The organism is Xanthomonas sp. NCPPB 3959 (assembly GCF_056675575.1).
Genome location: NZ_JBWWVR010000003.1, coordinates 115,343 through 171,047, shown reverse-complemented (window position 1 = coordinate 171,047; position 55,705 = coordinate 115,343). Strand labels below are relative to the sequence as shown.

The 55,705-nt window shown below is 64.0% G+C and carries 53 protein-coding genes, 6 tRNA genes and 1 other RNA gene (2 of these 60 cut by a window edge); 46 read left to right on the top strand and 14 right to left on the bottom strand.

The genetic code is table 11. The features are described from left to right. The 6 genes from lon to AC1KVG_RS05275 all read left to right on the top strand — a co-directional run. On the top strand, nt 1-1,559 hold the 3' portion of the coding sequence (gene lon / locus AC1KVG_RS05300) for an endopeptidase La (RefSeq protein ID WP_481093722.1). It extends 913 nt beyond the left edge of the window; 1,559 of the gene's 2,472 nt are visible here — the last part of the coding sequence; the start codon falls outside the window, past its left edge; its stop codon occupies nt 1,557-1,559. Between the two features lie 214 nt (nt 1,560-1,773). Next, nucleotides 1,774-2,046: an HU family DNA-binding protein gene (locus AC1KVG_RS05295; protein ID WP_006451749.1), complete on the top strand. Its 273-nt coding sequence runs from the start codon at nt 1,774-1,776 to the stop codon at nt 2,044-2,046. A gap of 11 nt (nt 2,047-2,057) precedes the next feature. Further along, nucleotides 2,058-2,132 (top strand) — tRNA-Val (locus AC1KVG_RS05290). A gap of 28 nt (nt 2,133-2,160) precedes the next feature. Further along, nucleotides 2,161-2,237: transfer RNA gene (locus tag AC1KVG_RS05285), tRNA-Asp, on the top strand. 94 nt (nt 2,238-2,331) lie between these two features. After that, nucleotides 2,332-2,408, top strand: a tRNA-Asp gene (locus AC1KVG_RS05280). A gap of 166 nt (nt 2,409-2,574) precedes the next feature. Further along, on the top strand, nt 2,575-4,545 hold the full coding sequence (locus AC1KVG_RS05275) for a peptidyl-prolyl cis-trans isomerase (protein WP_481093721.1): 1,971 nt from the start codon (nt 2,575-2,577) through the stop codon (nt 4,543-4,545). A 449-nt stretch (nt 4,546-4,994) separates the two neighbouring features. On the opposite strand, the gene AC1KVG_RS05270 is transcribed toward AC1KVG_RS05275, so the two are convergent. Continuing rightward, nucleotides 4,995-6,167 carry a lytic transglycosylase domain-containing protein gene (locus tag AC1KVG_RS05270; protein WP_481093720.1) on the bottom strand — a complete coding sequence of 391 codons (1,173 nt, stop codon included), beginning with the start codon at nt 6,165-6,167 and terminating at the stop codon, nt 4,995-4,997. Beyond that, entirely contained in the window at nt 6,164-6,931 is a 768-nt protein-coding gene (gene gloB / locus AC1KVG_RS05265; RefSeq protein ID WP_481093719.1) for a hydroxyacylglutathione hydrolase, read from the bottom strand. Before gloB ends, AC1KVG_RS05270 begins: the two co-directional genes overlap by 4 nt. Nucleotides 6,932-6,943: 12 nt before the next feature. Between gloB and AC1KVG_RS05260 the strand changes: the two genes are divergently transcribed. From AC1KVG_RS05260 to dnaQ, 3 genes are read left to right on the top strand one after another with little or no spacing between them, the layout of a single operon-like run. Then, nucleotides 6,944-7,600 carry a hypothetical protein gene (locus tag AC1KVG_RS05260; protein WP_481093718.1) on the top strand — a complete coding sequence of 219 codons (657 nt, stop codon included), beginning with the start codon at nt 6,944-6,946 and terminating at the stop codon, nt 7,598-7,600. A gap of 30 nt (nt 7,601-7,630) precedes the next feature. Beyond that, a complete protein-coding gene (gene rnhA, locus AC1KVG_RS05255) occupies nt 7,631-8,083 on the top strand; it encodes a ribonuclease HI (RefSeq protein ID WP_104550701.1) in 453 nt (150 codons plus the stop codon). A gap of 12 nt (nt 8,084-8,095) precedes the next feature. After that, complete coding sequence (dnaQ, locus tag AC1KVG_RS05250; protein WP_006450177.1) at nt 8,096-8,830, top strand: DNA polymerase III subunit epsilon; 735 nt, start codon at nt 8,096-8,098, stop codon at nt 8,828-8,830. On the opposite strand, the gene AC1KVG_RS05245 is transcribed toward dnaQ, so the two are convergent. Beyond that, nucleotides 8,827-9,531 carry a PP2C family protein-serine/threonine phosphatase gene (locus AC1KVG_RS05245; protein ID WP_006450178.1) on the bottom strand — a complete coding sequence of 235 codons (705 nt, stop codon included), beginning with the start codon at nt 9,529-9,531 and terminating at the stop codon, nt 8,827-8,829. The two genes, dnaQ and AC1KVG_RS05245, sit on opposite strands and share 4 nt — an antisense overlap. 197 nt (nt 9,532-9,728) lie before the next feature. Here AC1KVG_RS05245 and AC1KVG_RS05240 point away from each other — a divergent pair. Next, a tRNA-Ser gene (locus AC1KVG_RS05240) sits at nt 9,729-9,819 on the top strand. Between the two features lie 99 nt (nt 9,820-9,918). Further along, nucleotides 9,919-10,323 carry a DUF6165 family protein gene (locus AC1KVG_RS05235; protein WP_481093717.1) on the top strand — a complete coding sequence of 135 codons (405 nt, stop codon included), beginning with the start codon at nt 9,919-9,921 and terminating at the stop codon, nt 10,321-10,323. A gap of 105 nt (nt 10,324-10,428) precedes the next feature. On the opposite strand, the gene AC1KVG_RS05230 is transcribed toward AC1KVG_RS05235, so the two are convergent. Further along, on the bottom strand, nt 10,429-11,478 hold the full coding sequence (locus AC1KVG_RS05230) for a glycosyltransferase family 9 protein (protein WP_481093716.1): 1,050 nt from the start codon (nt 11,476-11,478) through the stop codon (nt 10,429-10,431). Nucleotides 11,479-11,498: 20 nt separating this feature from the next. On the opposite strand from AC1KVG_RS05230, the gene AC1KVG_RS05225 reads away from it, so the two are divergent. From AC1KVG_RS05225 to AC1KVG_RS05200, 6 genes are all read left to right on the top strand, one after another. Then, a complete protein-coding gene (locus tag AC1KVG_RS05225) occupies nt 11,499-12,248 on the top strand; it encodes a 3-deoxy-D-manno-octulosonic acid kinase (protein ID WP_481093715.1) in 750 nt (249 codons plus the stop codon). Continuing rightward, nucleotides 12,248-12,997, top strand: coding sequence for an MBL fold metallo-hydrolase (locus AC1KVG_RS05220; RefSeq protein WP_023902887.1), 750 nt, complete (start codon nt 12,248-12,250; stop codon nt 12,995-12,997). Before AC1KVG_RS05225 ends, AC1KVG_RS05220 begins: the two co-directional genes overlap by 1 nt. Next, complete coding sequence (moaA, locus tag AC1KVG_RS05215; RefSeq protein WP_229010915.1) at nt 12,997-14,031, top strand: GTP 3',8-cyclase MoaA; 1,035 nt, start codon at nt 12,997-12,999, stop codon at nt 14,029-14,031. The genes AC1KVG_RS05220 and moaA overlap by 1 nt, the downstream gene beginning before the upstream one ends. A gap of 76 nt (nt 14,032-14,107) precedes the next feature. Beyond that, complete coding sequence (moaC, locus tag AC1KVG_RS05210; RefSeq protein WP_481093714.1) at nt 14,108-14,605, top strand: cyclic pyranopterin monophosphate synthase MoaC; 498 nt, start codon at nt 14,108-14,110, stop codon at nt 14,603-14,605. Next, a complete protein-coding gene (locus tag AC1KVG_RS05205; RefSeq protein WP_006448430.1) occupies nt 14,602-14,847 on the top strand; it encodes a MoaD/ThiS family protein in 246 nt (81 codons plus the stop codon). Before moaC ends, AC1KVG_RS05205 begins: the two co-directional genes overlap by 4 nt. Then, complete coding sequence (locus AC1KVG_RS05200) at nt 14,844-15,293, top strand: molybdenum cofactor biosynthesis protein MoaE (RefSeq protein WP_316694111.1); 450 nt, start codon at nt 14,844-14,846, stop codon at nt 15,291-15,293. The genes AC1KVG_RS05205 and AC1KVG_RS05200 overlap by 4 nt, the downstream gene beginning before the upstream one ends. Nucleotides 15,294-15,368: 75 nt before the next feature. Here AC1KVG_RS05200 and ffs read toward each other — a convergent pair. Next, nucleotides 15,369-15,465: signal recognition particle sRNA small type (ffs, locus tag AC1KVG_RS05195), an RNA gene on the bottom strand. A gap of 69 nt (nt 15,466-15,534) precedes the next feature. Beyond that, nucleotides 15,535-15,627: transfer RNA gene (locus tag AC1KVG_RS05190), tRNA-Ser, on the bottom strand. A 233-nt stretch (nt 15,628-15,860) separates the two neighbouring features. Here AC1KVG_RS05190 and dnaX point away from each other — a divergent pair. From dnaX to AC1KVG_RS05170, 4 genes are all read left to right on the top strand, one after another. After that, nucleotides 15,861-17,930 (top strand): DNA polymerase III subunit gamma/tau, encoded by a 2,070-nt coding sequence (dnaX, locus tag AC1KVG_RS05185; protein ID WP_481093713.1) that lies wholly within the window; start codon nt 15,861-15,863, stop codon nt 17,928-17,930. A 6-nt stretch (nt 17,931-17,936) separates the two neighbouring features. Further along, nucleotides 17,937-18,257 carry a YbaB/EbfC family nucleoid-associated protein gene (locus AC1KVG_RS05180; protein WP_005913896.1) on the top strand — a complete coding sequence of 107 codons (321 nt, stop codon included), beginning with the start codon at nt 17,937-17,939 and terminating at the stop codon, nt 18,255-18,257. Nucleotides 18,258-18,356: 99 nt separating this feature from the next. Further along, nucleotides 18,357-18,953 (top strand): recombination mediator RecR, encoded by a 597-nt coding sequence (gene recR / locus AC1KVG_RS05175; RefSeq protein ID WP_481093712.1) that lies wholly within the window; start codon nt 18,357-18,359, stop codon nt 18,951-18,953. A gap of 105 nt (nt 18,954-19,058) precedes the next feature. Further along, nucleotides 19,059-19,409 carry a histidine triad nucleotide-binding protein gene (locus tag AC1KVG_RS05170; RefSeq protein WP_481093711.1) on the top strand — a complete coding sequence of 117 codons (351 nt, stop codon included), beginning with the start codon at nt 19,059-19,061 and terminating at the stop codon, nt 19,407-19,409. A 125-nt stretch (nt 19,410-19,534) separates the two neighbouring features. Here the strand turns inward: AC1KVG_RS05170 and AC1KVG_RS05165 are convergent, their stop codons facing one another. The 4 genes from AC1KVG_RS05165 to AC1KVG_RS05150 are packed head-to-tail and all read right to left on the bottom strand — an operon-like array spanning nt 19,535 to nt 23,928. Beyond that, nucleotides 19,535-20,071 (bottom strand): Slp family lipoprotein, encoded by a 537-nt coding sequence (locus AC1KVG_RS05165; RefSeq protein ID WP_006448424.1) that lies wholly within the window; start codon nt 20,069-20,071, stop codon nt 19,535-19,537. Continuing rightward, nucleotides 20,068-22,020: a transglutaminase TgpA family protein gene (locus AC1KVG_RS05160; protein WP_481093710.1), complete on the bottom strand. Its 1,953-nt coding sequence runs from the start codon at nt 22,018-22,020 to the stop codon at nt 20,068-20,070. Before AC1KVG_RS05160 ends, AC1KVG_RS05165 begins: the two co-directional genes overlap by 4 nt. Beyond that, nucleotides 22,013-22,969 (bottom strand): DUF58 domain-containing protein, encoded by a 957-nt coding sequence (locus tag AC1KVG_RS05155; protein WP_168959462.1) that lies wholly within the window; start codon nt 22,967-22,969, stop codon nt 22,013-22,015. Before AC1KVG_RS05155 ends, AC1KVG_RS05160 begins: the two co-directional genes overlap by 8 nt. 5 nt (nt 22,970-22,974) lie before the next feature. Further along, nucleotides 22,975-23,928: an AAA family ATPase gene (locus AC1KVG_RS05150; protein ID WP_481093709.1), complete on the bottom strand. Its 954-nt coding sequence runs from the start codon at nt 23,926-23,928 to the stop codon at nt 22,975-22,977. Between the two features lie 37 nt (nt 23,929-23,965). Between AC1KVG_RS05150 and AC1KVG_RS05145 the strand changes: the two genes are divergently transcribed. Then, the gene (locus AC1KVG_RS05145; protein ID WP_481093708.1) at nt 23,966-25,816 is read left to right on the top strand and encodes a glycosyltransferase family 39 protein; all 1,851 of its coding nucleotides are present in this window, start codon (nt 23,966-23,968) and stop codon (nt 25,814-25,816) included. Nucleotides 25,817-25,923: 107 nt separating this feature from the next. Beyond that, on the top strand, nt 25,924-27,639 hold the full coding sequence (locus AC1KVG_RS05140) for a hypothetical protein (protein WP_481093707.1): 1,716 nt from the start codon (nt 25,924-25,926) through the stop codon (nt 27,637-27,639). Nucleotides 27,640-27,742: 103 nt separating this feature from the next. Here AC1KVG_RS05140 and AC1KVG_RS05135 read toward each other — a convergent pair whose 3' ends face one another. Next, entirely contained in the window at nt 27,743-28,318 is a 576-nt protein-coding gene (locus tag AC1KVG_RS05135) for a Maf family protein (protein ID WP_481093706.1), read from the bottom strand. 111 nt (nt 28,319-28,429) lie between these two features. Here AC1KVG_RS05135 and AC1KVG_RS05130 point away from each other — a divergent pair, with 111 nt between their 5' ends. The 15 genes from AC1KVG_RS05130 (at nt 28,430) to AC1KVG_RS05060 (ending at nt 40,664) form a co-directional block, all read left to right on the top strand. Beyond that, entirely contained in the window at nt 28,430-28,939 is a 510-nt protein-coding gene (locus tag AC1KVG_RS05130; RefSeq protein ID WP_043907086.1) for a YceD family protein, read from the top strand. 97 nt (nt 28,940-29,036) lie between these two features. Beyond that, nucleotides 29,037-29,231: a 50S ribosomal protein L32 gene (gene rpmF, locus AC1KVG_RS05125; protein WP_003483870.1), complete on the top strand. Its 195-nt coding sequence runs from the start codon at nt 29,037-29,039 to the stop codon at nt 29,229-29,231. 88 nt (nt 29,232-29,319) lie between these two features. Beyond that, nucleotides 29,320-30,297 carry a beta-ketoacyl-ACP synthase III gene (locus AC1KVG_RS05120; protein ID WP_229009616.1) on the top strand — a complete coding sequence of 326 codons (978 nt, stop codon included), beginning with the start codon at nt 29,320-29,322 and terminating at the stop codon, nt 30,295-30,297. Between the two features lie 60 nt (nt 30,298-30,357). After that, nucleotides 30,358-31,140, top strand: coding sequence for a BUD32 family EKC/KEOPS complex subunit (locus AC1KVG_RS05115; RefSeq protein WP_481093705.1), 783 nt, complete (start codon nt 30,358-30,360; stop codon nt 31,138-31,140). Nucleotides 31,141-31,244: 104 nt separating this feature from the next. Beyond that, nucleotides 31,245-32,189: an ACP S-malonyltransferase gene (gene fabD, locus AC1KVG_RS05110; protein ID WP_481093704.1), complete on the top strand. Its 945-nt coding sequence runs from the start codon at nt 31,245-31,247 to the stop codon at nt 32,187-32,189. Nucleotides 32,190-32,274: 85 nt separating this feature from the next. Continuing rightward, nucleotides 32,275-33,018, top strand: coding sequence for a 3-oxoacyl-ACP reductase FabG (gene fabG / locus AC1KVG_RS05105; protein ID WP_481093703.1), 744 nt, complete (start codon nt 32,275-32,277; stop codon nt 33,016-33,018). A gap of 156 nt (nt 33,019-33,174) precedes the next feature. Continuing rightward, complete coding sequence (gene acpP, locus AC1KVG_RS05100) at nt 33,175-33,414, top strand: acyl carrier protein (protein ID WP_002814322.1); 240 nt, start codon at nt 33,175-33,177, stop codon at nt 33,412-33,414. Between the two features lie 140 nt (nt 33,415-33,554). Next, nucleotides 33,555-34,790, top strand: a complete 1,236-nt coding sequence (gene fabF, locus AC1KVG_RS05095; RefSeq protein WP_023902905.1) for a beta-ketoacyl-ACP synthase II — start codon at nt 33,555-33,557, stop codon at nt 34,788-34,790. Between the two features lie 170 nt (nt 34,791-34,960). After that, nucleotides 34,961-36,316: an aminodeoxychorismate synthase component I gene (locus AC1KVG_RS05090; protein ID WP_481093702.1), complete on the top strand. Its 1,356-nt coding sequence runs from the start codon at nt 34,961-34,963 to the stop codon at nt 36,314-36,316. Nucleotides 36,317-36,382: 66 nt separating this feature from the next. Beyond that, nucleotides 36,383-37,441, top strand: a complete 1,059-nt coding sequence (gene mltG, locus AC1KVG_RS05085) for an endolytic transglycosylase MltG (RefSeq protein WP_481093701.1) — start codon at nt 36,383-36,385, stop codon at nt 37,439-37,441. Continuing rightward, nucleotides 37,438-38,397, top strand: coding sequence for a DNA polymerase III subunit delta' (locus tag AC1KVG_RS05080; RefSeq protein ID WP_481093700.1), 960 nt, complete (start codon nt 37,438-37,440; stop codon nt 38,395-38,397). The genes mltG and AC1KVG_RS05080 overlap by 4 nt, the downstream gene beginning before the upstream one ends. Then, a complete protein-coding gene (locus tag AC1KVG_RS05075; RefSeq protein ID WP_003483889.1) occupies nt 38,394-38,747 on the top strand; it encodes a PilZ domain-containing protein in 354 nt (117 codons plus the stop codon). The genes AC1KVG_RS05080 and AC1KVG_RS05075 overlap by 4 nt, the downstream gene beginning before the upstream one ends. A gap of 234 nt (nt 38,748-38,981) precedes the next feature. Beyond that, nucleotides 38,982-39,056 (top strand) — tRNA-Val (locus tag AC1KVG_RS05070). 163 nt (nt 39,057-39,219) lie between these two features. Next, nucleotides 39,220-39,699: a hypothetical protein gene (locus AC1KVG_RS05065; protein WP_481093699.1), complete on the top strand. Its 480-nt coding sequence runs from the start codon at nt 39,220-39,222 to the stop codon at nt 39,697-39,699. A gap of 314 nt (nt 39,700-40,013) precedes the next feature. Beyond that, nucleotides 40,014-40,664, top strand: a complete 651-nt coding sequence (locus AC1KVG_RS05060) for a hypothetical protein (RefSeq protein ID WP_481093698.1) — start codon at nt 40,014-40,016, stop codon at nt 40,662-40,664. Nucleotides 40,665-40,710: 46 nt separating this feature from the next. Here AC1KVG_RS05060 and AC1KVG_RS05055 read toward each other — a convergent pair whose 3' ends face one another. Further along, nucleotides 40,711-40,968, bottom strand: a complete 258-nt coding sequence (locus tag AC1KVG_RS05055) for a Txe/YoeB family addiction module toxin (RefSeq protein WP_481093697.1) — start codon at nt 40,966-40,968, stop codon at nt 40,711-40,713. Beyond that, nucleotides 40,965-41,216, bottom strand: coding sequence for a type II toxin-antitoxin system Phd/YefM family antitoxin (locus tag AC1KVG_RS05050; RefSeq protein ID WP_043888988.1), 252 nt, complete (start codon nt 41,214-41,216; stop codon nt 40,965-40,967). The genes AC1KVG_RS05055 and AC1KVG_RS05050 overlap by 4 nt, the downstream gene beginning before the upstream one ends. Nucleotides 41,217-41,401: 185 nt before the next feature. On the opposite strand from AC1KVG_RS05050, the gene AC1KVG_RS05045 reads away from it, so the two are divergent. After that, nucleotides 41,402-41,728, top strand: a complete 327-nt coding sequence (locus tag AC1KVG_RS05045) for a hypothetical protein (RefSeq protein ID WP_481093696.1) — start codon at nt 41,402-41,404, stop codon at nt 41,726-41,728. Nucleotides 41,729-41,956: 228 nt separating this feature from the next. On the opposite strand, the gene prpR is transcribed toward AC1KVG_RS05045, so the two are convergent. Continuing rightward, complete coding sequence (prpR, locus tag AC1KVG_RS05040; RefSeq protein ID WP_481093695.1) at nt 41,957-43,558, bottom strand: propionate catabolism operon regulatory protein PrpR; 1,602 nt, start codon at nt 43,556-43,558, stop codon at nt 41,957-41,959. A 146-nt stretch (nt 43,559-43,704) separates the two neighbouring features. On the opposite strand from prpR, the gene prpB reads away from it, so the two are divergent. From prpB to AC1KVG_RS05005, 7 genes are all read left to right on the top strand, one after another. Next, nucleotides 43,705-44,601 carry a methylisocitrate lyase gene (gene prpB / locus AC1KVG_RS05035; RefSeq protein ID WP_074056861.1) on the top strand — a complete coding sequence of 299 codons (897 nt, stop codon included), beginning with the start codon at nt 43,705-43,707 and terminating at the stop codon, nt 44,599-44,601. 75 nt (nt 44,602-44,676) lie between these two features. Further along, complete coding sequence (prpC, locus tag AC1KVG_RS05030) at nt 44,677-45,831, top strand: bifunctional 2-methylcitrate synthase/citrate synthase (protein ID WP_481093694.1); 1,155 nt, start codon at nt 44,677-44,679, stop codon at nt 45,829-45,831. A gap of 207 nt (nt 45,832-46,038) precedes the next feature. Further along, on the top strand, nt 46,039-48,681 hold the full coding sequence (acnD, locus tag AC1KVG_RS05025; RefSeq protein WP_481093693.1) for a Fe/S-dependent 2-methylisocitrate dehydratase AcnD: 2,643 nt from the start codon (nt 46,039-46,041) through the stop codon (nt 48,679-48,681). Nucleotides 48,682-48,745: 64 nt separating this feature from the next. After that, complete coding sequence (gene prpF / locus AC1KVG_RS05020) at nt 48,746-49,945, top strand: 2-methylaconitate cis-trans isomerase PrpF (protein ID WP_481093692.1); 1,200 nt, start codon at nt 48,746-48,748, stop codon at nt 49,943-49,945. A 300-nt stretch (nt 49,946-50,245) separates the two neighbouring features. Continuing rightward, on the top strand, nt 50,246-52,462 hold the full coding sequence (locus tag AC1KVG_RS05015) for a TonB-dependent receptor (protein WP_481093691.1): 2,217 nt from the start codon (nt 50,246-50,248) through the stop codon (nt 52,460-52,462). Nucleotides 52,463-52,568: 106 nt separating this feature from the next. Then, nucleotides 52,569-53,540, top strand: a complete 972-nt coding sequence (locus AC1KVG_RS05010; RefSeq protein ID WP_481093773.1) for a nucleoside hydrolase — start codon at nt 52,569-52,571, stop codon at nt 53,538-53,540. Nucleotides 53,541-54,439: 899 nt separating this feature from the next. After that, a protein-coding gene (locus AC1KVG_RS05005; RefSeq protein WP_481093690.1) for an alpha-2-macroglobulin family protein crosses the window boundary here: on the top strand, nt 54,440-55,705 show its 5' end (the start). The gene runs 3,636 nt beyond the window's last position; the window shows 1,266 of its 4,902 coding nt (coding positions 1-1,266); its start codon is at nt 54,440-54,442; its stop codon lies off the right edge, out of view.

Genomic DNA, 55,705 nt, shown 5'->3' with positions numbered 1-55,705 from the left:
AGAAGCGTTCCAAGGTGCGCAAGGATCTCAAGGCTGCGCAGGACACGCTGGACGCCGATCACTACGGTCTGGACAAGGTCAAGGAACGCATCCTGGAGTACCTGGCCGTGCAGTCGCGCGTGAAGCAGATGAAGGGGCCGATCCTGTGTCTGGTCGGGCCGCCCGGCGTGGGCAAGACCTCGCTCGGGCAGTCGATCGCCAAGGCGACCAACCGCAAGTTCGTGCGCATGAGCCTGGGCGGTATCCGCGACGAAGCCGAGATCCGTGGCCATCGCCGGACCTATGTGGGTTCGATGCCGGGCCGGCTGGTGCAGAACCTCAACAAGGTGGGCAGCAAGAATCCGCTGTTCCTGCTCGATGAGATCGACAAGATGTCGATGGATTTCCGCGGCGACCCGTCGGCGGCGTTGCTGGAAGTGCTTGATCCCGAGCAGAACAATTCCTTCAACGACCACTATCTGGAAGTCGATCTGGACCTGTCGGAGGTGATGTTCGTCGCCACCTCCAACTCGCTCAACATCCCCGGTCCGTTGCTGGACCGCATGGAAGTGATCCGCATCCCCGGCTACACCGAGGATGAGAAGCTCAACATCGCCATGCGCTATCTGGTGCCCAAGCAGATCAAGGCCAACGGCTTGAAGCCGGAAGAGATCGAGATCGGCAGCGATGCCATCCAGGACATCGTGCGCTACTACACGCGCGAATCGGGTGTGCGTAACCTCGAACGCGAAGTCGCCAAGATCTGCCGCAAGGTGGTCAAGGAAATCGCGCTCGCCGGTCCGCAACCGGTGGTGAAAAAGCTCGTCGCCAAGAAGGGCAAGCCCAAGGCCCTGGTCGTGGTGAACTCGAAGAATCTCGACAAGTACCTGGGTGTGCGCCGCTTCGATTTCGGGCGTGCCGAAGAAGAGAACGAGATCGGCCTGGTCACCGGTCTGGCATGGACAGAAGTCGGCGGCGAGTTGCTGCAGGTCGAATCCACGCTGGTGCCGGGCAAGGGCAACCTGATCCTCACCGGTCAGCTCGGCAACGTCATGAAGGAATCGGCATCGGCTGCGTTGTCGGTGGTGCGTTCGCGCGCCGAGCGACTCGGCATCGATGTGGACTTCCTGCAGAAGCAGGACGTGCATGTGCACGTGCCTGATGGCGCCACACCGAAAGACGGTCCCAGCGCAGGTATCGCGATGGTGACCTCGCTGGTGTCGGTGCTGACCAAGGTGCCGATCCGCGCCGATGTGGCGATGACCGGCGAGATCACCTTGCGTGGTCGCGTCTCGGCGATCGGCGGGTTGAAGGAGAAACTGCTGGCTGCATTGCGCGGCGGCATCCGCACCGTGTTGATCCCCGACGAGAATCGCAAGGATCTTGCCGACATTCCTGCCAACGTGACGCGCGATCTGAAGATCGTGCCGGTCAAGTGGATCGACGAAGTGCTGGATCTTGCGCTGGAGCGTCCGCTGGCACCGAAGAAGGCGGGCAAGGAGAAGGCCCGCAAGACTGCCTCGCGCGTCGCCGTGCGTGGCAAGTCCCGCACTACTCCGGGTACCCGCGTCAAGCACTAAAAGCGCTTGTCTAAACCCAGGCAAAACAAGCCAAAACCCGCGTCGTTATTGGGTTTTGGCTTGCGTGCGGTTGGGGGCGCTGGTATAAATGCACGACTCGTGGGCGCGGCAAATTGTGATGCGTCACGCGATACCACTTGTGTCGGGTTCTTCGCTAACGGCAAGAGCGCCGATTGTCGATTCCGCGGCATCTGCCGCAAAGGGAGTTTCAAGAATGAATAAAACCGAATTGATCGATGGCGTTGCCGCTGCCGCTGACATCTCCAAGGCTGAAGCCGGCCGTGCTGTCGACGCGGTTGTGAGCGAAATCACCAAGGCACTGAAGAAGGGCGAAGCCGTCACTCTCGTCGGCTTTGGCACCTTCCAGGTCCGCGAGCGCGCTGAGCGCACCGGCCGCAATCCGAAGACCGGCGACAGCATCAAGATCGCGGCTTCGAAGAATCCTGCGTTCAAGGCTGGCAAAGCCCTGAAGGATGCAGTAAACTAATCGACTCGCTAGGGTGCTTAGCTCAGCGGTAGAGCGTCTCCCTTACACGGAGAGGGTCGGGGGTTCGAAACCCTCAGCACCCACCATTAAGCACCAGGCAAACGTTTCAAGTGCGGAGCGGTAGTTCAGCTGGTTAGAATGCTGGCCTGTCACGCCGGAGGTCGCGGGTTCGAGTCCCGTCCGCTCCGCCAGTTACACCCGAAGCCCCTGAGCAATTGGGGGCTTCGTTTTCTCCACAGCATTCGCATTGCGAATGCTGCGGAGAGAGAAGTCCAAGTTTAAAGCGGAGCGGTAGTTCAGCTGGTTAGAATGCTGGCCTGTCACGCCGGAGGTCGCGGGTTCGAGTCCCGTCCGCTCCGCCAGTTATACGAAAGCCCTCGGCCTTGTGCCGGGGGCTTTTTTTTGCAGCATTGCCCGAGGTTACGCGTTTTAATAGCGCATCGCGGCCGATGGCGTGGAGCATTGGGCTGGGTGCTCGGCGCCAAGCGCGTTACACTGCGCGGCTCGCCCACAGGCCGTGATTTGCCAATGCTGCAGAAACTTCGCGACAAGACGTCAGGCTGGATCGCTACCGCCATCCTGGGGTTGCTGATGATTCCGTTCCTGTTCGTCATCGACAACAGCTACCTCGGCGGCATTGGCGCCAACAACGTGGCCAAGGTGCAGGCGCCGCCCACATGGTGGAAATCGGCACCTTCCTGGTGGCCGGTGTCGCTGCTGTGGCAGCACCATGAAATCAGTACGCAGGATTTCCGCGCACGCTTCGAGCAGGCGCGTATGCAGGGGCGGCAGCGCCAGGGCGAGAATTTCGACCCGCGCACGTTCGAAGCGCGCGAAAACAAGCTGCAGGTGCTCGATCAGTTGGTTGACGAGCAAGTCGTGCGTCTGGGTGCCGAAGATGCCGGCATCGTGATCGGCGATGCGACGGTGCGCGATTACATCACCGGCATTCAGGCGTTCCAGGTCGATGGCAAATTCAGCCCCGACCAGTACCGCGCCGCACTCGCACAAGGCACGCCACCGCGCACGCCGGCGCAGTTCGATGCGTTGGTGCGCGACAGCTTGCAGCAGTCGGTGATTCCGCAGGCGATTGCCGAGTCGGGCTTTGCGACCAAGGCCGAGTTCGAGCGCCTGCTCAAGCTGATGGGCGAAACGCGCGACGTGGAGTTGGCGATGCTGCCCCCACCGGCCGCCGATACCGCGCCGGTCAGCGATGCGCAGATCAAGCAGTGGTACGACGGGCATACGCAGGATTTCCGTCAGCCGGAGACCGTGACGATCGAGTACGTCGAGATCAATGCGGCCAAGTTGCCGCCGGCAACCGCCGCCGCCGAGGCGACCTTGCGCAAGCGCTATGAAGAAGAGAAGGGCCGCTTTGTCGAGCCGGACCAGCGTCTGACTTCGCACATCCTGATTAGCGCTGGCAGCGACCCCGCCGCGCAGAAGGCTGCCGAAGCGAAGGCAGCCAAGCTCGCCGCAGAAGCTAAGCAGCCGGGCGCCGATTTTGCTGCATTGGCGAAGGCCAACTCGCAGGATCCGGGCTCCAAGGGGGCCGGTGGCGATCTGGGTTGGGTCGAGAAGGGCACGATGGTCAAGCCGTTCGAAGACGCGTTGTTCGCAATGAAGGCTGGCGATGTGGTCGGCCCGATCAAGAGCGAGTTCGGTTACCACGTGATCCAGCTGCGCGAGGTCAAGGGCGGCCAGGGCAAGTCGTTCGAGCAGGTGCGCGATCAGCTCGCTGCCGAGCAGCTCAAGGCCGATGCCGACAAGGCGTTTGCCGATGTGAGCGGCAAGTTGGTGGATCAGGTCTACAAGAACCCCACCGCGTTGGAGCCAGCGGCCAAGCAGGTCGGTCTGCCGGTGCAGACGCTGGGCCCGTTCTCGCGTGCCGATGCCAGTGGTATCGCCGCCAATCCTGCAGTGCTGCGTTCGGCATTCTCCGAGACGCTGGTGCAGGACGGCACGGTGAGCGACCCGATCACCATTGCGCCCAATCACAGTGTGGTGTTGCGCGTGACCAATCACAGCGCCGAGCAGGCGTTGCCGTTGGACAAGGTGCGCGACAAGGTGACTGCGGCGATCCATACCGACCGCACCGAGAAGGCGGCGGCTGCTGCTGCCGACGCATTGTTGGCGCGTGTGCAGAAGGGCGAAACGTTGCAGGCGCTGGCGGCCAGCGAGAAGCTGCAGGTGCAGCCGATCCCGGGCCTGCCGCGCACCGCGCCGATCCCGACACCGGCGGCAAACCGTGCCATCTTCAGCGCGCCGCGCCCGACCGAAGGCAAGCCGTCGGTGGGCAAGGTGGAGCTGGACGGCGGGCGCTTTGCGGTCTTCGTCATCGCCAAGGCCACGCCAGGCGACCTGAAGCAGATGCCGGCCGAGCAGCAGACCATGCTGCGCGAACAGCTGAGCCAGATCGATGGCAACAACGCGGCGCAGGCGTACGTCAAGGAAATGCGCAAGCGCTACAAGATTCAGATCGAAGAGGCGCAGCTGTAAGGCTGTCTTCTTAAGCTGGTGAAGACGAGAAAGCCCGGGTGACCGGGCTTTTTCTTTGAGATATCCGTGCCGTGCCGTAGGGGCTGAGGCCTTGTAGGTGCGTTTGACGTGCTCGGCCGATGTCTTCGGGTTCGGAGTCGATGGTGTGTCTGCTGCTTCAAGAGCGCTAGAAAGACCGCTCTCCAAGGCTGCCCACATCCTGACGAGCACGCGTGGCCACGCAGTTCGTAGTCGATTGAGTGGGTTGGCCCACTGCCGTTCGATTATTTCAACACGCCTGCTGCGTCGCCGGCAGTTTCGCCCGGGCGTTCAAGCGCGCAGCAGCTGCTGCACCACGCAATCCTGATCACGGTGATGCTGGCCGTCTAGAACGTCATGCGAGCGACGGTGGCAGGCCGCGATGTCACTGCGGACCAAGCGGGCCCCTACGTAGGCTGCGTTGTGTCGGCTTAAGGCCTGTCGTCGAAAGACAACACCATGCCCGGCTTCAGCACCGCACGCTTGTCCAGCCCATTGCTGGCGAGCAGCGTCGCCACAGTCACGCCGTAGCGGCGCGCAATGGCCCAGGCGGACTCGCCGTTACGCACCGTATGCGTACGCGCTTGCGCGTTCGACGTCCTGGCAGTCGTGGCGACCACCGTAGGCGCGGCATCGTTGGTCTCGGCAATCCTGCCCACATCAGCGGATGCGACGACGGCACCGACCGAGCCTGGCTGTGCTGCTGCGACTGGGGCAAGTACATGCACACCACTTGGCGCGGCACGTGCGCTGGCCAATGCCGGATTCAGGCGGGCGAGCAGCTGCGGTTCGATGGCGCGCTGTCCGGCCCAGGCGTTGAGGCTGGTGCCAACCGGCAACGCGTGTTCGGTCAGTACGGGAACCGGGCGGTCGAGCGAGGTCAGCAGGTTGCCTTGCTGTTGCGCGTGGTCGAGTACACAGGCGAGCGCGTGCAGCTTTTCCACATACTCATAAGTGACCTTGGACATGCCGGGCAGTTCGGACGGACGCGCGTTCTGCGCGTTCATGCCGGCCGTGCGCATCGCCTGCAGCACACGGTACTCGCCAGCGTTGTAAGCCATCAGCGCCAGGCGCCAATCGCCGCCGAACATGCCGTAAAGCGTCTTGAGATAACGCACCGCAGCGGTGGTGGAATCCACTGCCGAGAGGCGGCCGTCATATTGCGCGCCAACCGGCACATGGTGGTTGCGCGCCGTGGTGGCGATGAACTGCCACAAGCCGGCCGGTCCGCTGCCATTGCGGGCGCCCGGGCGGTATCCGCTTTCCACAAAAGGAATCAGCGCAAACTCGGTCGGCATGTCGGCCTTGCGCAGCTCGTCGACCACGTAGCCGAACAGCGGCAGGACATCCTGCGCATCGTCGGCCAGGCGGGCTGGTGCACGCGAGAAGTGCTGTTCCCAACGCGTGTCGCTGTGCTCGCTATCGCAGCCTGGATCTGCACGCCCGTCCAGAAACGACGAAAAGATGTCCTGACCATTGCGCAGGCTGGGTGCAGCTGGCGGCGCCGTCGCGCTGGCTGCGGGGCGGCTTGCGTCGGCGGGCGATGCGGCTGCTGGTGCAATGGCCGCACAGGCGGCCAACGCTGCCAAAAGCAAGCGCCTCATGCGCGAAATTCGTCTTTCCAGCGCCGAAGCTCGGCGAAAACATCTACATCGGAGGAAAGTGCGCCAGATGCGCGCGCTGCGGCTGCGGCGCGAATCTCGGGACTGCTGGTGCGTAGAAAAGGGTTGGTGGCCAGTTCACTCTTGAGCGAAATCGGCAGGGTAGGACGGGCTGCTTGACGCATGGCCTGGGCTTCCTGTTGACGGCGCTGCAAGGCAGCGTTGGTGGGATCGACGTGCAGCGCGAAGGACGCGTTGGCCAACGTATATTCGTGGCCGCAACACACAAGCGTTTCGCCGGGCAGAGAGGCCAGGCGTTGCAACGAGTCGAACATCTGAGGAGCGGTACCTTCGAACATCCGCCCACAGCCTAGGCTGAACAGCGTATCACCGCTGAACAGATGCTCGTCGGTGACAAAGGCGATGTGGCTGCGGGTGTGGCCCGGCACCTCAAGCACTTCAAAGCCCATGCCAAGCAGGGTCAAGCGCTCGCCTTGGCCAACCTGGCGGGTATCGGCGGGACTGCGTTCGTCGGCAGGGCCGAACAGTTCCAGGTCCGGCCAGCGCTGCTGCAATGCCGCCACGCCGCCGATGTGGTCGGCATGGTGGTGGGTGAGCAACACGGCGCTGGGAGTGAATCCTTCGCGCTCTGCCGCAGCGAACACCGGCTCTGCCTGACCGGGGTCGACGATGACAGCGCGGCCATCCGCAGCGACCAGCGCCCAGATGTAGTTGTCTTCGAATGCGGGCAGGGCGGTCAGTCGCATAGAATTGGGACCATGCCTGCCACGCCCTTCTCCCGTCAAGCTGGCGTCTCATCCTGGTTTGAAACAGGCGCGGGGCGCAGTCTGCTCCAGCTGGAGCGCCAAGTGGCGCTGGCGGCGCTGCAAACGCGTCCGTCGCAGCCCTGGTTGTGGCTGACGCCAACGACTGACCTGCCGCCGCGCGAGGCATTGCAGGGGCGAGGTTTGCGCTTGTATCGCAGCGCGGGGCGCTTCGCTGGCGATGCGCGTTGCGCGATGCCGTTCCCATTGCCGGCCGAGAGCCTGCAGGCGATCGTGGTGCAGCATGCGGTGGTCGGCGGCGCGGCGGAATTTTTGGCCGAATGCGAGCGGCTACTGATGCCCGGCGGCCGGCTGTGGCTGTTCACGCTCAATCCGATGAGCCCCTACCGCTTTCGCTGGGCGCGACGTGGTCCGGTCGCCCTGCGGCCGGATCGCTGGCGGTTACTGGCGCAACGTGCGGGGCTGCAGTGCGTGGACCAGGAACGTTACCTGGGGCCGATCTGGCGCACCGGAAGTGGCCCCTCCGGCCCTGGCCGCGCACCCTGGCGCGCGGTGTATTTACTCGAAGTGGAAAAGCGTGCTGCCGCTTCGATCGGCCCGACCCCGATCTCGATGCCCTCGCGCTGGCCACAGCCCGTGGCCACGATCTGACGACTGATTACTTTCCAAACACAGAAGCTGATGAAATCAATTGAAGTGCATACCGACGGCTCCTGCCTCGGCAATCCCGGGCCGGGCGGTTGGGCGGCCCTGTTGCGTTACAACGGCCGCGAGAAGGAATTGGCGGGCGGCGAAGCCACCTCCACCAACAACCGCATGGAGTTGATGGCGGCGATCATGGCGTTGGAAACGCTCACCGAGCCATGCCAGATCGTGCTGCATACCGACTCGCAATACGTGCGCCAGGGCATCACCGAATGGATGTCCGGCTGGGTGCGGCGCGGCTGGAAAACTGCTGGCGGCGACCCGGTCAAGAATCGTGAACTGTGGGAGCGGCTGCACGCGGCCACGCAGCGTCATAGCATCGATTGGCGTTGGGTGAAAGGCCACAATGGCGACCCGGATAACGAGCGCGTCGATGTGCTTGCCCGCAATCAGGCCATCGCCCAGCGCGGCGGCCTGGCAACACAATAAGCAAGAGGATTCATGCGTCAGATCATTCTCGATACCGAAACCACCGGCCTGGAATGGCGCAAGGGCAACCGCGTCGTCGAAATCGGTGCGGTGGAGCTGCTGGAGCGGCGCCCTAGCGGCAACAACTTCCATCGCTATCTGAAGCCCGATTGCGACTTCGAACCCGGCGCGCAGGAAGTGACCGGGTTGACGCTGGAATTCCTGGCCGACAAGCCTTTGTTCGCCGATGTGGTGGAGGAGTTCCTGGCCTACATCGACGGCGCGGAACTGATCATCCACAACGCTGCGTTCGATCTGGGATTTCTGGACAACGAACTGTCGCTGCTGGGCGACAACTACGGCCGCATCGTCGAGCGCGCCACCGTGGTGGATACCTTGATGATGGCGCGCGAGCGTTATCCGGGGCAGCGCAATTCATTGGACGCCTTGTGCAAACGTCTGGGCGTGGATAATTCGCATCGCCAGTTGCACGGCGCCTTGCTCGATGCGCAGATCCTGGCCGATGTGTATATCGCGCTGACGTCGGGCCAGGAGGAAATCGGGTTTGCCAGCGCCGATGCCGGTCAGAGCACCCAGGACGCTGACGGCATGATCAGCTTCGATCCGGCACTGCTGTTGCCGCGCCCGCGCGTGGCGGTGACTGCCTCGGAGTCGCAGGCGCACGAGGCGCGTCTGGCGCAGTTGCGCAAGAAGGCCGGGCGTGCGCTGTGGGATGCGCCGGTCGAAGAAACTGCCGCTGCTGGCTAGTAGCTACGCACCAGAATCGCGGTGATGTTGTCCGAGCCGCCGCCATCCAGTGCGGCGGCGACCAGGCATTCGACACATTCCTGCGCGCTGCAATCGGCCTGCGACAAGGTCGCGGCGATGGTGGCGTCGTCGATTTCTTCGGTCAGGCCGTCGCTGCATAGCAGCAGCTGCATGCCGGATTTGAGTTCGCCCTGCATGGTGGCGACATTGAGGTGGGCCGGGTCGGTCACACCCAACGCCTGGGTCACCACGTTGCGATGCGGATGCGCGCGTGCCTGCTCGCTGGTGAGCGTGCCCTGCGCGATGAGTTCCTGCACATAACTATGGTCCTGGCTCAGCTGTGCCAGCCGGCCGTCGCGCCACAGATAGGCACGGCTGTCGCCGACCCAGGCCACTTCGAAGCGCTGGCCGAGCACACGGGCAGCGACCACGGTGGTGCCCATCGGCAAGGTATCGTTGCAGCGGCGCGAGGTCTTGATGATCTCTTCGTCGGCGATACGCACCGCCTGCGCCAGCGGGGTGCCGGCGCGCACTTCGCGCACGATGGTTTCGCGCGCCAACGCGCTGGCCACTTCGCCGCAGGCATGCCCGCCCATGCCATCGGCGACCAGCCACAACCCCAGCTCGCTGTCGCCGTAGTACGTGTCCTCGTTGAGGTCGCGACGCAGGCCGACGTGGGTGAGATGTCCGAATTCGAGCATGGGGCCGGGTCGCCAGAGGAAAGATGCGCCACCATCATCGCGGCCCGACCGGCCAGCGGCAACAGACTGCTTGCCGGTACTGCAGTGCGGGTTCACTCCGGACCCAGATGGCGCCGTGTGTCGAGCTTGCCCAGCCCGCTTGTGGCTTGGCGCCTGTGCCCGTATGATTCACGGCCCCGGGACACCGGGGACCATCTGGAGAGGTGGCAGAGCGGTTGAATGTACCTGACTCGAAATCAGGCAGGCGTTTATAGCGCCTCGGGGGTTCGAATCCCCCCCTCTCCGCCAGATTCGCATCAGCCCCCGCAAGGGGGCTTTTGTTTATGGGTCGCAGCCAGCCGGTGCGATGCCTACACTTCCACCTTTGCTATCCGTTGGAGGCATGACATGTCCGAGATTCTGGTGCCGGTGTCCTTTGGTGAGCTGCTCGACAAGATCGCGATCCTGCAGATCAAGTCCGAGCGCATCAGCGACCCTGCCAAGCTGACCAATGTGCGCAACGAGCTGTCTGCGCTGGAAATCAGCTGGATGGCGCATCCGGCCGCCGGTCACGACATCGTGCGTTTGCGTGCCGCGCTCAAGGCCGTCAACGAGCGGCTGTGGGTGATCGAAGACGACATCCGTCTCAAGGAGCAGGCGCATACCTTCGACAATGCATTCGTGCAGCTGGCGCGCAGCGTCTATATCGAAAACGACGAGCGCGCGCGCATCAAGAAAGAGATCAACCTGGCGCTAGGGTCGTCGTATGTGGAAGAGAAGTCGTATCAGGACTATCGCGCCAAGGGTGTCTGAGCGCTAATGTTTTGCGCTGCTCCTAGGCAGCCGAGCAACGGCGCAGTGCGCGCCGCTTGCTCAAGCGATTGAACGCCTGTTTGAGCGACCATCCGTCGTCGCCCCTCAGCGCGGATGATCGGTGCGATAACGCTCGAAAGCGGCGATCGCATCGTCCACGGTGATCAGCGACATCACCTCGTCGAATTCGATCTTGGTGCCCCACTTCAGCTGATCGGCCGGCTTGCCCAGGTGTTTGCGGGCGGCCGCGTCGTAACGGTCCACACAATAGCGCACGTCCGAATACGGGCCGCTGCGCAGCGGATTGCTCGCTGCATGCAGGCCGAGCACCTTGGTGCCCATCGCGTTGGCGATGTGCATTGGGCCCGAGTCGGGTGTGACCACCAGATCGGCGCGGGCGAGCAGGGCCGGGAGCTGCTTGAGCGTGTCCTTGCCGACCAGGTCCAGCACCGGCGTGCGCGTGGCTGCAACGATGGCATCGGCGGTGCTGCGTTCAAGCTCGCTGCGGCCACCGCACAGCACGATTCGCCAGCCTTGCGCAGCGGCGTGATCGGCCAGCGCCGCGTGGCGGTCGGCGTACCAGTTGCGGCGCGCATGGCTGGAGCAGGGCGAAATCATCAGCACCGGGCGGCCGTCGCTATCCCACTGCGCACGCGCCCAGGCATGCGCCTCGTCCGGCACTGGTAGATCCCAGCGCACCTTGCTCTGGCTCAGGCCGAGCGGCTGCGCGAAGCTGCCGATAGCGTCGAGCACGTGGATGCCGGGGCGGTCGGCGATGCGCTCGTTGACGAACAGGCCGTGCAGGTCTTTGGAGCGGCTGCGGTCGTAGCCGATACGCCGCCGCGCCGGCACGAATGCCGACAGCACATTCGCGCGAAAGGCCACCTGCATCTGCAGCAAGGCATCGAAGCGGTCCAGCGGCGCCAGCGACTGGCGCAGCGCGCGCATGCCGGCCACGCCGGTGCGCTTGTCGTAGGCATGAAACTGCACACCGGGCAGGCCGTCGAGCAACTTCAGCCCGGCCTTGTCGATGATCCAATGCAGCTGGCTTGCCGGAAATCCCGCCTGCAAGGTGCGCACCAGCGGCACCACGTGGGTGACGTCACCCAGGGCGGACAGGCGCAGCAGGCATAACGAAGCGGGCGTAGAAGCCATGGTGTTGTTAGACTCGATAGATGGTTTCTTTCGACGCCACTGAAGCGCTGACGCCGTACCGCGAAGGCCGCGGTTATGGCGCCATTCTGTTCGACCGCGAACGGCTGCGGCAAGCCGATGCCACGCTGTTTTCGCCGCAACACTGGGGCGACAGGGCGCGGCCGGTGGATGAGGGCGGGCGTGGCGGGGCGTGGTTTGTGGATGCGCCGTTCGGCCGCAGCGTATTGCGACAGTATCTGCGTGGCGGCATGGCTGCCCGGGTGAGTCGCGATCACTACCTGTGGAAAGGGGCGGGGCGTACGCGCAGCTTCGCCGAGTTCCGGCTGATGCGCGAGTTGCTCAGCCGCAAGTTGCCGGTGCCGCGCCCGTTGGCGGCCTGCTACCTGCGCGAAGGCCTGGGCTATCGCGCTGCGCTGTTGATGGAACGCCTGGAAAACGTGCGCTCGCTGGCCGATCACGCGCAGGTTGCCGGGCGTGGCGCGCCGTGGGAAGAGACCGGGCGGTTGATTGCGCGCTTTCATCGCGCCGGCCTGGATCACGCCGATCTCAACGCGCACAACATTCTGTTCGATGCCGGTGAGCACGGCTGGTTGATCGATTTCGACCGTGGCGTGTTGCGCATTCCGGCCACGCGCTGGCGCGAGCGCAATCTGGCGCGGCTGCATCGCTCGCTGTTGAAATTGCGCGGCACGCGCAGCCGCGAAGATGTCGACAAGGATTACGAGCGCCTGCATCGCGCTTACGAACTGGCCTGGGGCCGGGGCTACTGATGAACTGGGCGTTGCGTGTGCAGGGGGTCGGCAATGCGTCGGCGGTGGCGCTTGGTTCGCCGATGGCCACACTCGAGCGTGCCGGCGCGCCGTGGCTGACCATCGACTGCGGCAGCGAGGGGCTGACTGCGTACCAGGCCCATTACGGCCGGTTGCCGCAGGCGTTCTTCATCACCCATGTGCATCTGGACCATGTTGGCGGGCTGGAGCGGGTGTTCGTGGACAGCTATTTCTCCGAGCGGCGCGGGCGCACCCGCCTGTACGTGCCGGCGCCGGTGGTGCCGCTGCTGCAGCGGCGGATCGCCGACTACCCGAACGTGCTGGCCGAGGGCGGCGCCAACTTCTGGGACGCGTTTCAGCTGGTGCCGGTCGGCGATGCGTTCTGGCATGACGGCGTGCGGCTGGAGGTGTTCCCGGTGCGCCACCATTGGCCGGAGACCGCCTACGGGCTGCGCCTGAAGGGCGCGCTGGTGTGGAGCGGCGACACCCGGCCGATCCCGGAAATGCTGGCCCGCTATGCCGATGACGGCGAGCTCATCGCGCATGACTGCGGCGTTCACGGCAACCCGTCGCATACTGGCGTGGATGATCTGGAGCGGGAATACCCGCAGGACCTGTTGAGCCGCATGCTGCTGTACCACTACGCCAGCGACGCCGACGGCGACGTGCTTCGCGCACGCGGCCATCGTGTTGCGGTGCCTGGACACTACCTGGAGCTGGCGGAGCCGACCGCCGCCATGGTGCCCTGATGAGCGCCTTGCTGCTTCCGAATCAGACTGCCGCGCCGATGCAGGACCGCTATGGCCGGCCGCTGCGCGATTTGCGGCTGTCGGTCATCGAGGCCTGCAACTTCCGCTGCGGTTACTGCATGCCGGCCGATCGGGTGCCGGACGATTACGGTTTCGATGCCCAGCAACGCCTGAGTTTCGATCAGCTGGAAACGCTGGTGCGCGCGTTCGTGTCGGTAGGCGTCACCAAGGTGCGTCTGACCGGCGGCGAGCCGCTGCTGCGACGCGACCTGCCGAGCTTGGTTGCGCGACTGACCGCCATCGACGGCATCGAGGATCTGGCGCTGACCACCAACGGCACCTTGCTGGCGCGTCAGGCGGTTGCCCTGCGTCAGGCCGGGCTGCGCCGCATCACCGTGAGCATGGATGCCTTGGATCCGGAGCTGTTCAGACGCATGAGCGGCAACCGCGGCGAGATCGCGCAGGTGCTGGCCGGCATTGCCGCCGCCGAGCAGGCCGGCTTCCAGCGCTTGAAGATCAATTGCGTGGTGCAGCGCGGCGTCAACGAAGATCAGGTGTTGCCGCTTGTGGAGCACTTCCGTGGCACCGGCCACGTGCTGCGCTTTATCGAATTCATGGATGTGGGCAGCTGCAATGGCTGGACGCCGGATGCGGTGGTGACCTCCGCACAACTGCACGAACGCATCCACGCGCGCTGGCCGCTGGCACCGCTGGATGCCAATTACACCGGCGAAGTGGCGCAACGGCATGCCTTTGCCGACGGCGCGGGCGAGGTGGGTTTCGTCAGTTCGGTCAGCGTGCCGTTTTGCGGCGATTGCCAGCGTGCACGCGTGTCGGCCGATGGGCAGTTGTATACCTGCCTGTTTGCTAGCCAGGGCCATGACCTCAAGCCGGCGTTGGGCCAGGGCGAGCATGGATTGTCCGAACATCTGCGCGCGCGCTGGAGCATCCGTGGCGACCGCTACAGCGAGGTGCGTGCGTCGTCGACGCCGCGCCGCGGCAAGCCGGTCGAGATGTTTTTGATTGGTGGGTGAGTGGTGGTTGTTTCATCAGGGCACCGCTTTCACGGAGAATGCCGCATCCTGAGCGCCTGTCATTGTGTCGTTTCCCATGCCCGCAAAAACCCGTTCCGCACGCCTGACCCACCTGGATGACGCCGGGCTGCCCACCATGGTGGATGTCTCGGACAAGGCGGTCACCGCACGCAGTGCCACTGCCGAAAGTCGCGTGCGATTTCCCGCAGCCGTGGCCGCGCAGCTGCGTGCCAACGGCTTGCGCAGCGCCAAGGGCGGCATCGTGGAGACCGCAGTGATCGCCGGCACCATGGCGGTCAAGCGCACGCACGAATTGATTCCGTTCTGCCATCCGCTGCCGATCGATGCATGTCGCTTCGAGATCGACTGGGCGGGCGAACAGGTGCTGCACATCAGCTGCACGGTGTGCTGCGTACATCGCACCGGGGTGGAGATGGAAGCGCTTACCGGTGCCAGCGTTGCGGCATTGACGGTCTACGACATGTGCAAGGCGTTGTCGCATGCAATGAGCATCGGCCCAACCAGGCTGGTGTCCAAACGCGGCGGCAAGCGCGATATCGGAGCAACGCGATGAGCGCGACAGTGACGGTGCTGTATTTCGCCAGCTTGCGTGAAGCGGCGGGCGTTGCAAGCGAGCAGGTGCACTCGGATGCGCAGGATTTGCGCGCGTTCTATGCCGAACTCGATACGCGCCATGGCCTGCGCTGGACGCCGACGCAGCTGCGCGTCGCGGTGGATGGCGCGTTCGCACGCTGGGAGGACGAGGTGCGCGACGGCAGTGAAATCGTGTTTATTCCGCCGGTATCGGGAGGTTGAGTGTGAGCGAGCAGACAACCGCCATCTTTGCGCTTTCTGACGTGCCGTTACCGATCGACAGCTTGCGTGCCGCGCTGGAGCATCCGCATGCCGGCGCGTTTGCCAGTTTCGAGGGTTGGGTGCGCAACCATAACGAAGGCCGCGGGGTGGCCGGGCTGCGCTACGAAGCCTATGCCGCACTCGCGCAGGCCGAAGGCCAACGGGTGCTCGACGAAGCGATGAGCCGGTTTGCCATCGTCAACGCGCACTGCGTGCACCGCGTGGGCGAGCTGCGCATCGGCGACATGGCGGTGTGGGTGGGCGTCAGTGCGGCGCATCGCGGTGCCGCATTCGATGCCTGCCGTTTCATCATCGACGAGGTCAAGGCGCGCGTGCCGATCTGGAAGCACGAGCATTACCTGGAAGGCGATGCGGGCTGGCTGCATCCGGAAGCGCAGACGCAATGACAGCGTTGCTGCCGCTTTGCGAATACGCACACAACCATCGCCACATGGGCAGCCTGTTTTTTGATTAGGGTGGTGTCCCCGCCGGTTGACCTCGGCGCCCGCGTCAATCGATACCGTTGCTGCCTTCCGGCCCTGGCGGGATTTTCGATCTAGCGTCGCGAGGGACCGACGGGGCCACCATAAGACGTGGGCCACTGGCGTGACCCTGGATCCATGCAATCGCGTTGCAGGACCATAAAACTGGCGGAGAGAGGGGGATTCGAACCCCCGAAGCGCGGTTTAGACGCTTACACACTTTCCAGGCGTGCTCCTTCAACCACTCGGACACCTCTCCGTACCTGCCGCGCGACTGGGTCTGCGGCAGGAGCGGGATTCTAGCCGCCGCGGGCGCGGTTAACAAGGCGAACGATCTCTGCGGTCGGGAGCATGCCGCCTTTGCAGGTCTTCAGGTTAAGCAAACACGCTTGCCGGGCGACCTCGGTCAGCGGGGACGGCCGGGTACCACGGCTGAACGATCAATCTGGCGCGCCATGGCACAATATCGGTTCAGAGGAAGCTGGTTGCCCGATGTCTTATCTTGTTCTCGCCCGCAAGTGGCGCCCGAAGCGTTTTGCCGAACTCGTTGGCCAGGAACATGTGGTCCGCGCGCTCAGTAACGCGCTCGACAGTGGGCGCGTGCACCACGCGTTTCTGTTCACTGGCACCCGCGGCGTGGGCAAGACCACCATCGCGCGCATCTTCGCCAAGTCGCTCAATTGCGAGACCGGCACCAGTGCCGATCCGTGTGGCACGTGCCCGGCCTGCCTGGATATCGATGCCGGCCGCTATATCGACCTGCTGGAAATCGACGCCGCCTCCAACACCGGTGTGGACGATGTGCGCGAGGTGATCGAGAACGCGCAGTACATGCCCTCGCGCGGCAAGTTCAAGGTCTATCTGATCGACGAAGTGCACATGCTCTCCAAGGCGGCGTTCAACGCGCTGCTGAAGACGCTGGAAGAGCCGCCGGAGCACGTGAAGTTTCTGCTGGCCACCACCGACCCGCAGAAGTTGCCGGTGACCGTGCTGTCGCGCTGCCTGCAGTTCAATCTCAAGCGGCTGGACGAAGATCAGATCCAGGGCCAGATGACCCGGATCCTGGCCGCCGAGCAGATCGAATCGGATCCGTCGGCGATCGTGCAACTGTCCAAGGCCGCCGATGGCTCGTTGCGCGATGGCTTGTCGCTGCTTGATCAGGCCATCGCCTATGCCGGCGGCGCGCTGCGCGAGGACGTGGTGCGCACCATGCTCGGCACGGTCGACCGCACCCAGGTTGGCGCGATGTTGCAGTCGCTGGCCGATGGCGATGGCGCGCGCCTGCTGCAGGTGGTCGCGGCGTTGGCAGAGTTTTCGCCCGACTGGAGCGGCGTGCTGGAGGCCTTGGCCGAGGCTTTGCACCGTATCCAGGTGCAGCAGTTGGTGCCGTCGGTGGCGTTTGTCGGCGATGGCATCGACCCGACCGCGTATGCCGCGCAGCTGCGGCCGGAAGTGGTGCAGCTGTGGTATCAGATGGCGCTCAACGGGCGTCGCGATCTGTATCTGGCGCCGAGCCCGCGCGCCGGTTTCGAGATGGCGGTGCTGCGCATGCTCGCCTTCCGTCCTGCGGCGGCGGTGCCGGCTGGTGGCGCTGACGACGGACGCGGTGCTGGCGCCGGTAGCGGTGCGCGTTCGGCAGCAGCTGACGGTCAGATTGCTGCACCGGTCGCGGCGGTGCCTGCTGCAGTCGCGAAGCAGGCAGTGGCTAAGCATGCCGAGGTGATTGAAGCGACGCCGGCTGCCGTTGCGGCGGATGTGGCGCGTCCGGCGCCCGCAGCTCCCGCAGTTGCAGTGGTCGCTACAGCGCCTGCACCGGTTGTCGTCCTGACTGCTCCGGCGGCCTCTTCCGATGCTTCGCCGTCAGCCACCCCCGCGCGCAACGACGACACGCCCCCCTGGGCGATGGACGATGCGCCTGTGCGTGCGAAATCTGCGCCCGTCTCCGCGTCGCCCGCTGTGTCCGCGCCGGAAGCCGCAAGGGCAGCCCCGGCAGCAGTTGTCGCGCCACAACCTGTCGCGGTTGCGCCTGAAGCTGCTGTTGCGCCTCCGGTGGCTGCGGTGGCACCGGCGCTCGCCGCGGATGCAGCGCCGGCTGTGGCGACACCCTCCGCGACTGCCGTATCCGCAGCATCGCCAACACCCGATCCGTCGGTCCTGCTCGACGACGGCCAGATTGCCGACGCCGAGCAATGGCTGGAGCTGGTCACCCGCAGCGGCTTGAACGGCCCCTCGCGCCAGCTCGCGGCCAATGCTGCCTTCGTCAGTCATCGCGATGGCGTGCTGCGTCTGGCGCTGGCGCCGGGCTTTGAATATCTGAACTCCGAACGCTCTATCGCCAACCTTGCGCAAGCGCTCGCGCCCGAGTTGGGAAACACCCCGCGCATCGTCATCGAAACCGGCAGTGCCGATGTCGAGACCCTGCACGAGCGGGCCAATCGCCAAAAAGGCGAGCGCCAGAGCGCGGCCGAAACCGCCTTCATGAACGACCCGAATGTGCAGCAGCTGATTCAGCAGCAGGGCGCGCGGGTGGTTCCCGATTCCATCCGCCCTTACGACGAGTAACGACACATGCGTGGGAACATTGCCCAATTGATGCAGCAGGCGCAGAAGATGCAGGAAAACCTGCAGCGCGCCCAGGAAGAACTGGCCAAGCTGGAAGTCACCGGCACCGCTGGCGGCGGCATGGTCAGCGTGACGCTGACCGGCGCTAAGGAGTGCCGCAAGGTCCGTATCGACCCCAGCATCCTCTCCGACCAGGAGATGGCCGAGGATCTGATCGCCGCCGCCTTCAACGATGCCTCCAACAAGATCGACGCCGAATCCAAGGACCGGATGGGCTCGGCAACCGCCGGCATGCAGTTGCCGCCGGGCATGAAGTTGCCGTTCTAAGGATCAGGGATTGGGCATTCGGGATTGGAGATTGGCAAAAGCGAGATTGCTTTTGCCTTTGCGCATCCCGACTCTCCACTCCCGAATCCCGGCCATCCAATGTCCTCATCCCTTCTCGAACAACTGATCGAGGCCTTCCGGGTGTTGCCGGGTGTGGGCCAGAAATCGGCGCAGCGCATGGCCTACCACGTGCTCGAACGCGAGCGCGAGGGTGGGCGTCGCCTGGCCACGACGTTGGCCAATGCGGTGGAGAAGGTCGGTCATTGCCTGCAGTGCCGCGACTTCACCGAGTCGGAGATCTGCGCGATCTGTGCCAGCGCCAGTCGCGACCGACAACAGCTATGTGTAGTCGAATCGCCGGCCGACCGCCTGGCGATCGAGCACGCCACCGGGTATCGCGGGCTGTACTTCATTCTGCAGGGGCGCTTGTCGCCGCTGGATGGCATCGGCCCGCGCGAGCTGGGGCTGGACCGGCTCGGCGAGCGTCTGGCCGCCGGTGAAGTCACCGAAATGATCATCGCCACCAATGCAACGGTCGAAGGCGAGGCGACCGCACATTACCTGGCGCAACTGGCGCGGCAGCATGCGGTGCGCCCGAGCCGACTCGCGCAAGGCATGCCGCTGGGCGGCGAGTTGGAATACGTGGATCGCGGCACCTTGTCGCACGCGTTCGGCACCCGCAGCGAGGTGCTTTGAGAGCGGGGATTGGGGAGTCGGGATTGGGGGTTCGTAAAAGCAGAACATCACAAGTGCGCGGTAAGCTCTTGCCAATCTCAAATGACCAATCCCTAATCTCCTCCCATGACCGACACCATCTTCGGCAAGATCATTCGTCGCGAAATCCCGGCCAACATCGTCTACGAAGACGACGAGGTGCTGGGCTTTCAGGACATCGCACCGCAAGCGCCGGTGCATGTGCTTTTCATTCCCAAGCAGCACGCCATTCCCACGTTGGACGATGTGCCGCCAGAGCAGGCGCTGCTGGTCGGCAAGCTCGCACTTGCTGCGGCGTCGTACGCGCGCGAACAGGGACTGGCGCAGGATGGGTATCGCATCGTGATGAACTGCCGCGAGCATGCAGGTCAGACGGTGTTCCATATCCATCTGCATCTGCTGGCCGGCGCGCCGTTGGGGCATTTCGGTACGCCCTGACGCATTTGTCGATCAAGCGTCGCCTGAGCGCATAACGCGTCTGATGCGAGTTCCCCAAATCGCAGAAACAAAAACGCCGCTCCCTGCGAGCGGCGTTCTTGTGTGACAACTATTCTAGCTGTCGATTACCACCAACCGCGGCCACCCCAGCCCCAGCCGCCGCCCCAGCGCGGGCCCCACGGATCGCCCCAAGGGCCATACGGGTAGGCCGGCACCACGTCGACTTCGCGCAGCACTGGCCACAGGTAGACCACGTCGGCATTCACCTTGGGCAGCTTGTAGTCGTACTCGCCGATCTTGGTGGTTTCATAGCCTTCGATCTTGCCGATGAAAGTCACTTCGCGGCCCGGCTCGAACACGGCCGGATCGTAGAAGCCCGAACGGCAGGCCAGGAAGCGGCCATCGCTGGCATCCACCGCGTTGCGGTCCGGGCGCCCGCTGGCATTGAGCGGGCGCGAGATCAGCTCGAAGCAGGTCTGGCCCTGGCTTGGTGTGGTCTGGATGATCTTGCCGCCCCAACGCACGGACGTACCGACCTGGGCGCTCGCAGTGGAATCGCTCGGGCTGACCGTAGGAAACTGGCCCTGCAGCGGCTTGGGCGCAGTCGCGCAGGCTGCGAGCCCGAGCACAGCGACAATGGGAAGAAGAAAGCGGGTACTCATGAGGAAGCTCCGGTTCGCGGGCGATGCTGCAGCAGATCTTTAAGGAGTGAGGCGCTGTCCGAATCAGCGCCAGCGTATCGCGCGGCAGCGAAACGTTGGCTGAGTGGCAACAATGCCGTATTCGGGTGTGAACGGGCGACACGTTGCGCCCAGGCGATGGCCGGTTCGTAGGGTTCGCGTGCCAGGCCAAGCTTGGTATAGCGGCGGCCGAGCCGATGCCAGGCACGCAGCAGCGGATCGCGCTCACGCTCGCCGCGCGCCAGCAACCAGCCCATCCAGGCCAGTGCGCTGACGGCGAAGATGCCGAAGATGGCGGCCAGCTGCGTGGTGTCGAGGCGATCGATGCCGAACGGCTGCAACAGGCGTTGCTGGCGGTCGGCATCGAAGGACAGCACCAGGTCGTTCCAGCCGCGTCGCAGCAGATCGCTGACCTGGGCAAGGCTTTCCCAGGCGCCGAGCTGGGCGAAGTTGTTGCCTGCACCGGTCTGTACGCGGTCTTCGAGCGTGTCGTAGATGCGTTCCGGCGCCACTGCGGCGGTGGGGTCCACGCGCACCCAGCCGCGCCCGGCCAGCCAGACTTCGGTCCAGGCATGCGCATCCATGCGCCGCACCACCCAGTAATTGCCGAAGCCGTTGTAGGTGCCGCCGGCATACCCGGTGACCACCCGCGCCGGAATGCCGGCCGCGCGCATCAGCACCACGAACGAAGAGCTGAAGTGCTCGCAGAAACCGGCTTTCTGCTGGAACAGGAATTCGTCGACGCTGTTGCGCCCGAGTAGCGGCGTATCCAGCGTGTAGGCGAACTCGCGGGTGATCCACTGCAGTGCGCGCTGCACCACCGCATCGTCGTTGTTGCCGGCTTCGGCGCGCCATTGCCTTGCAAGCGTGAGCGTGCGTGGATTGAAACCGGGCGGCAGGGCGAGCGCACGCTTGCGCAGTTGGTCGGGCAGATCGGCGTCGAAACGTGCCGGTGGTGCCGATTGCAGTTCCCAGCGGGTCAGCGCACTCAGGGGCCGCTGCGCGAACAGTTCGTAGTCGGGCGACAGCTCGGCATTGGCCACCGCTTGCGTGGGCAGGTCCAACGACACCAGTTGGCGACGGTCGGTGGGCTCATAGTCCAGGCGGTAGCGGTAGGTCTGCGGCCCGGCAGTGACCGAGGCGGGTTGGCCGCGACCGGTCCAGCGCGCGCGCTGCCAGGTGCGGCCGTCGAAGTCCCACATCACCGGCCCACGCCAGTAGCGTTGCTCTGGCGGCGGTGCCTTGCCGGTGAACTGCACGCGCAAGGCCGGGCTGTCGTCGGCCATCAGGTCGATCCATTCGCCCGGCGACATGTTGTCCGACAGGCCGGGACGCGACAGCGCGCGCTCGGGCACGCCCCACAGCGGCGAACTCAGCCTTGGCAGCAACCAGAACGTGGCCAGCGCCAACGGCACGCCGATGGCGACCAGCTTGCCGATGCTGCGCAGTTGCAGGCGCAGGGCTGGCGTGCCGGTGCGGTGCTCCTCGTCGGCCAGCCGCTGCATGCTGAGTAGCGCGCTGACCACCGCGAGCAGCGCCAGGCCCATCGTCGCCGGCCCCTGGTCGAGCAGAAAGGCCGCGAATGGGGCGAACAACGCAAAGCCGAGCAGGCTGCGCGCATCGCGCAAGGTGCGCAGTTCGGAAGCCTTGATCGCCAGCATCGCGGCCAACACCGCGCAGCCGGTGTCGCGCCCGAAGCGCATGCCGATCTGCCAATACACCGCTGCCAGCATCGCGACCACCAGCAATAGCCGCACCGGTGCCATCAAGGTGCCGCGCCAGCTCAGTACGACGACCAGCACGGCAGCGATGGCGATGGTGCCGGCGAGTAACCCCGGCAGCTGCAACAGCAACGGCGCCAGCGCCAGCCAACTGGTGGCCAGCACCCAGCCGCGGCTGGCCTGGGTGATCGGGAGGGACGGCTCAGTCATGAGGAAGCAGGGCCAGGGCGCGCAGGCACAGATGATGATGCGAGGGCCCTTGTGCAGGACCCAGCGGCGGCTGGCCCGGCAGCAGCAACCGGTAGCGTCGCCCGTCGCGCTCGGCCAGGTTGATCCAGCGGGCAAGCCGCGCAATGCGGCGTTCGTACGGCAGTGCGTTGAGCGTGCGCCAGTCCAGCGTGACTTCGATGCCGAGGGGCTGCTCGTATTCGCGCACCAGCAGGCTGTCGCGGCGCGCGGAGTGCTTCCAGGAGATCGTGCGTGGCGCATCGCCGGCGCGATATGGGCGCAGCTGGTGCAACTCCTCGCCTTGCGCGTGGAGGCGGGTCTGGTTGGGCGAACCGGCGCCTTCGGGCAATGACGGCCCCTGTTCTTCGGGCTTGGGATAGGCCAGTAACGGCGTTTCCGGCCAGGCCCACGACCAGGCGCGCACCAGCCCCAGCGGCTGGGTGCTGGACAGGCGGATGCGTTCGATGTCCTGCCAGCCGCGGCGCTCGGTGGGCACCAGCAGGTCGACGTCGGCCATGTCGTGCTCGATCAACGAGCAGAAACCGCTGCTTTCCAGATGGTCCAGACGCAATCCGCGACGCACGCGGGTGTCGCGACGCGCCAGTGATACGCGCATGCGCAATGGCTCGCCTGCGATCACCGGCTCGGCCGACACCGCCTCGATGCGCAGCGCCGATAACTGCAGGTGCGCCATGATGCTGCTGGCAATCCCGGCGGTCGCCAGCAACAGGGCCAGCAGCAGGGCGGGATTGTTGTTGTAGTTCAACGCACCCAGCAGCATTGCCAGCAGCAAGGCGGTGACGAACAGCCCGAAACGTGTGGGCAGCACGTAGATGCGCCGCCGATCCAGCACGATCGGCAAGGCCTCCGCGCCCCGCGGACGCGCCAGCAGGCTGAGGCGGCGGCCGATGCCGCGCAAGTGCGCACGCACGTTGGTCAGTCCACCGGCACGCTGTGCAGCAGCGCCTTGGCCAGTGCCGGCCCGTACGACGATTCAGCCTCCGGCACCAGCCGATGCCCGGCCACGGCCACGAACAGCGCCTGCACATCTTCCGGCAGCACGTGCTCGCGCCCTAGCAGCAGCGCGTAGGCCTTGGCCGCGCGCAGCAGCGCGATCCCGGCACGCGGCGACAGGCCAACGCGCACCCCGGCGTGCTGGCGGCTGCGTAGCAGCAACGCCTGCACATAGCCGATCAGCGCATCGCTGGTATGGATCTGGCTGACCACCGCGCGCAGCGCGACCACGTCGCTATCGCTGAGTTGCGGCACCGCCTGGGCGATCAATTCACGCCGGTCCACGCCCGACAGCAGCGCGCGCTCGGCATCGGCGCTGGGATAGCCCAGGCTGAGCCGCAGCAGGAAACGGTCCAGTTGCGAATCCGGCAGCGGGAAGGTGCCGGACAGATCGACCGGGTTCTGCGTGGCGATCACGAAGAAGGGTTCGGGCAACGCATGCGTGACGCCATCGAGGGTGACCTGCTGTTCGGCCATGGCCTCCAGCAGCGAGCTTTGCGTGCGTGGCGGCGCGCGATTGATTTCGTCGGCCAGCAGCACGTTGGTGAACACCGGGCCGGGATGGAACTGGAACTGGCGCGAGGCGGCGTCGTACACCGACACGCCCAGCACGTCTGCCGGCAGCAGGTCGGAGGTGAACTGCACGCGCTGGAAGCCCAGCCCCAGGCTGGAGGCCATCGCGTGGGCGAGGGTGGTCTTGCCCAGGCCGGGCAGATCCTCGATCAGCAAATGCCCGCCGGACAGCAGCGCCACGAATGCCAAACGCACTTCCTGCGCCTTGCCCAGCAATAGCGAATTGACCTGGTCTTGTGCGCGCCGCAGCGATTGGCGCAGCGCATCGGTTAGCATTTCCGTGGAACGCAGCGGTGTCGACATCACAATTCCGTAGGTGAAAAGAAGAGTGCACAGGGCAATGCAAGGGGACCAACGCGCACATCGCACTTTCGTGATCCTGTGGACACTGGCGACAGCCGTCAAGCTGTTGATTGCCGCGCGGCTGCCGCTGTTCGTGGACGAGGCGTTCTATTGGCAGGAAGGCCAGCATCTGGCCGCCGCGTATTCGGATCTGCCAGGCATGACGGCCTGGCTGGCGCGGCTGGGTGTGGAAGTCGGCGGACATCATCTGCTGGCCTTGCGTCTGCCGTTTCTGGCCATCGCCGCGCTGCTGCCGTGGCTGATCGCGCATATCGCCACGCGCTGGTTCGGCTCCACGCTGGGCTGGCAGGCCGGCAGCCTGACCCTACTGATGCCGCTGTCGGCCACGCTCGGCATCCTGGCGGTGCCGGATGTGCCGATGGCGCTGGCGGCGGTGCTGTGCATGGATGCCGGCGCGCGGCTGCTGCGCGAGGTCGATGCCACCAGTGCGCTCGAGCTCGCCATCGGTTTGGTGATCGGTGCGCTCAGCCATTACCGCTTTATCGGCGTGATCGGGGTGGGCTGCATCGCGTTGCTGTGCATTCCGCAGGGGCGCGCGGTCATGCGCGACCCACGCATCTGGATGGCGCTGACCGTGGGCGCGATGAGCTGGCTGCCGCTGTTGTTCTGGAATACCGACCATGACGAGGCCGGGCTGCGCTTCCAGTTGGTAGACCGGCATCCATGGCGCTTCCAGATCACCGGGCTGTGGTTCTTGCTGATACAGGCGGTGCTGGTGACCCCGCTGCTGGCCTGGGCGATGGTCAAGGTCGGACTGGCTGGCACGCGTGCCGGCGGCGGCTCGCGGGCGCAATGGCGGTATTTCGGCTTGCTGGGCGGCATTTCGACCGTGGCGATCTTCGTGCTCGGCTTCTTCAGTGACGCCGAGCGGATCAGCTTCCATTGGCCGCTGCCGGGCTATCTGGCCTTGCTGGTTGCGGTGCCGGTCATCCTGATGCGCTGGCCGCATACGCTGCGTCGCGCCGCATGGGTGATCGCCTTGCTCGGCACGTTGGGCGCATACGGCTATTACCTGGCGGTGTCGGTGCCGTCGATTCGTGCGCATGCGGCCGGCGAAAAATACTACCCGCGCAATTTCGCGGGATGGAACCATCTGGCGGGCGCGGTTAAGGTCAAACTTGCGCAGATGCCGCCTGGCACGCGGGTGCTGGCGGAAAACTTCAAGGTCGGCGCCGAATTGGGCTTTCAACTGCACGATGCGCAGATCGAAGTGCTGCGCGCGGACTTGAACGACAAGCACGGACGCAGCGCGCAGTTGCTGCAGTGGGGATTGCTCAGTGACGGCACGCGTGCCGGACCGCGGCTGCTGGTGCTCTCGCCCAGCGATCAGCGCTACCGTGACCTGCTGAAGCGTTACCACGCCATCTGCGACATGGTCGGGCCGTTGCCGCCGCCCACGGTGGTGTCTACCGATCATGGCTATCAACGCTTTCTGTTGTTCGCACTGCCCGCACAACGTCAGCCCGGCCCGTGCATCGCTCCGGCGATGGCCTGGATCGATACGCCGCTGCCCGATGTAAGCGTATCTGGCCGGGTGCAAGTGCGCGGCTGGGCATTCAAGGATGGCGTCGGTCTGTCGGATGTAGAACTGCTGCTCGACGGCCGCCCGGCCGCGCAGGCCGACTACGGCACGCCGCTGGATGTGCGCCCATACTGGAAGATCTCCACCGACCCGCAACACCCCAACGTCGGCTTCACCGCCACGCTCGACACCCACGCGGTGCCGCCCGGCACGCATTGGCTGGGGCTGCGCCTGCACGGCCACGATGGCAGCGTTGAGGATTGGTGGGAACAGCCGCTCACTGTCACGAATGATGCTGTGTTGTAACGTTCGAGCGCCGAGTAGAGCAGTCTGTTCGAGTCACAACACTGCTCAAGCGGCCTTCTGCGTGGTCCAACGGCCGGTCATAGTCGACAAGGAAAAAGGAAAAGCAATTGCAGCGCAAATATAAGGATTTACCCGGCGATTCCGGCGACCGCCGTCGGGCAGACAGGGCTTGGAGCAAGCTGCCGGAGGTGCTGCTGGTTGGTGCCAAGTGGTCCTATCTTGCAATCGGTGTGTTGGCGATGGTTACGCTGTCGCCCAAAGTGCTCTATGCCGATCCATGGCGATTCGCGAAAAATCTCCTGGGCCAGCCTTGGCCGCGGAATGTACTTGCGGTGGATAACGGACATCGTGAGGTCCTGCCCAATCTGCTGCGTCTGGCAGAGCTCAGATGGTTCGATGGCAATCAATGGCTGCAGATCTGGGTAGGTATTGCGCTGGCATTGCTGACAGTGTGGACGTTGCTGCGTCTGGTGCGTACCGAGCGTCTGGGTTCTTTGGCGCAGGCTGCCGCTGGGCTGGTTTGTGCGACGAGTATTTTCTGGCTCGGAAACGAGCGGGCATTGGTGCATGCAAACGAGTCGGTGCATGTCTATCTGATCACCGCGTTTCTGGTCGCCGGTTGTTGGTTGCTTGGTCATGGCAGCGGTTGGTGGCGCGCCGTACTGGCGGCACTCTGCGGGTTCGCAGCGACCTTCTGTTTTGGTGCGGGCATAGCCACGTTCGTTGCTTTGCTGGTGATGTTGTTGCTGCGTAGGGCGTCATGGGCCCAATGGTGCATTGTGCTATCGGGCTTTTCTGTATCTCTACTGCTGGTCCTGAGCTTTGGTGATGCGCACACACAGGGCGCGCGCATCATCGCGCCACTTTCGCAGTTGGATATTGTGCTGCGTTGGCTATCTGCGCCGTTTATTTATGCCTGCCTTCCACTGGTTGACGTAAACGTTGCAGCAAAATTGCCAGTGGAATCCTTGAGGGCAGTTGCAGTTGCAATTTCCAATGCATACACGGCGTTATTCGGCCCGGTCATGATCTCGGCTTGGCCGCACAGATTGATAGGGGGATTGGGTGTGGGTGGATTGATGGGCATTACCTACTCACTCTGGCGTCGGCGGGCGGAATCGGTTGCAGAGCTGACAGCGATCTCGATTGCCTGGTTTGCGCTCGCCATCGGAGCGGCAATCGCTTTGGCGCGCGCCATCTATTTCCAGTCTTTTCCCGAGCAATTGCTTGCTGCGCGCTATTTGCCTTGGTCGGTCCTGTTCTGGAGCGGTCTGTTGTTGTGGTCGTTCGTTCGGTATGGACATTTTCACCCGCGCCGTGTCGCTGTGGCGGGCCTGATGCTGGCATGTTGCTTGGTGCCAAGCACGCTATGGATGGCGCTCCTTGCGCAGCGCATGCAGACCGCGGCTAACATGACGGCAACCGCGGCAGCGGCAGGAGTGATTGATGCGGATGCCGTCTACGGAGAGACTGTTCTCACGGAAGTTGCCGATGCACTGCCTTTACTGAGGGCAGAAGGTACGTCCATCTTTGCATGGCCGGAAACACGTTATCTGGATGGCACGCAGGTCGCTGCCGATCCAGTTGCGATCGCAGATGTTGCTGCAACGCCGGTCCGTAATCTTCTGAATGATGCGTCAGCGATTCGATTTGATTTCAAGGCAGAGACGTCGGCGTCGCGTCTGGTCCTGATGTGCGACAAAACCCCTCTGGGAGTGGCGACGCGCGTGGGACGCGGGCCGCAGTGGGTTGGTTGGTCGGCACGAACTGCTGCTCCATCCTGTCTTCGGGCTCTCCAGGTGAGAGGTAGTGCATGGTTTTAGGTTTGCCTTCGCGCCTGGCATGTCTCGCGGTTGAGTTAGTTTTCAGCACTCACTGCATGGCAGAGGAGGTCTTGTCGCCTCCCTGGCGATCGTTGCCGGTCACTCAAGGCAGGTCGAACCCCGCCAGCCGCAACAACCGCGCCAGTGCGATCAGCGGCAGGCCGACCAGTGCGGTGGGGTCTTCCGAACGGATGGCGTCGAACAGGCTGATGCCCAGGCCTTCGCACTTGAAGCTGCCGGCGCAATCCAGCGCTGGCTCGGCGGCCAGGTAGCGCTCGATCTCGGCGGGCGTCAGCGGACGCAGCTGTACTTCGGTGAGATCCCGCGCATACAAGCTGCGCTCCGGGCCGACCAGGCTCACGGCGGTGTGGAAGCGCACCACGCGGGCGGACATTGCAGTCAGCTGCGCGCGCGCCTGGTCCAGCGTTCCCGGCTTGCCCAGGGCCTGGCCGTCCAGGTCGGCCACCTGATCCGAGCCGATCACCCAGGCATCCGGGACGTGCGCCGCTACCGCTGCCGCTTTCTCGGCGGCAAGACGGCTGGCCAGAGCGCCGGGGGATTCTCCGGGTTGCGCCTGCTCGTCCACCTCCGGCCGGGCGGTGCTGAAATCCAATTGCAGGCGGCCGAGCAGCTCACGCCGGTAGACGGAAGTTGAGGCAAGGATCAGGCGTGGCATCATGGCGTGCTGTGAGTGGACGGGCAGGGGAGTCTGCCAGCCGCCGCGCCGCGCGGCATGTGTGAATGGGCGCATTTGACACGGAACCTGCGGGTCTTTAACATTCTGCGGCTTATGTCCGCGAACGTACCCGAAATGCTGGATGCTTGGCGGATGGTCGCAGCGCGCAGGCGCTTCGATGGCCGCATCCCGCTCTCTGCGATGACCCGTCTGCAAGGAAGCCTTGTCGATACCGAGGGCGAATGTGTCTATTCGCTTGAATTCGACCAGGACAATCTGTTGAAGGTTGCTTATGTCGAACTCAGTATCGATGTCGAGCTGCCGCTGGCGTGCCAGCGCACCCTGCAACGGTTTCTGTATCCGGTGCAAATCAGACAGCGTCTTGGTTTGATCCGTGACGAGGCCGACGAAGCTGCATTGCCGGCCGAATACGAAGCGCTGCTGGTGCCTGAAGATGGCATGCTGCGGGCGGTGGATCTGGTCGAGGACGAGCTGGTGTTGTCGGTACCGGTGGTGCCAATGGCGCCGGGAAGCGAAGCCGTCGAGGCCGAGTGGGTTCCGACCCAGGAAGAGCAAGACAAGGCCAGTCCGTTCGCGGCGCTGGCAGCGTTGAAGAAACAGTAACCGCCGCTGTTAAGGGCGGAAAGACAGGTCGACGCGGGCGTAGAGCGTCCTGTTCGACTCGACAGACAAGTTATCGAACTTAAGTTGGAGCAATCCCATGGCTGTGCAGAAATCCCGAGTCACCCCGTCCCGTCGCGGCCAGCGTCGTTCGCACGATGCCCTGACCGCCAAGCAGCTGTCGACCGATCCGACCAGCGGCGAGATCCATCTGCGCCACCACATCACCGCTGACGGTTACTACCGCGGCAAGAAGGTGATCGCGACCAAATCGTCGGCCGTCCAAGAAGATTGATCCGTGGCGCCCGCCGCACTCAGCGGCCGGGCGACCCTCGATTCTTCCGGAGCCGTCGGTCACCGCGGCTCTTGCACTAGGAAACAGCATGAGCAAGCGGATCTATTCCAGAATCGCGGGCACGGGTAGCTATTTGCCCGAAAAGGTGTTGACCAACGACGATATGTCCAAGATCGTCGACACCAGCGATGAATGGATCTTCTCGCGCACTGGTATCCGTGAGCGTCATATCGTTGCCGACGACCAGACCACCAGCGATCTGGCCTATTTCGCCTCGCTGAAGGCGATGGAAGCGGCCGGCGTCAGCGCCGACGAGATCGACCTGATCGTGGTCGGCACCACCACTCCCGACCTGATCTTCCCGTCCACTGCCTGCCTGTTGCAGGCGCGGCTGGGTAATGTCGGTTGCGGTGCATTCGACGTCAACGCGGCCTGTTCGGGTTTCGTCTATGCGCTCAGCGTCGGCGACAAGTTCATCCGCAGTGGCGACGCCAAGACTGTGCTGGTGGTCGGTGCAGAAACGCTTACCCGTATTGTCGACTGGACTGATCGCACCACCTGCGTGCTGTTCGGCGATGGTGCTGGCGCGGTGGTGCTCAAGGCCGACGAAGAAACTGGCATCCTCAGCACCCATCTGCACGCCGATGGCAGCAAGAAAGAGCTGTTGTGGGATCCGGTCGGCGTGTCGGTCGGTTTCGGCGAAGGCAAGAACGGCGGCGGCGTGTTGCTGATGAAGGGCAGCGAGGTCTTCAAGTACGCGGTCAAGGCACTGGACTCGGTGGTCGACGAGACGCTGGCAGCTAATGGCCTGGGCAAGGGCGATTTGGATTGGCTGATCCCGCATCAGGCCAATATGCGCATCATCGAAGCCACCGCCAAGCGCTTGGAGCTGCCGATGGACCAAGTGGTGGTCACCGTGGATCGCCACGGCAATACCTCCTCGGCCTCGGTGCCGTTGGCGCTGGACGAAGCGGTTCGCTCCGGCCGCGTGCAGCGTGGTCAACTGCTGCTGCTGGAAGCGTTCGGTGGTGGATTTACCTGGGGCTCGGCGCTGCTGCGCTACTGAGTCCCTCAGGCATCGCCACGTCCGCAGGCGATGCCTGACAGCGTCAGGGACGGACCCGTTATGGCAGAACCCATCGTCATCGCCGGACAGCGCGTCTGGCTGAAGCAGTACCGTCGCGACAACCGGGCGGTCTCGCTCGGAGCACTCAATTTTGTCGCCCGCCGCTGGGGCCTGGACGCCTTGCGTCCACCGCCGCACCGTGGCGGTGATGCCGCACGCGATTTGGAAGCGCGCCGGCTCGACGAGCTGCAGGCGCAAGCGGTCAATGTGCCGCGTGTGGTCGGTTGCGGGCAGGCGGCCCTAGTGCTCAGCGACAACGGCCGCTCCTTTGCCAGCTGCCTGCGCGAGGCCGATGCGCCCGAACGCGACCGCCTGATTGCGCTGGCGGTGGCCGCCATTGCCGACGCCCATCGCGATGGTGCGTATTTCGGCCAACCGCTTCCGCGCAACATGACCTTCGACGGGCAGGCGGTCGGCTTCATCGATTTCGAAGAGGATCCGCTGGAGGTGATGGACCTGGCGCAGGCCCAGGCGCGCGACTGGCTGGTGTTTGGCTACGGCGTGGCCAAGTACTACCGCGGCCGCCGCGAGGTGCTGCAGCGGTTGATGACGGGCGCCTTCGATGCGGCCGGCCCGGCCGTGGCCGCGCATGCGCATGTGGTGACCGGACGATTGCAGCGGTTTGCGCAGCTCATCGGTCGCCTGGGGCGCTCTGCCGGGGCACTGGCGCGCGCCATCCAGGCCATCCACGCGGCGACTTCCCTGGCCGTGGTGCTGGTGCTGGTGATGTGCGTGGACTGGCTCGCCGATGGCGAAATGGACCTGCTCAACGCCTTGCTGTAAGTGTGCCGGCGGTCGCGCTGGCCGGGTCTTGCATACGCGGCAGTACAGACGCCAGGGCGATTTCGCACGTATTATCCCGGCTCGATTTTTGTAGGCAGCAACGCGTGACCGAATCCACTCTCGCCTTCGTGTTCCCCGGCCAGGGCTCGCAGTCCTTAGGGATGCTGGCCGAACTGTCCGAGCTGCATCCGCAGATTCGCGAAACCTTCGCCGAAGCCTCCGAAGGCGCTGGCGTCGACCTGTGGGCGCTGTCGCAGGGCGGCCCGGAAGAGATGCTCAACCGCACCGAATACACCCAGCCGGCCTTGCTGGCCGCGGGCGTGGCGGTGTGGCGGTTGTGGAACGCGCAGCGCGGGCAACGCCCCGCGGTGCTGGCTGGCCACAGCCTGGGTGAGTACACCGCATTGGTCGCGGCCGGTGCCTTGTCGCTGCACGACGGTGCGCACCTGGTACGGCTGCGCGGCCAGTTCATGCAGGCCGCCGCGCCGGCCGGTGTCGGCGCGATGGCGGCGGTGCTGGGTGCCGAGGATGCGCTGGTGCTGGAGGTCTGCGCCGAAGCGGCGGGCAGCCAGGTGGTGGTGCCGGCCAACTTCAATTCGCCGGGTCAGATCGTCATCGGTGGCGATGCGGCCGCAGTGGATCGCGCGCTGGCCTTGCTGGCCGAGCGCGGCGTACGCAAGGCGGTCAAGCTGGCGGTGAGCGTGCCTTCGCACACCCCATTGATGCGCGATGCAGCCAACCAGCTTAGCGAGGCGATGGCCGGCCTGAGCTGGCACACCCCGCAAATTCCGGTGGTGCAGAACGTGGATGCACGCGTGCACGACGGCAGCGAGGCGATTCGCAGGGCCCTGGCCGAGCAGCTGTATCTGCCGGTGCAGTGGACCGGCTGCGTGCAGGCGCTGGCTGCGCAGAGCATCACCCGGATCGCCGAATGCGGCCCGGGCAAGGTGCTGAGCGGGCTGATCAAGCGCATCGACAAGAGCCTGGATGCGCGTCCTCTGGCCACGCCTGCCGATTACGCTGGCGCGCTTGAGGCGTGGACGCACTGATCCTCCAATGCATATGCCGGTGTCATGCCGGCCTCCCTCGACGTTCGCGCACGGTCGCGACGTCCCCCTTCGAGGAAAAGAATTCATGAGCAAGCCACTGCAGGGTGAGATCGCCCTGGTCACCGGCGCCAGTCGCGGGATCGGCGCGGCCATTGCCGACACGCTGGCCGCCCAGGGCGCCACCGTCATCGGCACTGCCACTTCGGCGTCCGGCGCTGCGGCGATCGGCGCGCGTCTGGCTGCCCACGGCGGTTACGGGCGCGAACTCAATGTCACCGACGCAACTGCGGTCGATGGCCTGATCGATGCGATCGGCAAGGAGTTCGGGGCGATCTCGATTCTGGTCAACAATGCCGGGATCACCCGCGATAACCTGTTGATGCGGATGAAGGAAGACGACTGGCAGGCGATCATCGATACCAATCTGACCAGCGTGTTCCGCACCTCCAAGGCAGTGATGCGCGGCATGATGAAGGCGCGCAAGGGCCGCATCGTCAACATCGCCTCGGTGGTGGGTGTGACCGGCAATCCCGGGCAGACCAACTATGCCGCCGCCAAGGCCGGCATCATCGCGTTCTCCAAGTCGCTGGCCAAGGAAATCGGCTCGCGCGGGGTCACCGTGAATGTGGTGGCGCCCGGCTTCATCGATACCGACATGACCAAGGCGCTGCCGGACGAGGCCAAGACCGCCTTGCTGCAGCAGATCGCGCTTGGCCACTTGGGACAGCCGGAGGACATCGCCAATGCGGTGGCATTCCTGGCCGGCCCGAGTGCCCGTTACATCACCGGTGAGACCCTGCACGTCAACGGCGGCATGTACATGCCGTGAGCGTGCGGCGCCGGGAGGCGCTAAGTGGCTGATCGGGCGGGAGTTGTGATGCAATGCAACGCTCGGTCGCTTCCACTACACTATCCAACGCGGCCATCGCAGCGGCGATGGCGTTTTTTTCGTACCACCACTACTCCATCCGGAGCGATATCCCAAATGAGCACCATCGAAGAACGCGTCAAGAAAATCGTCGTCGAACAACTCGGCGTCAAGGAAGAGGAAGTCACCACCAGCGCATCGTTCGTCGATGACCTGGGTGCCGACTCGCTGGACACCGTCGAGCTGGTGATGGCGCTGGAAGAAGAGTTCGAGTGCGAGATCCCGGACGAAGAGGCTGAAAAGATCACCTCGGTCCAGCAGGCGATCGACTACGTGAAGGCTCACGTCAAGAGCTGATGCGTTGTTCCTGACGGCGGCGGCGTGCGTCATGCCGCTGCTGCGTCAGACATTCCATGGGGCCGCTGATGCGGCCCTGTGTTTTTCAGCGTTAATCGCAAACCGCAAGCACCGTCTGTTGCGTGGTGAGGAGATCTGCAATGAGTCGTCGTGTTGTCGTTACCGGCATGGGCATGGTGTCGCCGCTGGGCAATGATCTGGCCACCAGCTGGGATGGAATCATCCACGGGCGCTCAGGCATTGGCCCGATCACGCAGATCGATGCCTCGCAGTTCACCACCAAGATCGCCGGCGAAATCAAGAATTTCGACCCCACGCTTTTTGTGTCCGCCAAGGACGTCAAGAAGATGGATTCGTTCATCCACTACGGCGTCGGCGCTTCGTTCATGGCGTTGGACGATTCCGGGCTGGAGATCGACGAAAGCAATGCCGAACGTGTTGGCGCCATTCTCGGCTCCGGCATCGGCGGGCTGCTCGGTATCGAAGAGCAGACCATCAAATTCCATGAGGGCGGCGCGCGCAAGATTTCGCCGTTCTATGTGCCCAGCACCATCATCAACATGCTGCCGGGCCAGGTGAGCCTGATCAAAGGCCTGAAGGGCCCGACGTTCTCGGCTGTTTCCGCCTGCGCCACCTCCAACCATTCGATCGGCACCGCGATGCGGATGATCCAGTACGGCGATGCCGATGTAATGCTGGCCGGCGGCGCCGAGCGCGGGTCCTCGCCGAGCTCGGTGGGCGGTTTCTGCGCAATGAAGGCGATGTCCACCCGCAACGACGACCCGACCGCCGCCTCGCGCCCCTGGGACAAGCAGCGCGATGGCTTCGTGCTGGGCGATGGCGCCGGCGTGCTGGTGCTGGAAGAGTACGAACACGCCAAGGCGCGTGGTGCGCGCATCTATGCCGAGCTGGTCGGCTTCGGCGCCAGCTCCGATGCGTTCCATATGACCGCCCCCAGCGAAGATGGCGAAGGCGCGGCGCGTAGCATGGTTGCGGCGATGCGCGATGCCAAACTCAATCCCGAGCAGATCGGCTACCTCAACGCGCACGGCACCTCCACGCCGCTGGGCGATCTGGCCGAGACGCTGGCGATGAAGCGCGCATTGGGCGACCACGCCTACAAGACCATGGTCAGTTCGACCAAGTCGATGACCGGTCATCTGCTGGGCGCGGCCGGCGGCGTGGAAGCGATCTTCTCGGTGATGGCGCTGCACACCGGCATCATCCCGCCGACGATCAACCTGGAAGAGCCCAGCGAAGGCTGCGACCTGGATTACGTGCCGAACGTGGCGCGCGAAGTGCAGGTGGACGCAGTGATGTCCAACGGCTTCGGCTTCGGCGGCACCAACGGTACGCTGGTGTTCAAGCGCCTCTGAGTTGGCGCGCCGTTCTTTTTACGGAGAACGGCGCGCAAGCTAGTTTTAGCCGCCGCGCGCGATGCGTCCGCGCGGCCTGATTTCTGATTCACAGCCCGATTCCATCGTCGCTCGCCCTCTGTAGTTGCAGCAGGGCGGCGCGCTCTAGCACCCTACGCCAAACCAGGCCGATGACGCTCACCAGATCCCTGCATGCGGACATCGACCTGCTGGCGCTGTATCGGCTGGCGCCGCAGCGCTATCCGGCCTTGCTCGAATCCACCGCCTTCGGTACCGAGCACGGTCGCTGGGATGTCTTGCTGCTTGCAGAAGGCGCAAGCCTGCGGCTCGACGCCGATGGGCACGCGCGCGATGGCGACGGACGCGTGCTGGAAGGCGGCTTTCTGGCTGCGCTGGATGCGGTGTGGCGGGCCGAGCGCGTGCCGCACGATGCGACAAGCCCGTGGCCGTTTCGCGGCGGCTGGGCGGTGTTGCTGGATTACGAACTGGCCTCGCAGGTCGAGCCGATTTTGCAGTTGCCTACCCGCGCCGACGGCTTGCCGAGCGCGCTTGCCTTGCGTGCGCCTGCAGCGGTGTTGCGCGATCGAGTAAATGGCCTGTGCGTCGCACTGGCCGAGCCGGGCCGCGAGGATCTGCTGACGCGCATCGTTGAGGACATCGCCGCCTGCGCCGTGCTGCCACCGTTGCCGGACTGGGTCGCTCCGGTGGCTGTCGAAGAAGACGCGCCCGAACGCTTCACCGATGCAGTGGAGCGCGTGCTCGCCTATCTGTGCGCTGGCGACGTGTTCCAGGCCAATATCTCGCGCGCCTGGCATGCGGCCTTCGCTGCTGCGGTCGATCCGGCAGCGCTGCATGCGCGTCTGCGCGCGGCCAATCCGGCACCGTTTGCCGGCCTATTTGTGGCGGCAGGACGCGCGGTGGTGAGTTCCTCGCCGGAGCGACTGGTGTCGGTGCAGGGCGATGTGGTGCAGACGCGCCCGATCGCCGGCACCCGCGCGCGCTTTGCCGGCGACGACGATGCCGCGCGCATCCGCGAGCTGGTCGGCCACCCGAAGGAACGCGCCGAGCACGTGATGCTGATCGACCTGGAGCGCAACGACCTGGGGCGCATCTGTGCGCCGGGGACGGTGGAGGTGGACGAGCTGATGGGCGTGGAAAGCTACGCGCATGTGCACCACATCGTCAGCAATGTGCGCGGCCGTCTGCGCGCCGAGGTCACGCCCGGCGAGGTGATCGCAGCGGTGTTTCCCGGCGGCACGATTACCGGCTGCCCGAAGGTGCGCTGCATGCAGATCATCGCCGAGCTCGAATGCACCGCGCGCGGGGCCTACACCGGTGCGTTCGGCTGGCTCAATCGCGACGGCGACATGGATCTGAATATCCTGATCCGCACCGCCGAAGTGGCCGGGAACCAGGTGCATTTCCGCACCGGGGCCGGGATCGTGGTGGACTCGGATCCGCAGCGCGAGCTGGACGAAACCCGCGCCAAGGCGCGCGGCTTGCTGCGTGCATTCGACCAGATATGAGCGCTTCAACGGGACATCACCGGCGCGCGGTATCCTGCGCGGCGCTGGGGCAATGACGAGGTACGTGTGGCGGTGACTGGCAAACGTGGATGTCTGGCCGTGCTGGGCACGGCACTGTTGCTCGCGGCGCTGCTGGCGATTGTGGCTGTGGTGGCGTGGCGGCATTACCTACACTTCGCCGATACACCGGTGAGCGCGAGCGCGCCCAGTGTGGTGATTGCGCCCGGCGATTCGCTCAAGGTGACGTTGCGCAAGTTGCGCGATGCCGGCGTGGCGCAGGGTACGGATCTGGAATGGCAGCTGCTCGCGCGCCAGGTCGATGCGGCCGGCAAGCTCAAGGTGGGCGAATACGCGCTGGCGCCGGCTCTCTCGCCGCGTGAGCTGCTCGAGCGCATGCGCCAGGGCCGGGTGATCCAGTACCGCTTCACGATCGTGGAGGGCTGGAATTTCCGCCAATTGCGCGCGGCGCTGGCGACCGCCACGCCGTTGCAGCAATCCATCGGCGCGCTGGACGATGCGGCTGTGATGGCGCGGTTGGGCTTTGCCAATCAGCATCCGGAAGGACGCTTCCTGCCGGAAACCTATCTCTACCAGCGCAGCGACAGCGATCTGGACGTGCTCAAGCGCGCGCACGTGGCCATGGACAAGGCGTTGGCGCAGGCCTGGGAGCAGCGCGCCCCCAACTTGCCGCTGACTTCGCCGGAGCAGGCGCTGATCCTGGCCTCCATCATCGAAAAGGAGACCGCGCTGGGCAGCGAGCGACCGCTGATTGCCGGGGTGTTCCTGCGCCGCCTGCAGCTGGGCATGAAGCTGCAGACCGATCCGACCGTGATCTACGGCATCGGCAGCAGCTACGACGGCAATATCCGCCGTCGCGATCTGACCACCGACACGCCATACAACACCTACACCCGCACCGGCCTGACCCCGACCCCGATCGCCATGCCGGGCCGTGAGGCCTTGCTGGCGGCGGTGCGTCCGGCGCCTGGCGAGGCGCTGTACTTCGTGGCGGTTGGCGATGGCACCGGCGCACACGCGTTCTCGGCCACGCTGGCCGAGCACAATGCGGCGGTGGCGCGTTACCTGCAGCGCCGCCGTCTGCCGCAACCAGAGTCCACTCCATGACCACTACGTTCTCGCCCTGGCAACAGCGCGCCTACGATCAGACGCTGGCGGCACTGGACGCCGGCCGCCTCGGGCACGGCTTGCTGATCTGCGGGCCGGATGGTCTGGGCAAGCGCGCGGTGGCGCTGGCACTTGCCGAGCACGTGCTGGCCAGCTCGCCGGACCCGGCGCTGGCGCAGCGCAGTCGGCAGCTGATCGCGGCCGGGACCCACCCGGACCTGCAGCTGATCTCGTTCATTCCCAACCGCACCGGCGACAAGCTGCGCACCGAGATCGTGATCGAGCAGGTGCGCGAGATTTCGCAGAAGCTCTCGCTGACCCCGCAGTACGGCATCGCGCAGGTGGTGATCGTCGACCCGGCCGATGCGATCAATCGCGCTGCCTGCAACGCCTTGCTCAAGACACTGGAGGAACCGTCGCCGGGCCGCTACCTGTGGCTGATCAGCGCGCAGCCCGCGCGCTTGCCGGCGACCATCCGCAGCCGCTGCCAGCGTCTGGAATTCAAGCTGCCGCCCGCACACGAGGCGCTGGCCTGGCTGCTGTCGCAGGGCGTTGGCGAGCGGGCTGCACAGGAAGCGCTGGAGGCCGCACGCGGCCATCCGGGGCTTGCTGCGCAGTGGTTGCGCGAAGATGGCCTGGCGGTACGTCGCACGGTGGCGCAGGATCTGGAGCAGATCGCCGCCGGGCGCACCAGCGCAGTCGATGTTGCGCAGCGCTGGACCAACGACGGCCAGGCCGACCAACGTCTGCGCCACGCCGCCGACCTAGCGCTGGCACAGGCATCGGCCGGCTTGACCGATCCATCGCGGTTGCACAAGCTGGCGACCTGGTTCGACGCCGCCAATCGCACACGCGATCTGCTGCGCACCACCGTCCGCGCCGACCTGGCGGTGACGGAATTATTGCTGTCCTGGCGCGAGGGAGAGCGTCCGGCACGTTCTAGGGGAACTCGATGAGTGCAATGAATGCACGCCAAGGCATTTTGTCGCTGGCGCTGAAAGACAAGCCGGCGCTCTACAGCGCCTACATGCCGTTCGTGAAAGGCGGCGGTATCTTCGTGCCTACGCCCAAGCGCTATATGCTCGGCGACGAAGTCTTCCTGCTGCTGACCCTGCCGGACTCCAGCGAGCGCCTGCCGGTCGCCGGCAAGGTCATCTGGACCACGCCTGCCGGCGCGCAGGGCAACCGCGCTGCCGGCATCGGCGTGCAGTTCCCGGACGGCCCGGAAGGCGAGGCGGTGCGCAACAAGATCGAGACGCTGCTGGCGGGGCTGACGACTTCGGATAAGCCTACGCATACGATGTGAAGTGAGTATGCAACGCGCGCGTTTGTCGGTATCGGTCTGCTGGGGAAATGACGGGAAGCGGCGCAACCCTTCGTATCGAGCGCCTGCTGCCGACGCGCAACCGCAGCGTCTCATGCAGCACCGCAACGGCCCTTGTGTCTGCCGCACTGCGCTGTTTCCGGCGCCATGCAGTCGCCTCGAATGAACCTGTTGACGATCGCCACAGCTGCCCTATAATGTGCGGCTCGCGTCATCGGGCGGTTAGCTCAGCGGTAGAGCATTGCCTTCACACGGCAAGGGTCACAAGTTCGAACCTTGTACCGCCCACCATTGAAATCCGGTAGCAGCATGGACTTCAGCGCGAGAAGAAAAGAGCCGGCCAAGTGCCGGCTTTTTGTTGTCCTGGAATAGTCCTGCAAAGCGCGAGGTTACGCACGTGTCAGAGCCGACAACTGGCATAGCTTGGGGATCGGTCGCTGACTGGGTTTCCGGCATGGGATCCCTGACCGCAGCTATCGTGGCTATATGGCTCGCCAAACGCGGGGAAAGGATCAAGCTGCGTGGCTACTGCGGCCTGCGCATCCTCATTGGTGGCGGCCATCAAGAGGATGTGGTGTCCTTTTCTGTCACCAACGTCGGGACGCGAGCCACGGTTATCAGTAACATCTCAATGCATTCTGGGGTATTCAAGAAAAAGCACGCGATCCTCAACTCTTGGAATTTGCCAAATTCTCACCCTTTGCCGTGTCCGCTTGCTGATGGGCAAACTGCCAACTGGCAGGTTCCAAACCGCTCGGGAACCGAGTGGCTTGCCGGCCTCATGCAGGTTGGATCAACGCATAGGCCACTTGTCGCGAGCAAGTGGGACGTGCGGACACTGAGGGTCCTAATTCATACCAACCACGGCACAGCTTTAGTTTTGACGCCTGAGAAAGCATTCCGGGTTGCACTATTGAAGTTGCTTCAGTCGTAGAGCGAAGCAGGCCTTTCGGCAATCCCTGATAACCGAATCTCTACACTTGTACCCATCCCGCTCAGGCACCGCCGTGAGAGATACGTACCGGCTACAAAATCTGCACGCCCCAGTTATTATCTACACTCGAGCGCCGATAGCAGGTGTGCAGATCATTGCTGGTAATTTACCTGGCACGATCTTTACCTGCAGGCACATGACGATCATGACAGTCTCAAGGATCGCCCGTAACGCGCCAACACACTTGCGTCAAAGAAACCCCGAAAGCGCGATTCGTTCTGTGCGCTTATCTCGTGCAATCCAGGTAAATTAGTATGGTAGTGGATTTGAAAGTCGACTGGCGCTGGGCAATAGCTACATCCGGTTGGATTATGTTCGGTGCTGCTCTCGCCCTTGGAGTTCTGTGCATTATCGGTCCCATCCATTTAGGAAAGGATGCACCTGCATGGGTTCAAGCGATTGGCTCTGTTATGGCGATTTTGGTAGCCGTCATTGTCCCTTTTATTCTCTCTTACCAAGAGCGCGGGCGCAGAGATAGAGACCAAGCGCTACGCGCTAAGAGCTTGGCGTTTGTCCTCCTCCCGGCGGTAGTGGCAATGCAGCGAGCTGTTCGCCAAGCTGAGCATCGCTGGGCAAGGATCATTGACGAGGAGGATGACGATTCAGTGCTTGAGGTTCTGGCAGCGCCCGACGCTCTGATAGACCGCCTCGTAATACTTCACGAACTGGGACCCGCGTTGAGCGACGTACATGACGTTTTGGATGCGATAGATCAGTTGCGACGTACGATTCCCTATGCGTACAACTATCTCGTCAATGGTGGTGTGAGTGTGATTAATCACTACACAGGCGAGACGGAAGACATGGAGGAGCCTGATAGCGTCGAAGATGCTTTTAATCGGGCCAGCACCACGTCCTCTGCTGCAGTTGAAACACTAAGATCGGCAATTCGTTCGAGCATATGAATTAGCAAGAATCACACTACCATGCGTCAATGTTTACACGAGGGTCCTATGCGTAGTGGTAGCGCGCCTGAGCAATCAGCAGGATGCCATCCTCGGCCTTGTAGACGATCCGGTGTTCGTCGTTGATGCGGCGTGACCAGTAGCCCGCCAGCGCATGGCGCAACGGTTCGGGTTTGCCGATGCCCTGGAAAGGATCGCGCTGAATGGCCTTGATCAACTCGTTGATGCGTTTGAGCATCTTCTTGTCGGTCTGTTGCCAGTAGAGGTAGTCCTCCCAGGCATTGTCCGCAAACTGCAGAATCACTCAGCCAGTTCCCGTTCCTTGCCGCGACCGGCCTCAAGCTGGGCAATGGATTCCAGCAGCCGTTGCGCGCTCTTCGGGCTGCGCAGCAGGTAGGCGGTCTCTTCCATGGCCTTGTAGTCTTCCAGCGACAACATGACTACGGCGCGCTCACCGCTGCGCGTGATGATCACCGGCTCATGGTCATTGACGACACGGTCCATGGTGTCGGCCAGAGAGGCACGCGCGGCGCTGTAAGTGATGGTGTCCATGAGATGATCCGGATATGTACAGGAAATTGTACGTATGTGTCCGGGAGAGTCAACTGTCCAGTCTGCTGGCCTCCGGACTGGTCCAACGTCCCTGACCGTCATGCTGTTCCGGTTGTGCCTGCTTCTTGCGGGCCCGCGAATGAATCGCCATCCTGCAACACCCCCGCGTTGAAAAAGGAGTGGCGATGAAGACGCTGCTTGGAAGTGCTCTGGTTGCGATGGTGCTGATGGCCGGCTGTGCCCGCGATGTGGGCGAGCAGTACGTGGGCAAGTGGGTCAACGTGAAGTCGCAGAAGAACGTGCTGAGCATCGAGCACAATGGCGAGAGCTTCATCATTCGCGATACCACGCCGGAGTTGTTGGGCAGCGGCGTCAAGACAAAGAATCATCCGGCGATCTTGAACAAGGGTGTGCTGCAGGTGTCCAGCGCGGATGGCACCGTCAATTACGCGATCGATCAGGCGACCGGCCATTTGAGCACCGGCGATAGCGAGTACACGCGGGTCAAGTGATCGCTACGCGCTCGTTCAATGGGCGTGCGCTGGAGTGAGCGGCGGGATCGCATCACCAACGTAGCAGCGATCATGTCGTGTGGATTGCGTCGCTGGTTTGTGACTGCTGACCGCGAGTCTTGCGTTCTCAACGACGCGCCGCCAAGCCCTACGCTTGTGTCCTAAGCAGGCGATGCCAGAGCCCGCAGCTGTGTTTTAAGCACACGAAGCCAAGCGTGCGTTTGCATCCTAAGCACGCGATGCCAACGCGTGCGCCTGCATCCAGCGCCACAAGGTGGTGCGCGAGACGCCGAGTGCTTGTGCGGCGAGGGCGCGATTGCCGTTTGCTCGCTCGAGCGCTGTACTGACTGCTGTTGCAGTGAGTTGCATGCGCGAGGTTGCAAGATCGGTGTGTTGGACAGCTTCTATGCTGTCGCCAAGGTGTATGTCGAATAGCTCTGGCGCCCAGCTTTCCAATTGATCCAGGCTCAGGTTGTCGTGTGGCTGTGCTTTCCAATGAATGCATAGGCGTTCGACCAGATTACGTAGTTCGCGCACGTTGCCTGGCCACGCGTGCTGTTGCAGCCGCTGCAATGCCGTCGGTGTCAGTGGCGAAGGGATACTGCCAAGTTGCTGGAAGTAATGCGTTAGCAACAAGGCGATTTCGTTGGGTCGGTTGCGCAGCGGCGGCAGTGCGATGCGCAGCGCTGCCAGCCGATAAAACAGATCGCGGCGGAAGCGTCCTTGTTCGACCAGTGTCTGCAGCGGTTGCAGGCTGGCGGCGACGACGCGCACGTCGACAGCGACCGGCAGCGTGGCGCCGACACGTAGCACTTCCCGTTCTTCCAATACGCGCAATAAGCGTGTCTGCAGCGGCATCGGCAGTTCGCCGATTTCGTCGAGAAACAAGGTGCCGTCTTGCGCGGCTTCGATCAGGCCGGTATGCCCGCCGCGGCGGGCGCCGGTGAATGCACCGTCGCTATAGCCGAACAATTCAGCTTCCAGCAGCGATTCGCTGATGGCGCCGCAGTTGATGGCAACGAAGCGGCCGCGCCGACGGCTGCCGGAATGCAGTTGGCGCGCGACCAGTTCCTTGCCGGTGCCGGTTTCGCCGCTGATCAACACGGTGCCGGCATGTGGTGCGTACAGCTGCACCAACGCGCGCACGTGCGCCATTGCGTTGTCTTCGCCAAGCAAGGCATCGGTGCGGCGAGCGCGACGTGTGCCGGTGCGGCCGGTAGGGCGATCGTTACTGGGCGCGGTGCCCAAGGCGATGGCGTGTTCGAGCGCCAGGCGCACCGAATCTGCCGAATACAACAGCACGCCGGGCAAGCCGGCCTGTTCGGCGAAATCGATCGCCATGCCGGTGCCAACGATGACCTGGATGCCGCTGGCACGCAGGTCGGCGATGCAGTCGCGCGCGTCTTCGGCGGTGACGAAGCGGCGGTGTTCGATGTCGAGATCGAAGCTGTCCTGAAACGCGCGGAACGAGGGCACATCGGTGGCGTGGGTGACTACGCCGATGCGCGGCGCGATACGCCGTGCGCGCGCCAGCGCTTCCATCAGATCGAACCCGGTGGCCTGGATCGGAGCCAGCGGCAGCGCAAGCCGGCTGCGCAGATAGGCGGCGTTGGAGCCGCCGGCGACCAGCACGTCGCAGCGCTCGCGGCGCAGACGCTGGCCAATGACCTCCACTGCTTCGGCAAAGCCGAGATTGATCTGCTCAATGCGCGCGCGCTGGTCGAACTCGGGGATGACATCGGCCAGCAGGCCGGTCAGACGCGAGACGCTGACGGTCCAGATCACAGGTGATGAGACGTCGGAAGGCTCGGGGATGGAGGGCGTGCGCATCATGCAGTCGCGTTTCAATGACGTTCCATGCTGCTCCACACGTTGCGGGTTTGCAACAAATTGAAATGGTCTCGGCAGTCAAATCAAAGGGTTACAGTTGGCATGCCACTTGCGCTCATCACCACATCTCCAACCCAGGAACCGCCATGACGTCTTCGCCCACCGCTTCCGCCGGCACGCGCTTCCGCGCCGCACTGGCTGCCGAATCGCCGCTGCAGGTGATCGGCGCGATCAACGCCAACCATGCGTTGCTGGCCCAGCGCGCCGGCTACCAGGCGATCTATCTGTCTGGCGGCGGTGTGGCGGCCGGCTCGTTGGGGTTGCCGGACCTGGGTATCAACACGCTGGAAGACGTGCTGATCGACGTGCGCCGCATCACCGATGTCTGCGAACTGCCGCTGCTGGTGGATGTGGACACCGGCTTCGGGCCGAGTGCGTTCAACATCGAGCGCACCATCAAATCGCTGATCAAGGCGGGCGCGGCCGGTTGCCATATCGAAGATCAGGTGGGCGCCAAGCGCTGCGGACATCGGCCGGGCAAGGAGATCGTCAGCCAGGGCGAGATGGTGGATCGGGTCAAGGCGGCCGCCGATGCCAAGACCGATGCGGCGTTCTTCCTGATCGCGCGCACCGACGCGATCCAGATGGAAGGCGTGGATGCGGCGATCGAACGCGCCATCGCCTGCGTGGAAGCCGGTGCCGACGGTATCTTTGCCGAAGCCGCATACGACCTGGACACCTACAAACGCTTCGTCGATGCAGTGCGCGTGCCGGTGCTGGCCAATATCACCGAATTCGGCAAGACGCCGCTGTTTACCCGCGACCAACTTGCGCAGGCCGGCGTGGCGATCCAGCTGTTTCCGTTGTCTGCATTCCGTGCGGCCAACAAGGCCGCCGAGGCGGTCTACACCGCGATTCGTCGCGACGGGCATCAACAGGCCGTGCTCGAAAGCATGCAGACACGCGAAGAGCTGTACGAACGCATCGGTTACCACGGTTACGAGCAGCGCCTGGATGCGCTGTTTGCGCGCAAAGGCGCATGATCGCGCTCTGCTGCGCGCACGTTTCGCCACCTCATCCGTGACACCGCAACACGACATAGTTTGGGAGCTCATCGCATGAACGACACCGTCAATCCCGGCTTCAAGCCGAAAAAATCCGTTGCATTGTCCGGTACTACTGCAGGCAACACCGCGTTGTGTACGGTGGGGCGCAGCGGCAACGATCTGCATTACCGCGGGTACGACATTCTGGATCTGGCAACCACCAGCGAGTTCGAGGAAATCGCGTATCTGCTGGTGCACGGCAAGTTGCCCAACAGCGGCGAACTGCGTGGCTACAAGGCCAAATTGCGCTCGCTGCGCGGCGTGCCGGCTGCGGTGAAGGCTGCGCTGGAACAGCTACCGCCGTCGGCGCATCCGATGGATGTGATGCGCACCGGTGTGTCGGTACTGGGCTGTCTGCAGCCGGAGAAGGACGACCACAATCATCCCGGCGCGCGCGATATCGCCGACAAGCTGATGGCCTCGTTGGGCTCGATGTTGCTGTACTGGTATCACTACAGCCACAACGGCAAGCGCATCGAGGTGGAGACCCACGACGATTCCATCGGCGGACATTTTCTGCATCTTTTGCATGGATTTGCGCCCAAGGAGTCCTGGGTGCGTGCGATGCACACCAGCCTGATCCTGTACGCCGAACACGAGTTCAACGCGTCCACGTTCGCGAGCCGTGTGATTGCCGGTACCGGTAGTGATATGTACAGCGCCATCGCCGGCGGCATCGGTGCGTTGCGCGGCCCGAAGCACGGTGGCGCCAACGAAGTGGCCTTCGAAGTGCAGAAGCGTTACGACACGCCGGATGAAGCCGAGGCCGACATCAAGGCGCGCGTGGAGCGCAAGGAGGTGGTGATCGGCTTCGGGCATCCGGTCTACACCGTGTCCGATCCGCGCAACAAGGTGATCAAGGAGGTGGCGTGCGAGCTCTCCGAGGAGCAGGGCAGCCGCAAGATGTACGACATTGCTGAGCGGCTGGAGACGGTGATGTGGGACATCAAGAAGATGTTCCCCAACCTGGATTGGTTCAGTGCGGTGAGCTATCACATGATGGGCGTGCCGACCGCGATGTTCACGCCGTTGTTCGTGCTGGCGCGCACCGCCGGTTGGAGCGCACACATCATCGAGCAACGCGTGGACGGCAAGATCATTCGCCCCTCGGCCAATTACACCGGGCCGGAAGATCAGGTGTTCGTGCCGTTGGATCAGCGCCCCTGAGAACGCGCCAGCCGTTGGAGTGGTCCACCTCGATCGCCGTCGTTCAATGAAGGCGATCGAGCTCTCGCAAGCGCGATGAGAGATGGCAAAACCCCAAAGGCGTCTGAGACTCTAATCCGAATCCCGACTCCCGACTCCCGACTCCCGAATCCCGAATCCCGAATCCCGAATCCCGAAATGCCCCCGCCCGCTTCGATATCGCCAGCCATGAACAGCCAGTACCGCAAGCCCCTGCCGGGCACCTCGTTGGACTACTTCGATGCACGCGCCGCCGTGGACGCGCTGCAACCAGGCGCGTACGCAACGCTGCCATACACCGCGCGCGTGCATGCCGAAAACCTGGTGCGGCGTGCCGAGCCGCAGATGCTGGAGGCGTACTTGCGTCAGTTGATCGAGCGCAAGCGCGACCTGGATTTCCCGTGGTTTCCGGCGCGCGTGGTCTGCCACGACATTCTTGGGCAGACTGCCCTGGTCGACCTGGCTGGCCTGCGCGATGCGATCGCCGAGCAGGGCGGCGACCCGGCGCAGGTCAACCCGGTGGTGCCGGTGCAATTGATCGTCGATCACTCGCTGGCGGTGGAATACGCCGGTTTCGACAAGCAGGCCTTCGCCAAGAATCGCAGCGTGGAAGACCGTCGTAATGCCGACCGCTTCCACTTCATCGAATGGACCAAGCGCGCGTTCGAAAACATGGAAGTGATTCCGCCGGGCAACGGGATCATGCATCAGATCAACCTGGAGAAAATGTCGCCGGTGATCTACACGTTGGATGGCGTGGTGTTTCCGGATACCTGTGTGGGCACCGACAGCCACACCCCGCATGTAGATGCGCTGGGTGTCATCGCGGTGGGAGTGGGCGGATTGGAAGCGGAAAACGTGATGCTGGGGCGCGCATCGTGGATGCGCTTGCCCGACATCATCGGTGTGGAGTTGCTCGGTAGACCAGCGCCCGGCATCACCGCCACCGACATCGTATTGGCGTTGACCGAGTTCCTGCGTCAGCAACGTGTGGTCGGCGCGTATCTGGAGTTCTATGGCGCCGGTGCCAGCGCGTTGACCATTGGCGACCGCGCCACCATTTCCAACATGACGCCGGAGTTCGGTGCCACCGCGGCGATGTTCTATATCGACCAGCAAACGCTGGACTATCTGCGCCTGACCGGTCGCGAAGACGCGCAGATTGCATTGGTGGAAACCTACGCACGCCACACCGGCTTGTGGGCGGATGACTTGGTCACCGCGCAGTACGAGCGCGTGCTGCAGTTCGATCTGGCCAGCGTGGTGCGCAACATGGCCGGCCCGTCCAATCCGCATAAGCGCGTGGCGACCAGCGAGCTGGCCGAGCGCGGCATTGCCGCTACGTGGGAAGACGTGCCGGGCCAGATGCCCGATGGTGCGGTGATCATCGCGGCGATCACCTCGTGCACCAACACCTCCAACCCACGCAACGTCATCGCCGCCGGTTTGCTGGCGCGTAATGCAAATGCACGTGGACTGACCCGTAAACCGTGGGTGAAAAGTTCGCTGGCGCCGGGTTCCAAGGCGGTGCAGTTATATCTGGAAGACGCCGGCTTGTTGAGTGAACTGGAACAACTGGGCTTCGGCATCGTGGCGTTCGCGTGCACCACCTGCAATGGCATGAGCGGCGCGCTGGATCCGGTGATCCAGCAGGAGATCATCGACCGCGATCTGTATGCGACTGCAGTGTTGTCGGGCAACCGCAATTTCGACGGGCGCATCCATCCGTATGCCAAGCAGGCGTTTCTCGCATCGCCGCCGTTGGTGATTGCCTATGCCATCGCCGGCACGGTGCGCTTCGATATCGAAAAAGATGTGCTGGGTATCGATGCCGATGGCGTGGCGGTGACGCTCAAGGATCTGTGGCCCAGCGATGCGGAGATCGATGCGGTGGTGGCGCGCAGCGTCAAGCCGGAGCATTTCCGCAGCGTTTACGACCCGATGTTCAAGCGCAGCGTGGGGCAGGGCATGCAGGTGAGCCCGCTGTACGCCTGGCGGCCGACCAGCACCTACATCCGTCGCCCGCCGTATTGGGAAGGTGCGTTGGCCGGTGCGCGCAGCTTGCATGGCATGCGTCCGTTGGCGGTGTTGGGCGACAACATCACCACCGATCATCTGTCGCCTTCGAATGCGATCCAGGCCGGCAGTGCGGCCGGTGAATACCTGGCACTGATGGGCGTGCCGGAAGAAGATTTCAATTCCTACGCCACCCATCGCGGCGACCACCTCACCGCGCAGCGCGCCACCTTCGCCAACCCCAAACTGATCAACGAAATGGCGGTGGTCGATGGACAGATCACCGCCGGCTCGTTGGCGCGTCTGGAGCCGGAAGGGCAGGTGCTGCGCATGTGGGAGGCGATCGAAACCTACATGACGCGCAAGCAGCCGCTGATCATCATTGCCGGTGCCGATTACGGCCAGGGGTCCTCGCGTGATTGGGCGGCAAAGGGCGTGCGTCTGGCCGGTGTGGAGGTGATCGTGGCCGAAGGCTTCGAGCGGATTCACCGCACCAATCTGATCGGCATGGGTGTGTTGCCGCTGGAGTTTAAGCCCGGCACCGACCGCAAGACGCTGGGCATCGACGGCAGCGAAACCTTCGACGTGATGGGCGAACGCACGCCCGGCGCCACGCTGACGCTGTCGATCCATCGGCGCAACGGCGAGCAGCTACAGGTGCCGGTGACGTGCCGGCTGGATACTGCCGAAGAAGTGTCGATCTACGAGGCGGGCGGCGTGCTGCAGCGGTTTGCGCAGGATTTTTTGGAGAGCCGGGAATCGGGAGCCGGGAATCGAGATGCGTTGAAAGCGACATCGGCATCGCAGGCACACTAGCGTCCATGGCTCCCGGCGTCGTACTGCCGCTCTAATCCCCAATCCCCAATCCCGGCCTTCACCCATGACCCATCTCCCCCAACTCCGCATTCCCGCCACTTATATGCGCGGCGGCACCAGCAAGGGCGTGTTCTTTCGCCTGCAGGATTTGCCTGCCGCCGCGCAGCAGCCTGGTCCTGCGCGCGATGCGTTGTTGTTGCGGGTGATCGGTAGCCCCGATCCGTATGCCAAGCAGATCGATGGCATGGGCGGGGCGACTTCGAGCACCAGCAAGAGCGTGATTGTCTCTGCAAGCACGCGCACCGGGCACGATGTGGACTATCTGTTCGGGCAGGTGTCCATCGACAGTGCGTTCGTGGACTGGAGCGGCAATTGCGGCAATCTGTCGGCGGCGGTGGGGCCGTTTGCGATTGCCAATGGCCTGATCGACCCCGCGCGAGTGCCGCGCGATGGTGTGGCGACGGTGCGGATCTGGCAGGCCAATATCGGCAAGACCATCGTGGCGCATGTGCCGATGACTGATGGTCAGGTGCAGGAAACCGGCGACTTCGAACTGGATGGAGTGACCTTTCCGGCGGCCGAAGTGCAGCTGGAGTTTCTCGACCCGGCCGATGCTGCAGAAGGCGAGGGCGGGGCGATGTTCCCCACCGGCAAGCTGGTCGATCAGTTGGAGATTCCGGGCCTGGGCACGATCGCCGCAACGCTGATCAATGCCGGCATCCCGACCATCTTCGTCAACGCGCGCGATCTGGGCTACACCGGCACCGAGTTGCAGGAGGCGATCAATGGCGACCCGCGTGCGCTGACGATGTTCGAGACCTTGCGTGCGCATGGTGCTGTGCGGATGGGCTTGATTGCGAAAGTGGAAGATGCCGCCACGCGGCAACACACGCCGAAGGTGGCGTTCGTTGCGCCGCCGGCCGATTACACCGCGTCAAGCGGCAAGCCGGTGCACGCGGCCGAACTCGATCTGCTGGTGCGCGCGATGTCGATGGGCAAGTTGCATCACGCGATGATGGGCACTGCGGCGGTGGCCATTGCGACCGCGGCGGCGGTGCCCGGCACGTTGGTCAATCTTGCAGCGGGCGGCGCGACGCGCTCGGCGGTGCGCTTCGGGCATCCGTCTGGCACGTTGCGCGTTGGCGCCGAGGCGCAATTGGTGGATGGCCAGTGGCAGGTGACCAAGGCGCTGATGAGCCGCAGTGCGCGGGTGCTGATGGAAGGTTGGGTGCGGGTACCGGGTGATGTTGTGCAGGCCCAGTGATCGGCGCCAAGCGTCATGGAATGCCGCTGCCACCGCTGGCGATGTCAACGCTTTTCCCATGAGTGGAACAGCAGGCTCAAGCCTCCTTTCTAGGCGACCCATTACCAGGCGCCGGGCCTGAGACCCAGTACGCACCAACGCACAAATTGCACGGCCGCGTTGCATTAATTCGAACACCTTTTCGAATTCCGAAAACTTTTTCGCACGCGCTCTGCCAAATTTGTGTAAATCGTGTTAATTCTGTTGCAACGCGGCATGCAGAATCAGGCCGTTCCGCCACCAGAATTCGGAGTCTTTCCCATGTCCGCCAGCCGGTCGCTCAAGATCAGCGCGCTCGCCGTTGCCGTCGCTTCCCTTCTTCCGTTCCATGCCGCTGCCCAGCAGGCGCCCAGCGACGACGGTGTCGTGCGTCTGGACGCGGTCAAGGTCACGGTCGAACGCCGTTCGGAAGACTCCAAGGATGTGCCGGTGTCGGCCTCGGTGCTGCGTCCGGAATTTCTGGATGCCATCTCAACCAGCGGCTCGGATATCCGCGTGCTCGCCGGCAAGGCGCCCAGCCTCAATATCGAATCGTCCAACGGCCGTGTGTTCCCGCGCGTGTACATCCGCGGCTACGGCAACACCGACTTCAACACCTACGCCTCGCAGCCGGTGTCGCTGATCTATGACGACGTGGTGCAGGAAAACGCGTTTTTGAAGGGCTTCCCGATCTTCGATCTGGAAGGTCTGGAAGTGCTGCGCGGCCCGCAGGGCACGCTGTTCGGCCGCAACACGCCGGCCGGCGTGGTCAAGTTCAACTCGGTCAAGCCGACCATCGGCGCCAATGAAGGCTACGCCAGCCTGTCGTACGGCACCTACGGCACCATGACGCTGGAAAGCGGCCTGAGCATCGCCATGGGCGAGCATTGGGCGGCGCGTCTGTCCACGCTGGGCCAGCGCCGCGACGATTGGGTGGAAAACAGCGACGGCCGCGATCTGGAAGGCTATACCGACTCGGCCGTGCGCCTGCAGCTGCTGTATCAGGCCAGCGACGATTTCAGCGCGCTGTTCAACGCGCATGCGCGTCACCTGGACGGCACCGCGCGCCTGTTCCGCGCCAACATCATCCAGCCCGGCACCAACCAGTTGGTGGACGGCTTCGACGAAGAAAAATCCTTCATCGACGGCGCCAACAATCAGGAACTGCAGACCTACGGCGGCAGCGCCAATCTGACCTGGGATCTGGGCGACATCGCACTGCACTCGATCACCGCCTACGAAGGCATCGGCAAGTACTACAGCCGCGGCGATATCGACGGCGGCTTCGGCGCGGTGTTCGCACCGCCGTCCGGCCCGGGCGTGATTCCGTTCCCGGTGGAAACCGCCGGCGGCATCAAGAGCCTGGACCAGTACAGCCAGGAACTGCGTGCCGAATCGCAGTACGAAGGCCCGCTCAACTGGCAGGCCGGCCTGTACTACTTCCATGACGATGTGGAAGGCGAAAACTACACTTACAACACCTTCAGCGGTGGCGACCTGGCCAGCTATCAGCTGACCCGTCAACGCAACACCTCATGGGCGGCGTTCGGCTCGTTGAACTATGCGGCGACCGATCGCCTGAACCTGCGCGCCGGCATCCGCTACACCTACGACAAGAAGACCTTCGACGTGCTGGCGCTGGACCGCGTCACGCTGGTCGAGCCCTCCAGCGGCGAGACCGACAACTCCAAGGTCACCGGCGATCTGGCGGCGACGTTCTCCATCAACGACGACGTCAACGTGTACGCGCGTGCGGCACGCGGTTTCCGTGGCGCCAGCTTCGGCGTGCCCTCGGGCACCGCGCCGCTGACCGTGGCCGAGCCGGAGACAGTGGATTCGTTCGAGATCGGCATCAAGTCCGACCTGTTCGACAACCGCGCACGTCTGAGCTTCGATATCTACGATTTCCGCGTCAAGAATCAGCAGCTCACCGCAGTGGGCGGCGTCTCCAACGACGTGCGTCTGCTCAATGCCGACAAGACCAAGGCGCGCGGCGCAGAGTTCGACTTCGAAGCGCTGATCACCCAGAACCTGCGCGTCACCGCCGGTGGCGCCTACAACTGGACCCGCATCGACGACCCGAGCCTGTCGGTGGGCGTGTGCCGCACCTGCACCGTGACCGACCCGCTCAATGCGGCCGGCAACGCGCTGATCGACGGTAATGATCTGCCGCAGGCGTCCAAGTGGATGGCCAACGCCACGCTGCGTTACGGCATCCCGATGGGCAACGACGGCGAGCTGTTCTTCTACACCGACTGGTCCTACCGCAGCGAAGTGAACTTCTTCCTGTACGACTCCAAGGAATTCACCGGCCAGCCGCTGGTCGAAGGTGGCGCCAAGATCGGCTACAACTGGGGCGCGGGTGCGTACGAGCTGTCGGTGTTCTGCCGCAACTGCACCAACCAGATCCGTGTGACCGGTGCGATCGACTTCAACAACCTCACCGGCTTTATCAACGATCCGCGCATCGTCGGTGCGCAGTTCCGCGCCAATTTCTGATCGGCGTTGTGGTGTAGCACTCTCGAACCGCCGGCTATGATGCCGGCGGTTTTTTTGTGGCGGCAGGAGGAGATGAATGCAGCGGATATGGCGTAATGCATGGTGGATGGTGGGGCTGTGGTGTGCGTCGGCAGTGGCGTGGGCGCAGACGCCTGCCGCGGGTGCAGCGCAAGCGGTGCCAACGGCTACGTCCACCGAGTTGCTGGTGGTCTCCACCGATATCGGCGACGACATCGACGATGCGTTTGCGTTGGGGTTGCTGCTGCGTAGCCCGCAGTTGCGCGTGCTGGGCATCGCATCGGCCTGGGGCGATACCAGCTTGCGTGCGCAGTTGTTGCAGCGCCTGTTGCAGCAAGCCGGGCGGAGCGAGGTTCCGTTGGCGGTGGGCGCACGCACCACCAGCACGATCGCTTTCAGCCAGGCGCGTTGGGCGGCCAAGGGACAGTTGCCAGGCAAGCTGCCGGATGCGGCGCAGATGATCCTGCAGCAGGCGCGCCAGCATCCCGGTCAGGTGACCTTGCTGGTGTTGGGGCCGATGACCGACGCCGCATTGGCGCAGCAGCGCGACCCGGCCGGCTTTGCCAAGCTCAAGCGCATCGTGGCGATGGGCGGCTCGGTACGCGTTGGCTATGGCAAGTCGGCGTATCGCCCGGCCAGTTCGCCGGCACCGGAGTACAACATCCTCTCCGATGTCGCCGCCGCCCAGCGGGTGTTCGCGGCCGGCGTGCCGATCGTGTTGCTGCCCTTGGACGCCACCCAGATCACGCTGGAAGAATCCGAGCGCATCGCCTTGTTTGCACAGGGCGATGGGCTCACCGATGCGCTCACTCAGCTGTACTACCAGTGGCGCAATACCGACCAGCCCTGGGCCAGTGCCACGCCCACCTTGTTCGACGCGGTGCCGGTGGCCTGGCTGCTGCGCCCCGCGCTGTGCCCGACCACGCCGTTGCATCTGGATGTCGATGCGCAGGGGTATACCCGCGAAGGCGCTGGCATACCGAACGTGCAGGCCTGCCTGCGTGCGGACAAGCCGGCGTTGATCGACCTGTACATGCGTACGTTGTTGCAGTTGCACTAAGAGCGGCGAACAAAACGACTTCACGCCGGTCCGTTGCAGGGCCGCTGAGCTGCGACTTGGCTGCAGAGCCCTTGCCCGCCCACCATCGCGGGACACGCCGCAAGTACGTCCCTGTAGGCTCTTACGCGGCATCCATGCCGCGTAAGGTCCCGCGACGGTGAGCGGGCAAGGACCAGTGGAGATGGTCGGTCTGCGTAGCTTCAACAAAAGCAGCCGACGAATTTTCTGGCGCTGTGAGGGCACCGTACACTCGACCGACAAGGTTTCTTACCTGAGCTTCTGACTGCATCTAAACGGCGCTACGACTCAAGTCTCAGCGTGTCGAAGTGATTGCTCAGCGCGGATAGACCAGTCGTAGAGCGGCTGATCTGCGGTTTGGTTGCAGGGCCCTTGCCCGCCCACCGTCGCGGGACACGCCGCAAGTACGTCCGTGTAGGCTCTTACGCGGCATCCATGCCGCGTAAGGTCCCGCGACGGTGGGCGGGCAAGGACCAGTGGAGATGGTCGGCGTGCATGTTTTCAACAACGCAACCCATCAACTCTCTGGTGCGGTGTCCTCGCCGATTGCGGGACCATGTGGCGGCATGGATGCCGCCACTGAGCCTCCACGGACGGATTCACGGCGTGTCCCGCGAGCGGTGAGGGCACCGCGCCCTCGACCGACTAGGCTTTTTGCTTTGGACTTTTGACTGCATCCAACAAGATGCGACCAACAAAACCACTGCGTCCGCAGGTCGGGCGCGCCGGTGCCATCGCAACGCTCGCCTAGCGGCGCATGATCGCCGCCCATCGGTAAGTCCATGCCTCGCCCCCATCGCCACCATCAGTGACGTGAACGGCATCGCTATACTTGCGTCCTCAGTCATGGGGTAGCACGAATGGACAGCCAGCAATCAGGGATGAAGTGGTCGGGCACGCGGCGCATATTGCTGTGGGTGGTGTTGCTGACCGTGGCGATCGGCGGGGTGGCGTGCAAGCGCAACGAAAGCGGCCAGTTGCCCACCGCCAGCGGCGAGGCCATCAAGGCCGACAAGCAGGCGATTACCGGCTTTGCGCTGGCACGTGCCTATCCTGACCAGACCAGCGACGGCTTGTCGCTGGCGCTGGAATTCTCGCGGCCGCTGGTTGGCACGCAGGATTTCGATGCGCTGGTGCGCTTCGAGGAAAAGGTCGGCACCGGCGACAGCAGCTGGTCGCTGTCCGACGACGGCAAGACGCTGCGCTACCCGTACGTGGAAGCGGCCAAGGACTACACCGTGCTGGTCGATGCCAACCTGCTGGCCGCCGATGGCAGCCGCCTGGGCAAACCGCTCAAGCAAAAGGTCTATACCGGCGAGCTCAAGCCTGTGGCCGGGTTCGCTTCGCAAGGCAGCGTGCTGCCAGCGCGCGAGAGCCGCGGCCTGCCGGTGGTGTCGGTCAACGTGCCGGAGGTGGATGTTGAATTTTTGCGCGTGCGCGAGAAATCGCTGCCGGCGTTCTTTCAGCAGTTTCAGCGCGGCGGTCGTCGCGGCAGCTGGGAGCTGGAGAGCGACTACAGCGACAAGGAACCGCTGTCCAAGCTGGCCGACCCTGTCTACGTCAATCGTTTCATTCTTGGCGGCAAGCAGAACGAGCGCGTGCTGACCTACCTGCCCACGCAGGACATCAAGGAACTGCAGGAGCCGGGCCTGTACTTCGCGGTGATGAAGCGCGCCGGCAGTTTCGATAATGGTTTCGACACCGCGTTCTTCACCGTCAGCGACATCGGCCTGCACACGCGTGCGTACAAGGACAAGCTGTTCGTGCACACCGCCTCGCTGCAGAGCGGTGAGCCGATCAAGAATGTGGAAGTGCGCATCCTCGATGCCAAGGGCGAGCTGTTCCTCAAGGGCGCCACCGACGGTAATGGCAATGCGTTGCTCAACTACACGCTCGATGCAGGTCACGTGCTGACGGCGCGCAGCAAGACCGATATCTCGGTGCTGCCGTTCAACCAGCCGGCGCTGGATCTGAGCGAATTTGCGGTGGCCGGGCGCCAGAGTGCCTGGTTCGATGTGTTCGCATGGGCCGGCCGCGACCTGTATCGCCCCGGCGAGACCATGCGCGTGTCGGCGATCCTGCGCGATAACGACGGCAAGCCGACCAAGCCGCAACCAGTGTTCCTGCGCCTCAAGCAGCCGGACGGC

Bases quoted from the DNA above. Each gene is read 5' to 3' on its own strand.
- acpP (WP_002814322.1), top strand. From the start codon at position 33,175: ATGAGCACCATCGAAGAACGCGTCAAGAAAATCGTCGTCGAACAACTC.
- AC1KVG_RS05010 (WP_481093773.1), top strand. From the start codon at position 52,569: ATGGTGGGGCTGTGGTGTGCGTCGGCAGTGGCGTGGGCGCAGACGCCT.
- rpmF (WP_003483870.1), top strand. From the start codon at position 29,037: ATGGCTGTGCAGAAATCCCGAGTCACCCCGTCCCGTCGCGGCCAGCGT.
- AC1KVG_RS05015 (WP_481093691.1), top strand. From the start codon at position 50,246: ATGTCCGCCAGCCGGTCGCTCAAGATCAGCGCGCTCGCCGTTGCCGTC.
- fabG (WP_481093703.1), top strand. From the start codon at position 32,275: ATGAGCAAGCCACTGCAGGGTGAGATCGCCCTGGTCACCGGCGCCAGT.
- AC1KVG_RS05230 (WP_481093716.1), bottom strand. From the start codon at position 11,478: ATGGCTTCTACGCCCGCTTCGTTATGCCTGCTGCGCCTGTCCGCCCTG.
- AC1KVG_RS05160 (WP_481093710.1), bottom strand. From the start codon at position 22,020: ATGACTGAGCCGTCCCTCCCGATCACCCAGGCCAGCCGCGGCTGGGTG.
- AC1KVG_RS05075 (WP_003483889.1), top strand. From the start codon at position 38,394: ATGAGTGCAATGAATGCACGCCAAGGCATTTTGTCGCTGGCGCTGAAA.
- AC1KVG_RS05090 (WP_481093702.1), top strand. From the start codon at position 34,961: ATGACGCTCACCAGATCCCTGCATGCGGACATCGACCTGCTGGCGCTG.
- AC1KVG_RS05170 (WP_481093711.1), top strand. From the start codon at position 19,059: ATGACCGACACCATCTTCGGCAAGATCATTCGTCGCGAAATCCCGGCC.
- prpB (WP_074056861.1), top strand. From the start codon at position 43,705: ATGACGTCTTCGCCCACCGCTTCCGCCGGCACGCGCTTCCGCGCCGCA.
- moaC (WP_481093714.1), top strand. From the start codon at position 14,108: ATGCCCGCAAAAACCCGTTCCGCACGCCTGACCCACCTGGATGACGCC.
- rnhA (WP_104550701.1), top strand. From the start codon at position 7,631: ATGAAATCAATTGAAGTGCATACCGACGGCTCCTGCCTCGGCAATCCC.
- AC1KVG_RS05235 (WP_481093717.1), top strand. From the start codon at position 9,919: ATGTCCGAGATTCTGGTGCCGGTGTCCTTTGGTGAGCTGCTCGACAAG.
- AC1KVG_RS05135 (WP_481093706.1), bottom strand. From the start codon at position 28,318: ATGATGCCACGCCTGATCCTTGCCTCAACTTCCGTCTACCGGCGTGAG.
- AC1KVG_RS05150 (WP_481093709.1), bottom strand. From the start codon at position 23,928: ATGTCGACACCGCTGCGTTCCACGGAAATGCTAACCGATGCGCTGCGC.
- AC1KVG_RS05120 (WP_229009616.1), top strand. From the start codon at position 29,320: ATGAGCAAGCGGATCTATTCCAGAATCGCGGGCACGGGTAGCTATTTG.
- AC1KVG_RS05165 (WP_006448424.1), bottom strand. From the start codon at position 20,071: ATGAGTACCCGCTTTCTTCTTCCCATTGTCGCTGTGCTCGGGCTCGCA.
- prpR (WP_481093695.1), bottom strand. From the start codon at position 43,558: ATGCGCACGCCCTCCATCCCCGAGCCTTCCGACGTCTCATCACCTGTG.
- AC1KVG_RS05130 (WP_043907086.1), top strand. From the start codon at position 28,430: ATGTCCGCGAACGTACCCGAAATGCTGGATGCTTGGCGGATGGTCGCA.
- AC1KVG_RS05225 (WP_481093715.1), top strand. From the start codon at position 11,499: ATGGTTTCTTTCGACGCCACTGAAGCGCTGACGCCGTACCGCGAAGGC.
- AC1KVG_RS05065 (WP_481093699.1), top strand. From the start codon at position 39,220: ATGGGATCCCTGACCGCAGCTATCGTGGCTATATGGCTCGCCAAACGC.
- AC1KVG_RS05045 (WP_481093696.1), top strand. From the start codon at position 41,402: ATGAAGACGCTGCTTGGAAGTGCTCTGGTTGCGATGGTGCTGATGGCC.
- AC1KVG_RS05205 (WP_006448430.1), top strand. From the start codon at position 14,602: ATGAGCGCGACAGTGACGGTGCTGTATTTCGCCAGCTTGCGTGAAGCG.
- AC1KVG_RS05050 (WP_043888988.1), bottom strand. From the start codon at position 41,216: ATGGACACCATCACTTACAGCGCCGCGCGTGCCTCTCTGGCCGACACC.
- AC1KVG_RS05115 (WP_481093705.1), top strand. From the start codon at position 30,358: ATGGCAGAACCCATCGTCATCGCCGGACAGCGCGTCTGGCTGAAGCAG.
- AC1KVG_RS05145 (WP_481093708.1), top strand. From the start codon at position 23,966: ATGCAAGGGGACCAACGCGCACATCGCACTTTCGTGATCCTGTGGACA.
- gloB (WP_481093719.1), bottom strand. From the start codon at position 6,931: ATGCGACTGACCGCCCTGCCCGCATTCGAAGACAACTACATCTGGGCG.
- prpF (WP_481093692.1), top strand. From the start codon at position 48,746: ATGACCCATCTCCCCCAACTCCGCATTCCCGCCACTTATATGCGCGGC.
- AC1KVG_RS05245 (WP_006450178.1), bottom strand. From the start codon at position 9,531: ATGCTCGAATTCGGACATCTCACCCACGTCGGCCTGCGTCGCGACCTC.
- AC1KVG_RS05260 (WP_481093718.1), top strand. From the start codon at position 6,944: ATGCCTGCCACGCCCTTCTCCCGTCAAGCTGGCGTCTCATCCTGGTTT.
- fabF (WP_023902905.1), top strand. From the start codon at position 33,555: ATGAGTCGTCGTGTTGTCGTTACCGGCATGGGCATGGTGTCGCCGCTG.
- AC1KVG_RS05275 (WP_481093721.1), top strand. From the start codon at position 2,575: ATGCTGCAGAAACTTCGCGACAAGACGTCAGGCTGGATCGCTACCGCC.
- AC1KVG_RS05270 (WP_481093720.1), bottom strand. From the start codon at position 6,167: ATGAGGCGCTTGCTTTTGGCAGCGTTGGCCGCCTGTGCGGCCATTGCA.
- moaA (WP_229010915.1), top strand. From the start codon at position 12,997: ATGAGCGCCTTGCTGCTTCCGAATCAGACTGCCGCGCCGATGCAGGAC.
- AC1KVG_RS05295 (WP_006451749.1), top strand. From the start codon at position 1,774: ATGAATAAAACCGAATTGATCGATGGCGTTGCCGCTGCCGCTGACATC.
- AC1KVG_RS05220 (WP_023902887.1), top strand. From the start codon at position 12,248: ATGAACTGGGCGTTGCGTGTGCAGGGGGTCGGCAATGCGTCGGCGGTG.
- AC1KVG_RS05060 (WP_481093698.1), top strand. From the start codon at position 40,014: ATGGTAGTGGATTTGAAAGTCGACTGGCGCTGGGCAATAGCTACATCC.
- AC1KVG_RS05180 (WP_005913896.1), top strand. From the start codon at position 17,937: ATGCGTGGGAACATTGCCCAATTGATGCAGCAGGCGCAGAAGATGCAG.
- dnaQ (WP_006450177.1), top strand. From the start codon at position 8,096: ATGCGTCAGATCATTCTCGATACCGAAACCACCGGCCTGGAATGGCGC.
- prpC (WP_481093694.1), top strand. From the start codon at position 44,677: ATGAACGACACCGTCAATCCCGGCTTCAAGCCGAAAAAATCCGTTGCA.
- acnD (WP_481093693.1), top strand. From the start codon at position 46,039: ATGAACAGCCAGTACCGCAAGCCCCTGCCGGGCACCTCGTTGGACTAC.
- dnaX (WP_481093713.1), top strand. From the start codon at position 15,861: ATGTCTTATCTTGTTCTCGCCCGCAAGTGGCGCCCGAAGCGTTTTGCC.
- recR (WP_481093712.1), top strand. From the start codon at position 18,357: ATGTCCTCATCCCTTCTCGAACAACTGATCGAGGCCTTCCGGGTGTTG.
- AC1KVG_RS05080 (WP_481093700.1), top strand. From the start codon at position 37,438: ATGACCACTACGTTCTCGCCCTGGCAACAGCGCGCCTACGATCAGACG.